The following is a 44,279-nucleotide window of genomic DNA, read 5'->3' as shown; positions in this document are numbered from 1 at the left end:
CGCCGGAAAAAGTCATTTGCAAAAGTCCGGATATTCCTTAGAATATGCGGCCTTTCGGGCACCCATGCCCGCTGTGCATTTAGATTTGCAGCACCGACTACAGGAACGATGTTCACATGCTAACAATCCGTCTTGCCCTTGGCGGCTCCAAAAAGCGCCCGTTTTACCACCTGACCGTAACCGACTCGCGTAACCCGCGTGACGGCTCCCACAAAGAACAGGTTGGTTTCTTCAACCCTGTTGCCCGTGGTCAGGAAATCCGTCTGTCCGTGAACCAAGAGCGCGTTGCCTACTGGCTGAGCGTTGGTGCACAACCTTCTGAGCGCGTTGCTCAGTTGTTGAAGGAATCTGCCAAGGCTGCGGCCTGAGCAATATGAACGCGACGCCAGCCCCTGCCGATGATTTGATCGTTATTGGCAAAATTTATTCTGTTCATGGCGTTCGCGGCGAAGTGAAGGTTTATTCCTTTACTGATCCGACTGAAAACCTGTTGCAGTACAAAACCTGGACGCTCAAGCGCGAAGGCAATGTCAAACAGGTCGAGCTGGTCAGTGGACGCGGGAGCGACAAGTTCCTGGTCGCCAAGCTCAAGGGTCTCGATGATCGTGAAGAAGCTCGTCTTCTGTCCGGTTATGAGATCTGCGTGCCGCGCAACCTGTTCGCTGAATTGACCGAAGGCGAGTACTACTGGTACCAGCTGGAAGGTCTGAAGGTCATCGACACCCTTGGGCAACTGCTCGGGAAAATCGATCATCTTCTGGAAACCGGCGCCAATGATGTAATGGTCGTCAAGCCTTGCGCTGGCAGCCTGGATGATCGCGAACGCCTGTTGCCCTATACGGAGCAATGCGTGTTGGCCGTCGACCTGGAAGCGGGCGAGATGAAGGTGGATTGGGACGCGGACTTCTGAACGTGGCTAACTTGCGCGTAGAAGTGATCAGTTTGTTTCCCGAGATGTTTTCCGCCATTGGCGATTACGGCATCACCAGTCGTGCGGTCAAACAGGGGCTCTTGCAGCTGACCTGTTGGAATCCGCGAGATTACACGACGGATCGGCATCACACTGTGGACGATCGCCCGTTTGGCGGTGGTCCGGGCATGGTGATGAAGATCAAGCCCCTGGAAGATGCGCTGGCTCAGGCCAAGGCAGCAGCCGGGGAGGCGGCGAAGGTGATTTACCTGTCCCCCCAAGGCCGTCAACTGACTCAGTCGGCGGTACGCGAGCTGGCACAATCGGATGCATTGATCCTGATTGCCGGCCGCTACGAAGGCATTGACGAGCGCTTTATTGAGGCTCATGTCGATGAAGAGTGGTCGATTGGCGACTATGTACTGTCTGGCGGCGAGCTGCCGGCCATGGTCCTGATCGATGCGGTTACACGACTGCTGCCTGGAGCTTTAGGGCATGCGGATTCCGCTGAGGAAGATTCCTTTACGGATGGTCTGCTGGATTGCCCGCACTACACCCGACCGGAGGTGTATGCGGATCAGCGTGTTCCCGACGTGTTGCTGAGTGGCAATCACGCGCATATCCGGCGTTGGCGTTTACAGCAGTCCCTTGGTCGGACCTATGAACGACGCGCCGATCTTCTGGAAAGCCGCTCGCTTTCTGGAGAAGAGAAGAAGCTGCTCGAGGAATATATCCGCGAGCGGGACGATAGTTAACAACGTATCGATGGTAGATCGAACGATTTACCTTAGGAGCACAGCATGACCAACAAAATCATCCTTGCACTCGAAGCAGAGCAGATGACCAAAGAAATCCCTACCTTCGCCCCAGGCGACACTATTGTCGTTCAGGTGAAAGTGAAGGAAGGCGATCGTTCCCGTCTGCAAGCGTTCGAAGGCGTTGTAATCGCCAAGCGTAACCGCGGCGTGAACAGTGCGTTCACCGTTCGTAAAATCTCCAACGGTGTTGGCGTAGAACGTACTTTCCAGACCTACTCCCCGCAGATCGACAGCATGGCTGTCAAACGTCGCGGTGACGTACGTAAAGCCAAGCTGTACTACCTGCGCGACCTGTCGGGTAAAGCAGCACGCATCAAGGAAAAACTGGCTTAAGCCCAGCTTCCGATGCAGAAAAAAGCAGCCTACGGGCTGCTTTTTTGTTGCCCGGGATTTGTGCTGCAAAGATCTTCAGTCTGTCCGTGACCCAGTCGCGGCCTTCGCGAGCAGGCTCGCTCCCACAGGAATACAGTGGGAGCGAGCCTGCTCGTGAATCGATCCATCAGGCGCTGGAACCTTGCGGTTGAATCAACGCCAGCAACGTCCACCCAGCCCCCGGCTTCAACGCCGTTTCCGGTGTCACCACATGCACCCAGCCGCTGTCATCACGCATGAACAGCAGCGTCGCGCGATTGCCGTGCAGCGCTTGGTAATCCTCCCAGCCGAAGCCGTCCGTCAATGTCGTGCTGTAAAGCTCCGCTCCCTGGCCCATCTGGCCGGCCAGTTTCGAATAGGTCAGTGCCTCACTGCCTAATTGATTGCCCCGGTGTTCCAGGCTTGCGCGGTGCTTGTCGCTGCGGCGGCTTTCGTGGCCGCTGGCCAGACCGAACAGGCGCTGATGACCGAAGTCATGACGAAAGCGCATCGCCGCCAATGTGTTCAGCTCGCCCGACGGTGACAGTGCCAGCAAATGCCCCAACCCCACCAGGTCCAGATGCGCGTCGGCATGCTGCGACGCCGGGTTGCCGAAATAAGTCGGCAAGCCTTCCATGCGTGCCGCGCGGATATTCTCCCAGCTCGAATCGGTCAGCAGCACGCGGCTGCCCAGCTGTTGCAGCGACTTGCCCAATTCGCGGGCCGGGCCATTGGCACCAACGATCAGAAAACCGCTCGGCGCCGGTTCGGCGACCTTTAACAGCCGTGCCAGCGGTCGCGCCGTTGCGCTTTGCAAAACCACGGTGCCGATGATTACTGCAAAGGTCAGCGGCACCAGGAGCAGGGCGCCTTCATGTCCGGATTCATCCAGGCGAATCGCGAAAATCGCCGAGACAGCCGCAGCGACGATCCCGCGCGGCGCGATCCAGCACAGCAACGCCCGTTCGCGCCAGCTCAGACTGGAGCCGGCGGTGCTAAGCAAAACATTCAACGGACGGGCGATCAGCTGGATCACCAACAGCAGAATCAACACCAGCGGTCCCAGACCAAGCAAAGCGTTCAGATCCAGGCGCGCCGCGAGCAGGATGAACAGTCCGGAAATCAGCAATACGCTGAGGTTTTCCTTGAAGTGCAGGATGTGCCGCACGTCCACGCCTTTCATGTTGGCCAGCCACATGCCCATCAGCGTCACCGCCAGCAGGCCGGACTCATGCATCACCTGGTTGGCACCGATGAAGATCGCCAGCACCGCTGCCAGCGAGGCCAGATTGTGCAGGTATTCCGGCAGCCACTGACGCCGGATCACCGTCCCCAGCAGCCAACCCCCGACGACACCAAACACGGTGCCGCAGAGAATCACCCCGCCGAAGGTGAAGAGGCTTTGCTTGAGGCCATGGCCTTCAGCGCTGGCGATGATGAAGCTGTACACCACGACCGCGAGCAGAGCGCCGATCGGATCGATGACGATGCCTTCCCAGCGCAGGATGTTGGCAATCGAAGCTTTTGGCCGCACCACCCGCAGCATCGGTACGATCACGGTCGGACCGGTGACCAGCGTCAGGCTGCCAAACAGAATCGCCAGCATCCAGTCGAAGCCCAGCAGAAAGTGCGTGGCTACCGCGATGACGATCCAGGTCGAAATCGCACCGAGGGTCACCAGTCGATGAACGACGCTGCCGATCTCTTTCCATTCCGACAGGTGCAGGGTCAGGCTGCCTTCGAACAGGATCAGCGCCACCGCCAGCGACACCAGTGGCATCAGCAGCGGGCCGAACATTTCCTGCGGGTCGAGCCAACCCAGCAGCGGGCCGGCCAAAATGCCGGTCAGCAGCAGAAACAGAATGGCCGGCAGCTTCAGGCGCCATGCCAGCCACTGACAACCCAGCGCCGCCGCGCCGATCCCGCCAAATGCCAAGAGAATTTGCTGCTCGTTCATTGATGCTCCCTGTTCCTTGATCTGGCTGGCTATGAAAGACTAGCGGCCATTCCCGTCGTTCACTGTCTATTTGCGCACAGTGTTAAAAACTGCCTGCCCCGAGCACCCATGCCTGCCATCGACCATCCGCTGATTGATCAATTTCTCGACGCTTTATGGCTGGAGAAAGGCCTGTCCGACAACACCCGCGACGCCTATCGCAGTGACCTCGCGCTGTTCAACGGCTGGTTGCAGGAGAAAAATCTCGAGCTGATCAATGCCGGCCGCGAATTGATCCTCGATCATCTGGCGTGGAGGCTGGAGCAAAACTACAAGCCGCGCTCCACCGCGAGATTTCTCTCCGGGGTGCGTGGCTTTTATCGCTATCTGTTGCGGGAAAAACTGATCAGCGTCGACCCGACGTTGCGCGTCGACATGCCGCAACTGGGGCGGCCGTTGCCCAAATCGCTGTCGGAAGCCGATGTCGAAGCGCTGCTCAAGGCGCCGGATCTGAGTGACGCCATCGGCCAGCGTGACCGCGCCATGCTGGAAGTGCTGTATGCCTGTGGCCTGCGCGTGACCGAACTGATCAGCCTCACGCTGGAGCAGGTCAACCTGCGCCAGGGCGTATTGCGGGTGATGGGCAAGGGCAGCAAGGAGCGTCTGGTGCCGATGGGCGAGGAGGCGATTGTCTGGGTAGAGCGTTATATGCGTGATGGTCGTGGCGAGCTGCTCGGTGGCCGCCCCAGCGATGTGCTGTTCCCCAGTCAGCGCGGCGAGCAGATGACCCGGCAGACGTTCTGGCATCGGATCAAGCATCAGGCCAAGGTCGCCGGGATCAGCAAGTCGCTGTCGCCGCACACCTTGCGCCACGCGTTCGCCACACACCTGCTCAACCATGGCGCGGACTTGCGCGTGGTGCAGATGCTGCTCGGGCACAGCGACCTTTCCACCACCCAAATCTATACCCACGTCGCCCGCGCCCGCTTGCAGGACTTGCATGCCAAGCACCACCCACGCGGCTGACACATCCCATATTGTTGAAATACTGACCTGTGGCGAGGGGATTTATCCCCGTTCGGCTGCGCAGCAGTCGCAAACCCGGCTGGCTCGATTTGACTGAAAGATCGCGGTGGATGGTTTAGGGCTGCTTCGCAAACCATCGGGGATAAATTCCCTCGCCACAATAATGTGTGTCAGCCACATGTGGTTGTGGGTCAGTTGTACAAGCATGAAGATGTGTCAGTTGCACATGAGTGTGTGGCGACAGGCGCATTCGGCCCTCGTGACCTTATGTGTTAGGCTTTGCCGGTTTGCACGATGGACGGTTATGACCCGGTGTTTCGCACGGGCGTTCTGACCGTTTCATTGGCCCGCCCTCAGGAGTACTCATGCGTCTGACCCAGATTTTCGCTGCCGCCGCCATTGCGTTGGTGAGCACCTTTGCCGTCGCCGACGACGCGGCTGACAAAGCCATTCGTCAAAGCCTGGAAAAACTCGAACTCGAGGTTCCGGTCGAGAGCATCAGTGCCAGCCCGTTGCCTGGCATGTACGAAGTCAAACTCAAAGGCAGCCGCGTGCTGTACGCCAGCGCCGATGGCCAGTACATCGTGCAGGGCAACCTGTATCAGCTGGCGAATGGCAAACCGGTCAACCTGACCGAGAAGACCGAACGCCTGGGCATTTCCAAACTGATCAATGCCATCCCGGTGGCCGAAACCGTTGTCTACCCGGCCGTGGGCGAGACTAAATCGCATATCACCGTGTTCACCGACACCACCTGTCCGTACTGCCACAAACTGCACGCCGAAGTGCCCGAGCTGAACAAGCGCGGCATTGAAGTGCGCTACGTGGCGTTTCCGCGCCAGGGCCTGAATTCGCCGGGTGACGAGCAGCTGCAAGCAGTGTGGTGCTCGAAAGACAAGAAAGCCGCCATGGACAAAATGGTCGATGGCAAGGAAATCAAGGCCGCCAAGTGCGATAACCCGGTTTCCAAGCAATTCGCCCTCGGTCAGTCGATCGGCGTGAACGGTACACCGGCCATCGTTTTGGCCGACGGCCAGGTCATTCCGGGCTACCAGCCGGCGCCACAAGTCGCCAAACTGGCGCTGGGCGCGAAGTAATTCGCATCGTCACGGGCAACCGTTGACGATCGTGGTCCGGCGGCAACAGCGCCGGGCCATCAACAGAGAGCCGCGAGCACGCGGTTGTTTTCCGGCCGACCCTGTGTCGGCCGTTTCATGGGGAGTTCACAGTGAATCCGGTCAAAGTAGGCATCTGTGGGTTAGGGACCGTCGGTGGCGGTACCTTCAACGTACTTCAGCGCAACGCCGAGGAAATTGCTCGTCGTGCCGGGCGTGGAATCGAAGTGGCACAAATTGCCACGCGCACGCCAAAGCCTCAGTTCCAGACGACCGGTATTGCGATTACCAACGATGTCTTCGAAGTGGCCACGAACCCTGAGATCGACATCGTCATAGAGCTGATGGGCGGCTACACCGTTGCCCGCGAGCTGGTACTCAAGGCCATCGAGAATGGCAAGCATGTGGTCACCGCGAACAAGGCGCTGATAGCCGTTCACGGTAATGAGATTTTCGCCAAGGCACGCGAGAAGGGCGTGATCGTGGCATTCGAAGCAGCGGTGGCCGGTGGCATTCCGGTGATCAAGGCGATCCGCGAAGGCCTGTCCGCCAACCGCATCAACTGGGTTGCCGGGATCATCAACGGTACCGGCAACTTCATCCTCACCGAAATGCGCGAAAAAGGTCGTACGTTCGAAGACGTGCTCGCCGAAGCGCAAGCGCTGGGTTACGCCGAAGCCGACCCGACCTTCGACGTCGAGGGCATCGATGCCGCGCACAAGCTGACCATTCTGGCGTCGATTGCCTTCGGCATTCCGCTGCAATTCGACAAGGCTTACACCGAAGGCATCACCAAACTGACCACCGCCGACGTCAACTACGCCGAAGCGCTGGGCTATCGCATCAAGCACCTCGGCGTGGCGCGCAGCACTGACGCCGGCATCGAGTTGCGCGTGCACCCGACGCTGATTCCGGCCGATCGCCTGATCGCCAACGTCAACGGCGTGATGAACGCAGTGATGGTCAACGGCGACGCCGCCGGTTCGACGCTGTTCTACGGTGCCGGCGCTGGCATGGAGCCGACCGCTTCGTCGGTGATCGCCGATCTGGTCGACGTCGTTCGCGCGATGACTTCCGACCCGGAAAACCGTGTGCCGCACCTGGCCTTCCAGCCGGACTCGCTGTCGGCGCATCCGATCCTGCCGATCGAAGCCTGCGAAAGCGCTTACTACCTGCGCATTCACGCCAAGGATCATCCGGGCGTACTGGCGCAGGTGGCGAGCATCCTGTCGGAGCGCGGCATCAATATCGAATCGATCATGCAGAAGGAAGTCGAAGAGCATGACGGCCTGGTGCCGATGATCCTGCTGACCCACCGCGTGGTCGAGCAGCGCATCAACGATGCGATCACCGCGCTGGAAGCACTGGCTGGCGTTGACGGCCCGGTTGTACGGATCCGCGTCGAACATTTGAACTAAAAAGCAGCGGCAAGCTTCGAGCGGCAAGTGGCAAGAGAGAAGCAGTCTGGCTTTTACTTGCGACTTGCAGCTTGCAGCTTGCAGCTCAAACCGAAGGTTTGAAAAAAATGCGATATATCAGTACTCGCGGCCAGGCCCCGGCCCTGAATTTCGAAGAGGTCCTGCTGGCCGGTCTGGCGACCGATGGCGGTCTGTACGTCCCGGAAAACCTGCCACGTTTCACTCAGGAAGAAATCGCTTCCTGGGCCGGCCTGCCGTATCACGAACTGGCCTTCCGGGTGATGCGTCCGTTCGTCACCGGCAGCATTCCGGATGCCGATTTCAAGAAGATTCTCGAAGAAACCTACGGCGTGTTCGCCCACAGCGCCGTGGCGCCACTGCGTCAGTTGAACGGTAATGAATGGGTGCTTGAGCTGTTCCACGGCCCGACCCTGGCGTTCAAGGACTTCGCCCTGCAACTGCTCGGTCGTCTGCTCGATTACGTGCTGGAAAAGCGCGGCGAGCGCGTGGTGATTGTCGGTGCCACCTCTGGTGACACCGGTTCTGCGGCCATCGAAGGCTGCAAGCACTGCGAAAACGTCGACATTTTCATCCTGCACCCGCATCAGCGCGTATCGGAAGTGCAGCGTCGGCAGATGACAACGATCTTCGGCGAAAACATCCACAACATCGCCATCGAAGGCAACTTCGATGACTGCCAGGAAATGGTCAAGAACAGCTTCGCCGACCAGAGCTTCCTCAAAGGCACGCGTCTGGTGGCGGTGAACTCGATCAACTGGGCGCGGATCATGGCCCAGATCGTTTACTACTTCCATGCGTCCCTGCAGTTGGGCGGTCCGGCGCGTTCGGTGTCGTTCTCGGTACCGACCGGTAACTTCGGCGACATCTTCGCCGGTTACCTGGCGCGCAACATGGGCCTGCCGATCAACCAGTTGATCGTCGCGACCAACCGCAACGACATCCTGCACCGCTTCATGAGCGGCAACCAGTACGTCAAGGAAACCCTGCACGCAACGCTGTCGCCGTCGATGGACATCATGGTGTCGTCGAACTTCGAGCGCCTGCTGTTCGACCTGCACGGGCGTAACGGTGCGGCGATTGCCGGCCTGATGGACTCGTTCAAAAAGGACGGCAGTTTCAGCGTCGAGCAAGAGCGCTGGACCGAAGCACGCAAGCTGTTCGATTCCCTGGCGGTGGACGATGCGCAGACCTGCGAAACCATCGCCGACGTCTACGAGCAAACCGGTGAGGTGCTCGACCCGCACACTGCCATCGGGGTGAAAGCCGCGCGCGAATGCCGTCGCAGCCTGGATATCCCGATGGTCATTCTGGGTACTGCCCATCCGGTCAAGTTTCCTGAGGCAGTGGAGAAAGCGGGTGTAGGAAAAGCGCTCGAACTACCTGCACATCTTTCTGATTTGTTTGAGCGAAACGAGCGCTGCACGGTTCTGCCAAACGACCTGAAAGCCGTGCAAGCCTTTGTCAGCCAGCATGGCAACCGCGGCAAGCCGCTCTAAGCCAGTAAAAGCTGTCACATTTTGAAGCCCGTCTCCTGACGGGCTTTTTTGTTTCTGCTGCCACACTGCTCGGGTTTTCACCCACGAAGGACGGGTGAGTCGATCACGAAGGAAATGGCAATGCTGTTTTACAGAGGTTTGAAACCGGCACTGGGCTGGTTGTTTTTGTTGGCGGTGCTGGGGTGGACACACAGCGGCATGGCAGCGCAAATGGCACTCGATCAGGCCAATGCGTCAGCCAGTGTCCAGGCTATCGAGCTGGATGCGCACGAGCAGCAATGGATACGTGACAACCCCAGAGTGACGGTGGCATCGGTGCAATATCCGTTGTACCTGTTTCAGGACGAACATGGCCAGTGGAGCGGTCTGAACAACGATGTGCTCAAGCGCGTCAGCGCAATGACCGGCCTGCAATTCGAGCACCAGGAATCGTTCTCTACCGACCATATGCTCGATCGCCTGCAAAGCGGGGTCGCGGACATCAGTACGACCTTGGCCATGAGTGATGATCGCAAGGCGTTTCTCGATTTCAGTCATGCTTTTGGAGGGGCAGGCTGGGTTTTTGTCGGACATGCCAATACCCCGCGGGTGGAGTCTTTCGAGCAACTGGCCAAGCGCGTTCTGGTGCTGCCCGCCCGTCATGCCCTGGAGGATGCGATTCGCCGCGATTATCCGTCGATTGAAATACGCTCGGTGAAAACCTACGCCGAAGCTCGGGCGCTGGTCGAGAGCGGTGAAGCCTACGCAACCATCGAAAACGAAATCGGCGCGCAGCTCTATCCGTTGGGCATGCTCAAGGTCGGTGCCCTGGTAGAGGGCAAGTGGGAAGCCGATCATCTGGCTGTACGAAAAGGCATGCCGCAACTACTGAGTATTCTCAACAAGGCGTTGGAAGCGTTCCCTGCGGCGGAGTTGCGGGCGATGCGTCTCAAGTGGCTGGCAGGCGTTTCGCCGCCGCCCGTGCCCTCCGTCTGGGAACGGCTGGTCGAGTGGGCATGTTGGGCGATGGGGGTAATCGGCGTTTTCGGAATGCTGTCGCTGGTGTGGAACAGGCGTCTGGCAGCCGTAATCAAGCTGCGCTGCGCAGCGGAAAAGGAGCTGGGTGATCAACTGGCCTTTCAGCACGCCCTGATCGATTCGATGCCGGATCCGGTGTTTGTCCGTGATCTGCACGGGCGCTTGATCATCTGCAATCGCAGTTACGAGGAAGCACTGTCGGTGCGCCTGGACCAGATGCAGGGGCGCCTGCTGATCGAAGTCGATGCGTTTCCGGAAACCACCGCGCGGATGCTGCACGATGAATTCATCGCCCAGTTGCAGACCCGCAAGTCGCGCTTCACCAAACGACAGCTGCTGTTCAAGGGCGGGTCTCGCGAGGTGTATCAGTGGACCGTGCCGTTTTACAGCGGTGACGGTAAATTGCGCGGCCTGTTGGGTGGCTGGACCGATATCACTCAGCGCAGGACCGAGAGCGGGTGTCGCTGTCTGCAGTAAAGAAGGGAAATGTCCTGCAAGACGCGGCTACTTTTCTGATGGGAGGCTTAAGACGCCTGCCCTAGAGTGAACGACAACTGCGGTGAGAGTCCGCGATGATCGCTCCAGAGGTCGCCCATGCGCTCGCTTAAAGTCCTGATTCTTGAACCCAACCCGTTCCAGCTGATGGCATTGCATCAAATGCTCAATGCCATCGGCATCTACGATGTATTGACCGCGCCTTCGCTGGCGTCAGCCTTGAGTTCACTGGGGCATCGCGGCGCGGTCGATATCGCCATTTGCGATCCGCAGCTCAAGGGTGGCGATGGGCTGGCTTTGATTCATCACCTGGCGGCGCACCATGAGGCGCGGGCCCTGATTCTGCTGGGCTCGGTCGCGCAGAGTCTGATGAGTGATCTGGAGCCGCTGCTCCGCCAGCAACGCCTGCGCCTGCTGGGACGGCTGCAAACGCCGGTTTCGGCGGTGTTGATGAGAGGTCTGCTGGACAGTTATCTGATCACCCCGCAGGAGCTCATCGAGGCCTGAAACCGGCGAATATTTTTCTGTCATCTTCGCCGTGCATGCTCTGTCAGACGCGGACCCGCAAGGTCGGGACGCGACAGGCAGAACTTTCTTCTCGGGCCGGTGGTCATTTAATGTGAACACGCCCCAGGCACTGTGTTTTCGGACTATTGAGTGGAGATCGAGATGGAAAGTATCAGTCTATTGCTCGGTGAGGCTCTGAGCCCGTATCAGGTGACGCTGACCCCTCGCGGCAGCCATGGTGAATGTCTGGTGACGCTGAAGAACAGCAGCGGCGCCATTGTGGTGGAACGCGAATTCAATCAGGCCCAGTTGAGCGACAAGCGCTTGCTGACCGACGTGGTGGACGGCCTGCACCGTGACGTGATGATCGCCGAAGGGCGGTTGGAACCCTGCGTGATTGCGGCGTTGCGCAATGCAGCTCTGGACAAGCGTCCGGCCCTGTAAAGATGAAATATTTTTGTGGGAACCTTCCTGCATCCCTGTCAGTCAGACCCCATAACAGCGAGATCAAGCATTGTGCTCCGGTGCTTGTCGCTTGCTGCTACGGGTCTCGAAGCAGACTCCGTTTAACCCCGAGTCGTCTCCCCACTTCTCGGGGTTTCTTTTGCCCGGCGTTTGCTCAATGCGCGGCTATTGCTCGAAAAAGCCAAGCGCCCAGCGCTGCTCAGATGGCCCCGTCTTCACGCAACCGAGCGATTTGCGCCGCGTCGTAGCCCAGATCGCCGAGCACCTGCGCATTGTGTTCGCCCAACTGCGGCCCGACCCATTCGGATGAACCTGGGGTTTCGGAAAGTTTCGGCACGATGCCGGGCATCTTGAAGTCCTTGCCGTCCGGCAGCTTGGCATGCAGGAACATCTCTCGCGCCAGATATTGCGGATCGTTGAACATGTCCTCGGCGCTGAAGATCCGGCTGACCGGTACGTCGGCCTGATTGAGCAAGTCGAGAACAGTCTGCAGTGGTAAGGAATTGACCCAGCGATCAATCACGCCATACAACTCGTCCCGGCGACTGTCGCGCCCGTCGTTACTGGCCAGCAGTGGGTCGTTGGCAAGATCTTCGCGGCCAATCACGAGCATGAAGCGTTTGAAGATCGCATCACCATTGGCACCGATCTGCACATGCTTGCCGTCGGCGCTGGTGTGGATCGAAGACGGCGTGATGCCCGGCATGATGTTGCCGCTGCGCTCGCGGATGAAACCGAACACGTCGAACTCCGGCACCATGCTTTCCATCATCGCGAAGATAGCTTCATACAGCGCAACGTCGACCACTTGGCCCAGTCCGCCATTGACCTCGCGATGACGCAGCGCCATCAGCGCACCGATCACGCCCCACAGCGCGGCAATCGAATCACCGATGGAAATGCCGGTACGCACCGGTGGCCGATCTTCGAAACCGGTGATGTACCGCAGGCCGCCCATGGATTCGCCGACCGCACCGAAACCTGGCTGGTCCTTCATCGGCCCGGTCTGACCGAAACCGGACAGGCGCACCATCACCAGTTTCGGGTTCAGTGCGTGCAGGGTTTCCCAGCTCAGACCGAGTTTTTCCAGGACGCCGGGGCGGAAATTCTCGATGAGGATGTCGGCCTCGCCCAGCAGTTGTTTCAGGATCGCCAAACCGTCCGGGTGTTTCAGATTGAGGGTCAGCGACTTCTTGTTGCGCGCCTGGACGAACCACCACAACGAGGTGCCTTCGTACAATTTGCGCCACTTGCGCAGGGGATCGCCGCCGTCCGGCGACTCGATCTTGATCACCTCGGCGCCGAATTCGCCGCAAATGCGCGAGGCAAACGGCCCGGCGATCAGCGTACCCAATTCAATGACTTTCAGACCCGAGAGCGGTTTGCTGGTGAACGGCATGCGAAATCCTGTAGGACAAGGCTGAACGGATACAGGGTTTTAACATAGCCGGCTGTCAGACGCCGCAGCTGGATCGCCATCAATTCGTTGATTGCCTGTGGCATCGGTTAGACTTGCCGACTTTCCTCGTATCAAGAAGCCCGTTCATGGCCCAGCCGTCCACTACCTACAAATTCGAACTGAACCTCACCGACCTCGACCGCAGCGTCTACGAAAGCGTCAAGCAGACCATCGCCCGTCATCCTTCGGAAACCGAAGAACGCATGACCGTGCGGCTGCTGGCCTACGCGCTCTGGTACAACGAGCAGCTGTCGTTCGGCCGTGGTCTGTCAGACGTGGATGAACCGGCCTTGTGGGAAAAGAGCCTGGACGACCGTGTCCTGCACTGGATCGAAGTCGGCCAGCCGGATGCCGATCGCCTGACCTGGTGCTCGCGCCGCACCGAACGCACCAGCCTGCTGGCCTACGGCAGCCTGCGTGTGTGGGAAACCAAGGTGATCCCGGCGATCAAGAACCTGAAAAACGTCAACATCGCCGCCGTCCCGCAGGAAGTGCTGGAGACCTTGGCCAAGGACATGCCGCGTGTCATCAAGTGGGACGTGATGATCAGCGAAGGCACGATCTTCGTCACCGACGACCGCGGTCAGCACGAAGTCCAGTTGCAATGGCTGCAAGGTGAGCGCGGCTGAGGTCGCGACATCGCTGATATTTCCCACGAATCAAAGAGAAGCCTCCGTCGCCCCATGCGTATCGAACCTCGTCAACTGCCTGCCACGCTGCCTTTCCTCGGTGATCTGCCGCCACTGCTGACCCGCCTGTACGCGGCGCGGGGCGTGCAATCGGAAGCGGAGCTGGACAAGAGTCTGGCGCGCTTGATCCCGTTCCAGCAGCTCAAAGGCATTGATGCGGCGGTTGACCTGCTGGTGACGGCATTGGAGCAACGCCAGCGCATTTTGATCGTCGGCGACTTCGATGCGGACGGCGCCACCGCCAGCACTGTCGGTGTGCTCGGCCTGCGCCTGTTGGGCGCGGCGCATGTCGATTATCTGGTGCCGAACCGTTTCGAATACGGCTATGGCCTGACGCCGGAAATCGTCGAAGTCGCGCTGACCCGTGAACCGCAACTATTGATCACCGTCGATAACGGCATCTCCAGCGTCGAAGGCGTCGCGGCGGCCAAGCGCGCCGGACTGAAGGTATTGATCACCGACCACCACTTGCCCGGCGATGAACTGCCGCAGGCCGATGCGCTGGTCAATCCGAACCAGCCGGGCTGCGAGTTTCCGAGCAAAGCGCTGGCCGGCGTCGGGGTGATTTTTTATGTGTTGATGGCCTTGCGCGCACGCCTGCGCAGCCTTGGCTGGTACGAGAGCAAACCGCAACCGAACATCGGCGAACTGCTCGATCTCGTGGCGCTGGGCAGCGTCGCCGACGTGGTGCCGCTGGACGCCAACAACCGCATTCTTGTGCATCAAGGGCTGGAGCGGATTCGTGCCGGCCGGGCGCGGCCGGGGATCAAGGCGATCCTCGAAGTCGCCAAGCGAGAGGCTGCGCGGATCACTTCCACCGACCTGGGTTTTATTGTCGGCCCTCGCCTGAACGCCGCCGGACGTCTGGACGACATGAGCCTGGGCATCGAATGCCTGCTCACCGCCGACGCCAATCTGGCGCGGGAAATGGCTGCGCAACTGGACGGCATGAACCAGGATCGCAAATCCATCGAGCAGGGCATGCAGCGGGAAGCGCTGGCGCAGCTCAAGGATCTGCCAGTCGAATCAATGCCGTTCGGTCTGTGCCTGTTCGACCCGGAGTGGCACCAGGGTGTGATCGGCATTCTCGCCTCGCGGATGAAAGAGCGCTATTTCCGCCCGACCATTGCCTTCGCCGATGCCGGTGATGGTCTGCTCAAGGGCTCCGGTCGCTCGGTGCAGGGCTTCCATATTCGCGATGCGCTGAGCGTGGTCGCGGCGCAGCATCCGAACCTGATCGCCAAGTACGGTGGCCACGCGATGGCCGCTGGTCTGACCTTGCCGCAGGAGAATTTTCCGCTGTTCGCCGAGGCTTTCGACGCTGAAGTGCGTAGGCAACTTCGCGAAGAAGACCTCACCGGGCGCATGTTATCGGACGGCACGCTGGCCGTTGAAGAGTTTCATCTCGAACTGGCTCGCGCCTTGCGCCACGCCGGGCCGTGGGGTCAGCACTTTCCGGAGCCGCTGTTTCATGGCGTGTTCCAGTTGGTCGAGCAGCGCGTGGTTGGCGAACGGCATTTGAAAGTGGTGCTGAAAAGCGAATGCGGTTCGGTGAAGCTCGATGGCATCGCGTTTGGCATTGATCGCGATGTGTGGCCGAACCCGACGATTCAATGGGTTGAACTGGCTTACAAACTCGACGTCAACGAGTTTCGTGGCAACGAGACTGTGCAGTTGATGATCGCCCACATCGAACCGCGCTGAAGATCAAAAGATCGCAGCCTTCGGCAGCTCCCACAGGGGATCGCATTCCTCTGTTGGAGCTGCCGAAGGCTGCGATCTTTTCTGGAACCCCCCAAGATCCCCCGTTGTCGACTAGGCTCTAAGCACTGCTTGATTGGCCTTGTGACGTCTTGTCGAATTTTTGCCCGCGGGGGCGGGTGCTGCACCCTTTTTCTGTCACTCGTCGACTTTTCAAACAGAACCCTGGAGCCTGCCCACTGATTCGAGAGGTGCCCCATGAGTCTGCTGCTTGAACCCTTTACTCTTCGCCAACTGACCCTGCCCAACCGCATCGCCGTGTCGCCGATGTGCCAGTACTCCAGCGTCGACGGCCTGGCCAACGACTGGCACCTGGTGCACCTGGGCAGCCGCGCGGTGGGCGGTGCCGGTCTGGTTTTCACCGAAGCCACGGCGGTTACCGCCGACGGGCGCATCACCGCCGAAGACCTTGGCCTGTGGAACGACGAACAGATCGAACCGCTGCAACGCATCACTCGCTTCATCACCGCCCAGGGCGCGGTCGCCGGCATTCAGCTGGCCCACGCCGGGCGCAAGGCCAGCACCCACCGGCCGTGGATCGGCAAGCATGGCAGTGTCAAACCCGAGGATGGCGGCTGGACCCCGGTCGGGCCATCGCCGATTGCTTTCGATCCGCAGCACACGCAACCGAAACAGCTCGATGAAGGGCAGATCGCCGAAGTGATTCAAGCCTTTGTCGACGCGGCCAAGCGCGCGCTGACGGCGGGGTTCAGCGTGGTCGAGGTGCATGCCGCGCACGGCTATCTGCTGCATCAGTTTCTTTCGCCGCTTAGCAACCAGCGTCGCGATCAGTACGGTGGTTCGTTCGAGAATCGCATCCGCCTGGTGCTGCAAGTCACCGAAGCGGTGAGGGCGGTTTGGCCGGAGGAATTGCCGGTGTTTGTCCGCGTGTCGGCGACCGACTGGGTCGAAGACGGCTGGAATCCGGACGAAACCGTGGAACTGGCGCGTCGCCTTCACACGCTGGGCGCCGATCTCATTGACGTGTCTTCAGGAGGGACAGCTGCAAACGCGGAAATTCCGGTCGGACCCGGTTATCAGACGCGCTTTGCCGAGCGGGTACGCAAAGAGTCAGGCATTGCCACCGGTACTGTCGGCATGATTACCGAGCCGGCCCAGGCCGAGCACATTCTGCGTACCTGTCAGGCTGATATCATTTTCCTCGCCCGAGAGCTGCTGCGCGATCCGTACTGGCCGCTGCACGCCGACGATGATCTGGGCGGGCGCAAAGCAGTGTGGCCGGCGCAATATCAACGTGCTACCCATCGCGACCAGCCCATTCATGAGTCGGATTTGCGTGATTGATTGAAGGCTGGAAAGCAAAAGCCCCGAGCCAGTGATGGCCGGGGCTTTGGTTTGTCTGGTCCGGCCTCGCTGTCTGCGCTGCCGTCATCGCGGGCAAGCCCGCTCCCACAGGTTCGAGTCGACTACAGGTCTTGTGATCAACTCACCACTGTGGGAGCTGGCTTGCCAGCGATGAGGCACTGGCAGGCGCTACAAAACCTCAAGGGTATTTACGCTTGTCCGGCGCCGGCGGGAAATACTGGTACAACCAGGTCTCGCTCAACGTGCGGTCATTGGTGCGAATGAACAGGCGCAGTTCCACCGGCTCGACACTGTCATTGGTCGGGTACCAGTCGAACAGGATCCGATAACCCTTGATGTCATCCAGCACCAGCACGCTGAAGTCCTGCACCTTGCCGTTGGAACAGGTAATCACCGGCTCGATCCCGGTGCCCTGTGGCAGGCGCTCAAGGCCGCCACCGGTGAAGTCGACGGCAAAACGGCGCGCCCAGACTGGCGGGTAGTGCTCACCCGGCGCCCAACCCTCGGTGAAGCCGCCCATGCCCGAACGCGTCGCGTGCACTCGCGCCAGTGGCGTGCCGACCGGTGGCAGGGCGCTCCAGTACAGCTTGTACCCGTAGTTCAGCGAATCACCGGCAGCCACGGGTTTCTTCGGCGTCCAGAAGGCGACGATGTTATCCAGCGTCTCGCCGGTCGTAGGAATTTCCAGCAGGTCAATAGAGCCTTCGCCCCATGCGGTTGTCGGTTCTACCCACAGGCTCGGGCGCTTGCTGTACCAGTCGACAGTGTCCTGATAGTTGGCGAATTCGTGGTCGGTCTGCACCAGGCCAAAACCTTTCGGGTCCTTGTCGGCAAATGCGTTGAATTGCAGCGTCGCCGGGTTGTTCAACGGACGGCAGATCCACTCGCCATTGCCGCGCCACATGGCCAGACGGTCGGAGTCGTGAATCTGCGGGTGAATGGTGTCGCACATGCGCCGTTCGTGGGTGCCGCAGCTGAACATGCTCGTCATTGGCGCCACGCCCAACTGTTCGATAGTGGTGCGTGCGTTGATGTGCGCGTCGATTTCCATGACCACGCGCTCGGCCTGGCAATCGATGTCGAAGCGATAGGCGCCGGTCGCGCTCGGCGAGTCGAGCAGGGCGTAGACCACAAAACGCGTGGCGTTCTTGTCAGGCGTCTCGAACCAGAACTTGGTGAAGTCGGGAAACTCTTCGCGCTTCTTCGCGTAGGTATCAATGGCCAGGCCGCGCGCGGAGAGGCCATATTGGCCAGTAGCATCGACCGCACGGAAATAGCTGGCGCCGAGAAACGACACCACGTCATGCCGATCCAGCTCCGGTGCCTTGAACAGTTTGAAGCCGGCAAAACCCAGATCGCCCTTGAGCTGCTGGGTGTCGACCGAAGTGTTCTCGTAATTGAACAGCGCCGGGCGGAAATGCACCTCGCGCGCCATGCGCGTCTTCGGATCAACGCTGTACATGCGCACCGGCTGACGGAAACCCATGCCGACGTGGAAAAACTGCACGTCCAGCTGACCTTTGTTTTCCTTCCACAGGGAATGCTCGCCGTCGTAGCGGATCGCGTTGAAATTCTGCGGAGTCATGGTCGCCAGGGTTGGCGGCAACACCTGTTTCGTATCCTGATAGGCATTGCCGGCGAGCTGCTTGGCCTGGCGCTTCAACGCCTCGAAATCGAAGGCCTGGGCCTCGCCATCGGCGGCGCCGCCATTGGCCGCCCAGGCGCGAGCAGCCAACAGGCCCGACGCGGAAAGACCGGTATAGGCCGCAATGGCCATGGACGCTTTGAGCAAATTCCTGCGGTGCATAAATACAACCTGTCGTGTGCAATCCCGCGCCGTTCCTGGCACGTATCGGATCGGAAATTACGGTTCGGTCATGCCTTCGGCCAAACGCAACGGACTATAAACAGATGCCCGCTAGCTTAATCGGTTCGATTGTCGGGCAAAAAGGCTTGTTTGCGTTGCGTCATCTGGCAATGAAACAAGACATGTCTGTAATTTTTCTGACAGGGCTCTCTGATTTAGAGGGCATATCTGCTTTTTTCGATTAATTACTCTAAAAACCACTTTTCAACGCCGATTTAATTCCTATTCTATGGGCAAGACCGGATACAAGCCTTCGTGCCGGCGGGGCACACGACGCTGCTCGAAGAGGCAGGGCGATGTGAGGTTCAGCAGTTTCTTGACTCAATAGAGAAGGACATCGTCCATGGCAAAAATACAGGGCATCACCGAAATGTTGGGCATCTTTCCTTGCTTGGGCGGCGGGCGCAGAAGACGCCGTCTCAATTCCGAGGAATTGAAACTGGTGGAACGTTATCGAGAGCTATCGGAAAGCGACCGGATCGCCATGCGCTATCTGGTGGATGCGATGCGGAGTGTTTCGCGGTTTTAAGGAGGAGGGGAGAAGGGGGCAGGTCGAAAGGCCTGCCCCTTTTCATTGGGTAGCGCTCGGAACGAGCCCTTTTGAGTGGCGAGCAACATCTCGAAGCACACTCGCGGGGCGGGTCCGGGCACTTTCGAACTAGGCTGAGGGCCTTAGATCCGGATAACCCTTGTTTGGAGACGGAACATGAACACCCGTGGATTGCTCGATCAACTGCTCAAGTCCGGGCAGGAAATGCTGCAGAACAAGGCCGGCGGCGCTTCCAGCAAATCGGCTGCGAGCGGACTTGGCGGCTTGCTCGGTGGCTCGTCTGGCTCCAGTGGCCTCGGCGGCCTGCTCTCCGGCGCGGGTGGCGGCGCATTGGCCGCAGGCGCGATGGGCCTGCTGCTCGGCAATAAAAAGGTCCGCAAGGTCGGCGGCAAAGTCGCGATCTACGGCGGCCTCGCTGCGCTGGGCGTACTGGCTTACAAGGCGTACGGCAACTACAACGCCCAAAAAGGCAGCGCACCCCAACGCGAACCGCAAACCCTCGACCGCCTGCCACCCGCTCAAGTCGAGCAGCACAGCCAGGCAATCCTCAAAGCCCTGGTCGCCGCCGCCAAAGCCGACGGCCACATCGACGAGCGCGAGCGCGAACTGATCGAGGGCGAATTCACAAAGCTCGACAACGATCAGGAACTGCAACACTGGCTCCACGCCGAACTCAACAAACCCCTCGACCCCACCGACGTCGCCCGCGCGGCGAGCACGCCGGAAATGGCGGCGGAGATGTACATCGCCAGTGTGATGCTGGTGGATGAGGAGAATTTTATGGAGAAGAGCTATCTGGATGAACTGGCACGGCAGTTGAAATTGGAGCCGGGGTTGAAGGTGGAGTTGGAGAGGCAGGTGCGGTTGGTGGGGGCGGATAGCGTGTAATCGTAGTGGCGATCGCCCGGCATCAGCGGGCGGTTACCCTTTTACGTTAGCTAGACTTCCTGCGTTTCAGTCGTTTCCGTAACGGCGTTGAATCGACCTTTGTCCCGATGGCGGACATTGCTCTTGCGGCTGGCTCTGCATATTTTTGGTACTAGCCGCGTAATAGAGCTGGCAAATAGATCACTAGCAATCGGTGATTAGCGCACTGACTTCGTCGCCAGATCGGTGTTATTCAACAGTCGACCGTTGAGGTATGAGTCGGCGGGCCTGCCGTCGAGCAAGTTTCCTTCTGCTAGAAGTATTTGAATGGATATGTGTCTCCCGTGATTATTATTGAATCTTTTTCTGTATATACGTTGTTGATGTTGTTGATAACCAGCTGTAGGTTGGTTGGGTTTTGAAAAAGATGATAGAAGAGTTCGAAGTAAAGATAATCTTCGATCAAACTTGCTGCTAGGTTTGGATGGATGTTCAGAAGTTCATTGAAAGTCGGGTAATCAACTGTTGCAAGCTCGGGGATGTCCGCATAGCCTTGCACGGTATCGTCAATCCTGCATTCCGAAATAAACGTATCTGCAATAATTTCAAACTTTCTTGGAAAGTCTCCGGGTTTGATTTGCAGTATGTAGGGCTGAGTCTTGATCGTGACCGCCTCTCCGAATCCCAAGCTTCTATAAGATACGGTACTTGGATTGACTGCGTTGCCCGAGCACTTAAATATCATGGTTTTGCTTTCGCTGTTATAGGTTTGGTTGTCGAGATTTTTTAACCGAAAGAAAACTCCCTTGTACTACAGGTCTGAGGCTTTTCCCAAATTAATTGCATCGGCATCGGCATCGGCATCGGCATCGGCATCGAACGCGGACTGCTTTAGCTTAGGGTGTTGCTTAAACAATTTTTTTGCTGAGAGAGTAGCGCCGCCACACCCTATGTATTAGCCAATGTCAGGTCCACTGCTTTCCCCGTATACTCCAGATTTGTAAAGGCTGCATCAGATTTGTTTAACTTTATGTAGTGTGTGATCTAAAATTTTTTCTAGGTCGCTCCAGGTTTTGGCGGTGTCGGTGAATATTGGAAATTCTCCAAGCTTGATTTGCAATTAATGAAGTTCTAAAAGTGCCTTTTTTGCTAAATAATTGATGCCGTCCGATGTCTATTATTTATTCGAGGCCAGTAGCTGTGCTCGTCGTGATTTTTGCTGTTCACGTCCAGGTTGTCGGTGTATTCGTAGCGGGTAGTACTGCCGAGTTCGTTCTATTCGGCAGTGACGCGATCGTCAGTATTGTTGGTATACGCGCGCGTGGTACGCTGAGCAGGTTAGATGTGCCAGGTGACTCGCGGCGTTCCATTTGTAAAAAAGCCGCATTGAGAAGGGGCAAGCATCGTAGATCTTGTGTCGACACTTTCCTATTTTTTAAAAACTCGATAGCCGGCATCAAAGTCGCTTATGGTATGCATGTTTCTGTAATTTACTTCGAATATTCCTTCAATTGGCGGTTGCGTGCGTTTCGCCTGTAAATTTAGAGTTTCTGCCACGTTTCGAAGTTCATGGTATGTTGCTATGTAGGCATGATCGGAAGCGGAGAAGTCAAGAGTCACCTTTTGAGGTGAGATAATCGCAAGATTGATTAGTAGCTGAGGTGATGTGAATGATCTACCGCCAATGTCATAGATCTTGTCTTTATTTTCCAGTTTGGGTCTGTAAATTTCATTTAATAAGTAGTCTTCCTCTTGATCTAAGAATCTTACCAGTTTTTCGTGGCCTTTTATTTTTTCAAATGTAACGGTTGCTTTTTTGATTATTAGGAAGCCATCCTCGTCCATGTTTTCGAGAAAGTTTAAGTCTTGGCTTTCTATTGAAGACGTTATTGGCTCATCTAATAGGTTGAGAACAAAATTGAAAATTTCTACTTGGAGTTTATCCTGTATGTTTTCAGTAGGAGGAATATTTATGTAGGATATAATTCCGCCTGCATTGTCGTAATCGATTGCGCCAAAAGATTCTGTAATGTCAATGTAGATATTCATTTTGCTCTTTTGATTGCCGATTGATTAGAGGCTGTCTTAATTGATTGTTGGTTCTTTATTGGCGCCTTTTTGGTAAGTGGCGTTGGGCGTTTGTCGGCAATATTGTAAAAGTTCGCTTGTACAAGATTTGGTGGGCTTTGCTATTATATTTCTGATGATTCTGCTTTCGCAAGTAAACTATATATTTCTGGTTCTATTTCACTTTTTGGTGTGGTATCTATTATCTGTTTTACATGGTGAGCGTATTTTTTTTCAATCGCTACTTCGGCCCAGTCGAGCTCGTAAATAGAAATAACTTTAACGTCTTTATATTCCGATTTTGAAAGTAAAATCTTTAAAATTTCTATGGCTTGGGTGGTACGATTTTCTCCAAGTGAAACGGCGCATCTTTGTTGCCAAAATTCCGGCATTTTGAGTATTGCTTTTTTTAGGACTTCCCAGTCCTTATCACTGAAGTCTATGAGTACCGTTTTAGCAACTAGCTCGGTGCTGTATTCAGTCCATGGTGAATCTTCAGATTCACCTATCCATGAGCAGAGCTTTTTATATAGATTTTCTTCATTGCCAGTCGTCATGGTGTTGCTCCCGTAGGGTATGAAGAAGTGATGACATCGTTTTCTTTAATAACCTGCCATTGAACTCCGTCCACGATTTTGGTGTGTTCGGTTACTACCGCGCCTGGATCGTTCCGTAACACTCTGCCTGGCTCTGCTGCTACCTCATCAGTAACTCTCAAGATCTTCGCGTCACTCCAAGATTTCGGCGCAAATGTATGTCTATTTGGAGACTTTGCTGCAGACCAGCCGATGGTTCCATCCTTACGCTCTAAAATCATTTTAAAATTTTTAACGCTGGTAGTTCCGTCCTTGTTAGTGCTGACAATATCGTACTGATATTTTGGAGAGTTCATAACCTGCGCCGAATGACCGCCTACTGGTTTGTTATGGCCGGGGCTCCGTGTGCCATACAGTATTTTGTTCTGCATTGCCTTGGGAATCGGTCCGGTATAGGGCGCTTCGGGGCTGCCGTCATCAACTTTCGATTTTTTTTCTTCTTGGTCAGTTCGGTTACCTGATGAATCTTTATCTCCGGCTCCGGGACATGTATTCAATCCTAGAGGATCCACCCACCCCGTAGGATTGGTCACGTACTGATAGCTATTCAACCCACCCGCAAGCTTGATCGGGTCCGGCGTCAAGAACCGTCCAGTCCCCGGATTGTAGTAGCGGTGGCGGTTGTAATGTAACCCTGTCTCGGTGTCGAAATACTGCCCTTGAAAACGCAGCGGATTATCGATTTCGCTGACATCCAGCGCTGCGAGGTTGCCGTACGCGCGATACTTCGCCGACCACATGATTTCGCCGCTGTAGTCGGTGAGCTCTTGCGGAGTGCCGAGGTGGTCGAGTTGATAGTAGAACGGGGCAGCCTTTAGTGGGCCTTCGCCGTCGAGCATTGCCAATGGGCGGAAGCTGCCCGGTTCGTAGATGTAGCTGCGATAACGACTTTCTGCGCTTTCGGCGATCAATCGTTCGCCTTGCCAGAGGAATTCAGTGGTATGGCCGTCGACGGTTTTCTCGATGCGGCGGCCAAAGGCGTCGTATTTGTAGGTGGCGGTGCTGCCGCCTGGGAGGCTGACGCCAATCAAGCGGTGTTGGCAATCGTACCGGTATTCGGTGACGAGCTTTTGGCCGTTGCCGCGACGCTCGCGGATCAAATTTCCGTACGCGTCGTAGTCGTAGTGGCGGTCGCCTTGCATCAGCAGGCGATTACCTTTGACGTTGGCGAGGTTGGCTGCGGGCAGGTCATTCTGGCCGAGGAGGTTGCCTGCCGGGTCATGGGCGAAGCTCTCCGGCATAGCGCCGCGTACGCTGATCAGGCGATCCAGTGGATCGTAGTGATAGCTGCGGTTGCCTTTGCGGCTGTCGTTAATACCGGCGAGGTTGCCGTTGGCATCGTAGTTGTAGCGACGCTGGAACAGGTGTTTGTCCCGTTGGCTGACGCTGTGGGCCTGTAGTCGGCCCTGTTCATCGTATTGGTATTGGCTAAGCAGCAAGCCTTGTTGGCGTTGTTGCTCGCGACCGGCGTTGAACTGGTGGCTGGTCAGGCGAGAGCCGTTGAGGTCGATGCTGCTCAGCCGTCCACCGGACAAATGACGGTAATCGAGCGTGCAGCCATCGGGCAGACGGCAGTGGCTGAGCTGACCGACTTTGTCGTAAGCGTAACGCGTGGTGCCCCAGCCCTGATGTTCGGTGATCAAGCGATCTTGCACGTCGTATTCATAAGCGAGCGGCCAATGGCCGTCGTCGACGTTTACCAGGCGACCGAGTGCGTCGTAGCTGTAATGAATCTCTTCGCCATCGGGCAGCGTCTTGACCAGCAAACGGCCTGCGGCATCGCGCTGGTATTCGGTAACCAGTTCACTACCGTCGTCACCGAACTCGGTTTTCTTCAGCAGTTGGCCGTTCAGGTCGTACTCGTACGCGGTGCGGCGGCCGTCGAAGCCGGTTTCCTGCTGAATCAGGCCGTTCGGGTAATAATCGAGTTGATAGCGTTCGCCGCGCTCGTTTTCGATCTCGGTGAGGTTGAGTTGCGAGTTGTCGTAGCGATAGCGCAGTTGGCTGCCGTCGGGATTAATCCGGCGGCTGACGAGGTGCAGGTTGTCGGCGTATTCGTAGCGGGTGATCCGCCCGAGCTCGTCGCGTTCGGCGGTGACGCGGCCATACGGGTTGTAGGTAAACGCACGTGTGGCGCCGCCGGGCAGGGTGACCTGAGTGAGGCGGGCGACGGCATCCCATTGGTATTGGGTGATCGCTCCGAATTCATCCTGGCGAGTGATTTGCCGGCCGAGCGCATCGTAGCGATACTTGCGTTGACCTCCATCCGGCAGGCGTTCTTCCAGCAATTGGCCGAGGTTGTTCCAGCCCAGTTGATGACGACTGCCGTCGGGGTGGCGGATCTCAAGCAAGCGTCCCTGACGGTCATAGCTGTAGAAGGTCTCGTTGCCGTCAGGATCGGTTTGTTGGGTGATATCGCCCTGGCGGTTGCGTTCGTATTTCCAGCGGGCCTTGCCGCGCTGGACATCAATAAGTTGACCGTTGAAGTAGTTGTAACGCGTCGGAACACCTTCCGGGGGGATCACCGCAATCAAGCGTCCGGCATCGCTGTACTGATACTCGGTGATCGCTCCCATCGGGTCTTTAACGGCGATCAATCGGCCGTTATCGTCATAAGCGTTCTGCGTCTCACCACCGTCGGGTGCGGTCTCACTGACCAGGCGTGCATTTTCGTCATGCACATAGACCAGCTCACTGCCGTCAGCGTTATGAACAATGACCGAGCCTTTATCATCCCACTCGTAACGTGCTTCCATCTGCGCGTAATTGGCCCAATGACGTACGCATCGGGACAGCTTGCCTTCACGCTCCCACTCCCAGAAGAAGCTAGCCCCTCCGGCCATTTGTCGCTCAAGGATGACGTGCTGATCGTTGTAGCGGTAATGCTCGGTTTCGCCCATCGCATTGGTGGAAGAAACCAGTTGATTGAGTGCGTTGTATCGGTAGGTGACGAGGGTATGAATCGTCAGCCATGGGTCTTGGCGTTCGCCGCGTTCATTGTATTCGGGGCGTTGTTGCTGTTGGTCGACAGCAACGATGTGTCTGTCTTCGTAGCGCAGCAAAAGGGCGCGCCCTGCGCCGTTATCTATGCGCTGGATACGATCAACGAAGTCATAACTGATGTGCAGACGATTTTCGTACGCATCGCTGATCGCGGTCAGTCGACCGGCACGGAAATGGTAAAAGCGTGTTTTTGCCCCGGCCTGGGTCAAAATGAGTTCGCCGGGTTCATTGCCTAGATAAATTGCTGCCTGAGCCAGACTGTTAGTGATGGCCGGCCGCTGTTCCGTGGGCATCGGGAAACGGGTTTGCCGGTTCTCGTTGTCCGTCCACAGCACACCCTCATCGTCGATCTGCAAGCGATGAGACAGTGAATGACTCCAGCCATAGCCGAGGCGGCTATCAATTTCGACTGCACTGCTTCGGTATAGGCGTGTCCACTCAAAAGGCAGCAGGCCACCCAGTTCCCCATCGGTGAGCGTCAGTAACTCTTCACCGGTCACCATCGATACTGGTTCGCCGTCTGAGCATGTGTCGTCGACGCATTGTGCAGGTTTTTTTGCTGGGTTCTTCGGCTGTTCGGGGGCGTTGTCGACGGTCTCTACTTGCTCGATCCGTGAGGCTGGCTCATCTTTTTTACGGGTTTGAATCTGCGCATCGGATTCCACTTTTCCGACGGTGCCTGGTAGCTTGCTCTTCGGAGCTGTCGCGGTTTCAGCAGGTTTGGGAGCGGCAATCTGAACATCCGCTTTGGGTGTCGGATTGAAATTCGAATCACTTCCGCCAGTGATCGGTGGCCTGTTTTTAGGAGCTGTGGCCGTTTCGGCGGGTTTGGGGGGCGCGATCTGAACATCCGCTTTGCGTGCCGGATTGAATTTCGAATCACCATTGAGTAGCAACGGCTTCGATGCTTCGGTATGGGGCGTCGCTTTGGACTTGCTGACTTTCATCAACATGCCGGTGAAGTCTTCAATCAGCTTTATGACTTTGCCGCTGCTTTGTACCCCTTTGACGGCTTTTGTACCCACGCGTACGGCCAAGCCAAGACCACCAGTCAAGACAACGCCGATCAAAATGTTGAGCAGGAACTCTGTCGACATTTGCGCCAGCACTTCGGTACAAGTCTGCGGCGGCAGCATTTTCACCCAGGCCACGATGGCCGCGACGTATATCCACATCAACGGCTCATCGCTCGCGATCAATAAAGCAGTGTGAATAGCGTCGGCAGAGGCGTCGTAAATTTTCTTGATCTGTTCTTCAGTGAAAAAGTTTTTCAGCTTCTCGTAGTTTTCGCGAGGATGGGCGATGAGGTCGTAGAGACTTTTGATATCGCCCCACAATCCCACAATCGCTTTCATGAACCCTTCCCAGGCCGCTTCCAGCTCCTGCAAGGCGCGACCTCCAAGGGAGGCATCGGTGTGAGCTTGCCAGAGCGGGAGGAAGCTGGTGCTCCATTCGGTTTGTAGCCAGCCGCCCAACTCGCCGATCACGCCTTGGTAGGAGTTGAATAAACTGTCGATCTGGGCACGCGTAGGATTCGGGAAGAAGGTGATTTTGTATTGCTGATTGGGAGTAAGGCCTGAAACTTCAAGAATCCCTGATGCATCAATGATTTTATTGATGGTCGGGCCAACTTCGTTTTTGCCGATGAAGCGGCCATTGACGACCGGTGTCAGTTGAACTGGCGTATTGCCGATCGGCACAAAGCGCGCGGACTCAAAACTATGGATCAACACCAGCTTGCCGTTCGCAGGACAGTTGGCATAAAGGGTATTTTCTTTCTTGCTGTCCTTGTCAGCCGTGCCAACTTCGTCACCGACTTTGAATTGCTGCTCTGCATCCAGAATGCCGCCGTACCAGGCTTCGGCATGCTCGCGATAATCCTTCAGGCACTTCTTGAAATCGTTGATGATGGCCTGAGCATCGGGTTGTTTTGCTGTGAGACCGCCAACGATCCCGCCCATTAAAACGCTCATACCACCCCCTCTTTTTCCAGATAGGCCTTCAACAGCCCGGTAAAGTTTTCTTCCGTGAGTGGCGTGCGTTTAACAAAGCGCGCCACTTTTTGTTTCAGGTTCGATTCGGGAAAGGAAAAATACAGATCGGCGTGTTCCTCTTGCAACCACTGCATCATGTTGCCGATAACGGTCGATGGATTTTCTGCCATTAACCCTTCCAACAACCCCTTCGGCACCTCCCACCACGGCCAGTCCCGCACCTTCGGCACCACCCTCGACCCCACCTCCAGCGCCTGACCATTGATCAGATACCGCTCAAACACCGGCAGCACTTCTCCAGCCTTCTCCCCAAGCCCCCGCAAAATCGGATAAATATGCCGCCCATCCCAAAACCGGAAAAACACCTCGGTGCCATCCGGCATTTTCACCTGCGTCAGGCTGCGCAGATGCTCGAACACTTCGTTCGGTTCTGAACGCGATACCGCCAGCCAGCCCCAGTCGAGGGCGTCGGTGTCGGCGATCCATGGCAGGAAGGCGGAGTTGGCTTTGAGTTCGGTGAGGTAGGGCATCACCGGTTGCCAAGTGGAGTAGGGCGTGCCGCCCCAGATCGGAATGAGCTGGGCGGTGGGTTCGGTGAGGTACAGGGTTTTCAGGGCGTCGGCATCGCTGGCCGCGCTGACGATCAGGTACAGGCGCTCGCCGCTTTGCAGCGGCTGTTGCGCCAGCCAGTCCTTGGGGGTGATTGGTTCAGATGGCACAGGCACCTGCCTTGCATTTTTCGCATTCTTCACAGAACGGCGCGTTACGTTTGAGGGTGTTGATCTGCGCCGGGGTCAGGACCTGGCCAGCCTTGTCGGCATCCGCCTGTTTCAGCACGCCGGGCATCAATGGCGCGGCGCCCGTACCAACGCCGGGGCTGCCGCCGGAGTTCATGTTGATCACCGGCCCACTCATGGTCACGCCACCAGCGTCGATCTTGATGAAGCTGCCGCCGCCGATCAGCGTGAGTTCCGCACCAGCCTCCATCACCACTTTCATGCCGCTGCTCAGGTGAATTTCTTGCCCGGCGTCGATGAACTGGCCGGTGCCGATCTTGATGTGCTGGTTCACGCCGACGGTGAGGTGGTCGTTGGCGCGGGTTTCGACTTTGCGGTCGGCGTAGACGGTGTGGTGTTCTTCGGCCTTGAATTCGCTGTAGCTGTTTTGCTCGACGGTGTCGTGGCGTTCGTTGCCGACGCGGATTTTCTGGTCGTGCTCGATGTTTTCGTCCCAGTCGCGCTGGGCGTGCAGGTAAATCTGTTCCTGACCTTTTTTGTCTTCGATGCGCAGTTCGTTGTAGCCGCCACCGCCCATCGAGCTCAGGGTCTTGAAGGTGCTGCGGGTCTTGTTCGCCGGCAGTGGATAGGGGACGGTGTTTTCCTTGTGGTACAGGCAGCCGCTGATCAGCGGTTGATCGGGGTCGCCTTCAAGGAAGGTGACCAGCACTTCCATACCGATGCGCGGGATGGCGATGCCGCCGTACTGGGCGCCGGCCCAGGCGCTGGAGACGCGCAGCCAGCAACTGGTCTTGTCGTCGGCCTGACCTTCGCGGTCCCAATGGAACTGGACTTTGACCCGGCCGTACTCGTCGCAGTGGATCTCTTCGCCTTTCGGGCCGGTGACCACGGCGCTCTGGCTGCCGAGGATGCGCGGTTTCGGGTGGCGCAGGGGCGGGCGGTTCGGCACGTCCCACGGCGTGGCCTGGAAACGGTTGCGATAACCCTGATGGAAATCGTCTTTCAGCGCGGTGGTGTCACTGGTCACCGACTCCTCGAGCACTTGCGGCTGCTTGCCTTCATGCAGGACTTCGGTGAGCAGCCACAGGTCGTTCCACTTGGCTTTCGGGTGTTCGGTCAGGGCGAGGAAATGGCCGCTGACCAGCAGTGGCTGATCACTCTTGCCTTCGGCCAATTGGAAGTCGCTGCGATGACGTTCGAGGGCGCGTTTGGCCAAATGCTTGCCGCGCTCGCGGTCGATGAAGCGGCCCGGGTAATCGTAGTCTTCGAGGTCGGGCAGGGCGTCGCCACGGTTTTCGCTTTCCAGGGTCAGGCGCGGTTTTTCGAAGTCGTAGTCGCGGCGGGTGGTGCGGCTGGTGCGGGTTTCCAGGCGCAGGTCGAAGCGCTTGATCACCGGGTTGCTGGCGACCATGCCGGAGTCTTGCTGATAGGGCACCGGGGCGAGTTTCGGGAACACCGTCTGATCATCGCCGAAAACGAGCTTGTGCGCGTTGGCGCTGTGCTGGAAGTGGAAGTGAATGCCTTCTTCTTCGCACAGGCGCTGGATGAAGTGCAGATCCGACTCGTCGTATTGCACGCAGTAGATGCGCTCGGGATAGATCGAGCCGGTCTTGAATTCGTAGGCGTTGCCTTGAATACCGTGCTCTTCCAGCACTTGGCCGATGATCTTCGGCACGCTGAGGTTCTGGAAGATGCGCTGGTTGATGCGGTGCGCCAGGTACGCCAGTTGCGGGCGCAGGGTCACCGAATAACGGGTCAGGCGCTTGCCGGAATCGCCTTGTGCGGCGCGGTAGATCTGGCCGTGAATGCCGCTGCCGTCAGGCGACAGCTGCAGAAAGGCCGGTTTGTGCAGCAGGGTTTCGAGGTCCAGCGACGGCTGCTCACTGACCAGCTCCACCTCAAAGACAAAAGGCTGGCTGATGGCTTCCCGGCCGGTGAGGGTAAACACCTGAAAGTCGGCGGAAAGCCCTTCGATGGTCAGGGCAAAGTGGGTTTCATTGGCCGGCGCGAACATCCCTTGTTCCTCGTGCTGTACAGCGGCGCTCGTCGACGACCGCAAAAAAAGCGGCTCAACGTACGCGAAATTCTGGAGGGGCGTAAACAACATCGACCAGCAGAGCTGGCCGATGCGTGTAACGGTCAGCCGTAATTAAACGACTGGAGCACGCCAGTCATCGGAACCCGAAGTACCGGATACTTCGTGGGTCCAGGTGATTTTGCGGTAGGTGAACTGCACTTCTTCCAGGTGGGTGAAGTGCGCGTTGCCTGGATCCTGGCAGTTGTGCATTTTGTTGTTGATGGCGACGATGATCGCGTCTTCCAGTTTGGTGGTGTAGTAGTGCTCTTGGGTGCCTTGAGCCGAAGTGCGGTACCACTGGATAACGATTTCGCTCATGCGCTCGCCGGAAGTCAGAGCTGCTTGCAGCAGTGGCGAAGCCTTGTCGTAGACCTTGGTGATCACAACTGGCTTGTGAACGCGCTGACCGGTTGGCTGACCGGATTGTGGGTCACGCGGGATGATCACGTCGTGGGTGAAAGCCTGAACCATGACCTGGTCTTCGTGGCCTTCCTGGTAGGTGTTGCCAACGGAGTCGGCGGTGAAAGCGCCGGCAGTGATCAGGCCTTGTTTTTCGCCGGTAACCGACATGTACGCTGGTGTTGCCATGGGGTGCTCTCCTTGCGGATAAAGTTAGGGTGCCCGGAGGCGAAATCGCCCGGTGGGTGGCTGAGACTTATCAAGGAGCGTGCCAGGTTTGGCGCGGAGCCCGGATGGCGGGGACGCTACGCTGGTTGGTCATCATTCGGGGCGATTTTCAGCGGGAAAGTCGGGAGAAAGTGCGCAAGAAGTTGCGCAGTACTGCGCAACTTCTTGCGCACTTGGCTGCAGGCCTTGAAATGCTTGGGCTGCAGGGGATTCAGGCCCTGAAATATTACGGGCTACTGCGCAACTTCTTGCGCAGTTGGCGATTTGCCGGGACCGAGGTGACTGCTTCGCGAGCAGGCTCGCTCCCACAGGGACAGTGCTGCCAGCGAAAGCGTCTTATAAATGAAACACCGCGCTCGGCTATACTCCCCGCATTTCGATCAGGCACGAGGATTCACTGTGAAGAACTGGACGTTGCGCCAACGCATTTTGGCGAGCTTTGCGGTGATTATCGCCATCATGCTGTTGATGGTGGTGCTGTCCTACTCGCGGTTGCTGAAGATCGAGGCCAGTGAAAACAGCGTGCGCGACGATGCCATCCCCGGCGTCTATTACAGCTCGATGATTCGCGGCGCTTGGGTCGACAGTTATTTGCAGACCCAAAAACTGCTCGGCCTCAAGGAAGGCCAGGGCGTTTCCAGTGAAGACGCTGCCGACTACAAGGCGTTCGAGGCGCGTCTGCAAGAACATATGGCCAGCTATCGCAAGACCATGGCCACCGATGAAGACCGTTCCGAATTCGCCCTGTTCGAGAAGTACCACGATACCTACATGCAGATTCAGGATGCCGTGCTGGACCTGCACAAGCGCAATCTGGAAGCCGATGCCATTAAGCTGTTCAACGAGAAGCTGACCCCGGCGTGGTACACCGGACGCATGAAGCTCAACGACATCATTGGCGAGAACAAAGTCGTCGCTGATAACGCCATGGCCAATATCGACGACGCGGTGGCAACGGCCAAAGTCAGCATGGTCATTTCCCTGCTGGTTGCGGTGCTGGCCGCCGGCCTCTGTGGTCTGCTGTTGATGCGCGCGATCATGGCGCCGATGAACCGCATCGTGACCATCCTCGACATCATGCGCACCGGCGATCTGAGTTCGCGCCTGAACCTTGATCGCAAGGACGAGTTCGGCGCGGTCGAAACCGGCTTCAACGACATGATGACCGAGCTGACGTCGCTGGTGTCCCAGGCCCAGCGCTCCTCGGTGCAGGTGACCACCTCGGTCACCGAGATCGCCGCCACTTCCAAGCAGCAACAGGCCACCGCCACCGAAACCGCAGCGACCACCACCGAAATCGGCGCAACCTCCCGTGAGATCGCCGCGACTTCGCGGGATCTGGTGCGCACCATGACTGAAGTGTCCACCGCTGCCGATCAGGCCTCGGTACTCGCCGGCTCCGGCCAGCAAGGCCTGGCGCGCATGGAAGACACCATGCACTCGGTCATGGGCGCGGCGGATCTGGTCAACGCCAAACTGGCGATCCTCAACGAGAAGGCCGGCAACATCAATCAGGTGGTGGTGACCATCGTCAAGGTGGCCGACCAGACCAACCTGCTGTCGCTCAACGCGGCGATCGAAGCCGAGAAGGCCGGCGAGTACGGTCGCGGTTTTGCCGTAGTCGCCACCGAAGTCCGGCGTCTGGCCGATCAGACCGCCGTGGCCACGTACGACATTGAACAGATGGTCCGCGAGATCCAGTCGGCGGTGTCGGCCGGGGTGATGGGCATGGACAAGTTTTCCGAAGAAGTACGCCGCGGCATGTCGGAAGTGCAGCAGGTCGGCGAGCAGCTGTCGCAGATCATCCATCAGGTGCAGGCACTGGCGCCGCGCGTGCTGATGGTCAACGAAGGCATGCAGGCCCAGGCCACCGGCGCCGAGCAGATCAACCATGCGCTGGTGCAGTTGGGCGATGCCAGCAGCCAGACCGTCGAATCGCTGCGTCAGGCCAGTTTCGCCATCGACGAACTGAGCCAGGTGGCCGTCGGCCTGCGCAGCGGCGTTTCGCGATTCAAAGTCTGATGAGCGAAATCATCGCCAAGCGTGGCGCCGCGCCAGTGGCGAAGCAGGCGCTGTTTCTGCTGTTTCGCATCGGCAGCGAACGCTACGCCCTGCGTGCCACCGAAGTGGCCGAAGTGCTGCCGCGCCTGCCGTTGAAGCCGATTGCCCGGGCGCCGCAGTGGGTGGCCGGGGTGTTCGCCTATCGCGGGGCGGTGGTGCCGGTGATCGACCTCAGCGCGCTCACTTTCGGTCAGCCCGCCGAGGCGCGCACCAGCACGCGGCTGGTGCTGGTCAATTATCAGCCGGATCAATCGCAATCAGCGCAATGGCTCGGGCTGATTCTTGAGCAGGCCACGGACACGCTGCGCTGTCATCCGCAAGATTTCCAGCCCTACGGCCTCGATAACCGCGAGGCGCCGTACCTCGGCCCGGTGCGCGAAGATGCGCAGGGATTGCTGCAATGGGTGCGGGTCAATGACTTGCTCGATGACGCCGTGCGCAGTTTGCTGTTCCCCGATCCGCCGCGTGATCCGGCGCAGTTAGAGGCGCAGCCATGAGCAATGAGCAGCGCTTTTTCGATTTCCTCAAGGAACGCATCGGCCTCGATGTCGCGTCGGTGGGCGCGGCGATCATCGAGCGTGCCGTGCGCCAGCGCACCACGCTGTCCCAGGCCGCCCACGCCGACGAATACTGGCAGCTGTTGCAAAGCTCGCGGGATGAACAGCAGGCGCTGATCGAAGCGGTGATCGTTCCGGAAACGTGGTTTTTCCGTTATCCGGAATCCTTCGCCACCTTGGGCAAACTGGCCCGTCAGCGTCTCGCCGAGCTGAACAACATGCGCGCGTTGCGCATCCTCAGCCTGCCGTGCTCGACCGGTGAAGAACCCTACTCGATCGCCATGGCCCTGCTTGATGCCGGGCTCAAGCCGCATCAGTTCAAGGTCGATGGCATGGACATCAGCCCGTTGTCGGTGGACAAGGCGCGCCGTGCTGTTTACGGCAAGAACTCGTTTCGCGGGCAGGATCTGCAATTTCGCGATCGGCATTTCATGCCTGAGCAGGACGGCCACCGGGTCAACGAATACGTTCGCGAGCAGGTGCGCTGGCAAGTCGGCAATGTCCTCGATCCGACACTGTTGGCGAGCGAGCCAGCCTTCGATTTCGTGTTCTGCCGCAACCTGCTGATCTACTTCGACCAGCCGACGCAAAAGCAGGTGTTCGAAGTGCTCAAGCGCCTGACCCATGCTGACGGCGTGCTGTTTATCGGCCCGGCGGAGGGCAGTCTGCTCGGGCGTTTGGGCATGCGCTCGATCGGCATCCCGCAGTCGTTCGCCTTCAGCCGTCACAGCGAGCCGCACCCCGAACCACTGCCGACGCCCAAACCGGTCGCCGTGCCGGTCAGCCAACCATTGCGCAGCGCGCCGCCAGCGCCAGTGCGCAATCGGCCGTTCGCTGCCGTGACGGCTTTGCCGGTAACGAAAAAAACTGCCAACCCCGACGCCGCGACGCTGCTGGCGCAAATCGCCGCATTGGCCAATGAAGGCAAAAGCGCCGAGGCCCGTGCCGCGTGCGAACACTATCTGCGCAGCCATGAGCCGGTGGCGCAGGTGTTCTACTGGCTCGGCCTGCTCAGCGATGTCGCCGGCCTGAGCCTCGAGGCCCAGGGTTTCTATCGCAAGGCCTTGTACCTCGAGCCGCAACACCCCGAAGCGCTGATGCACCTGGCCGCGTTGCTGCAGGCTCAGGGCGACACGGCGGGTGCCCGACGATTGCAGGAGCGCGCCGCCCGCAGCGAGCGCACCGCCGACAGTGAGCGTAAACGATGAGCGCGCCCGACACCTTGAACGTTACCCACGAAGACGCCCGCGCCATCGACGATTGCTGGAACCGCATCGGCATTCATGGCGACAAGTCCTGCCCGTTGCTGGAAGAGCACATTCATTGCCGCAACTGCTCGGTGTATTCCGCCGCCGCCACACGCCTGCTCGACCGCTATTCGTTGCAGCAGGACCAGCGCGAAGCAGTGGTCAGCAAAGTCGAAATCGACGTCAAGACCCGCTCGCTGCTGATGTTTCGCCTCGGCGAGGAATGGCTCGGACTGGCCACGCGCACGCTTGTCGAAGTTGCGCCGTTGCAGGCGATACATTCGCTGCCGCACCAGCGCTCGCGGGCCTTGCTCGGTGTGGCCAATGTCCGTGGCGCCTTGGTCGCGTGCCTGTCGCTGGTGGAATTGCTTGACCTCGACGGCGGCGTTGCGCCGGTCAGCGGCGGGCGAGTCATGCCGCGCATGCTGATCATCGCTGCCCATGGCGGGCCGGTGGTGGTGCCGGTAGACGAGGTCGACGGCATTCATGCGATCGACGAACGCATCCTCGATGCTGCGTCTCAGTCCGGTGCGCAGGCCAGTGCCAAGTACACCCGTGGCGTTCTGCAATATCGCGGTCGCAGCCTGCGCTGGCTGGATGAAGAACAGCTGTTGTCCGCCGTGACCCGGAGCCTGACATGACCCCCGAGCAAATGCGCGACGCCTCCCTGCTCGAGCTGTTTAGCCTCGAAGCCGAAGCCCAGACCCAAGTGCTCAGCGCCGGGCTATTGGCGCTGGAGCGCAATCCGACCCAGGCCGATCAGCTGGAGTCGTGCATGCGCGCGGCGCACTCGCTCAAAGGTGCGGCGCGCATTGTTGGCATCGACAGCGGCGTCAGCGTCGCCCACGTCATGGAGGATTGCCTGGTCAGTGCGCAGGAAGGCCGTTTGTTGCTGCGTCCCGAACACATCGACGCGTTGTTGCAGGGCACCGACCTGCTGATGCGCATCGCCACGCCGGCCAATGCGCCGCAACCTGCTGACATTGAAGCCTACGTGACGCTGATGGGGCGTTTGCTCGATCCGTCGGCGCCAGCCGCTGTGGTTGCCACGCCGCCGATGGCCGAGTTGCAGATCGAGCCCGCGCCAACAGCGACAGCGCCGATCATGGACGAGCCCGCCGAGCCGACCCCGCGTAAAAACAAACGCACCACCGAGGGCGGCGAGCGCGTCTTGCGCGTCACCGCCGAGCGCCTGAACAGCCTGCTCGATCTGTCGAGCAAATCGCTGGTGGAAACCCAGCGTCTCAAGCCGCATCTGGCGACCATGCAGCGCCTCAAGCGCATGCAGAACAACGGCCTGCGCGCACTGGAAAATCTCAATGTGCACCTGAAGGAGCATGCGCTGAGCCTGGAAGCGCTCGAGTCGCTGGAAGATGCGCGACGTTTGCTCGCCGAGTCGCAGCAATTGCTCAGCGAGAAAAACGCCGAACTCGACGAATTCGCCTGGCAGGCCAGCCAGCGTGCACAAGTGCTCTATGACACCGCGCTGGCCTGTCGCATGCGTCCGTTCGCCGACGTGTTGAGCGGGCAGGCGCGCATGGTTCGCGACCTCGGTCGCAGCCTCGGCAAGCAGGTGCGCCTGGAGATCGAAGGCGAGAAAACCCAGGTCGATCGCGATGTGCTGGAAAAGCTCGAAGCGCCGCTGACTCATTTGCTGCGCAACGCCGTCGATCACGGCATCGAATCCCCGGAGCAGCGCCTGCTCAAGGGCAAGCCCGAAGAAGGCCTGATTCGCCTGCGCGCCTCCCACCAAGCCGGTTTGCTGGTGCTGGAACTCAGCGATGACGGCGGTGGCGTCGATCTGGAGAAAGTCCGCCGCAGCATCGTCGAACGGCAGTTATCCCCAGCCGAAACCGCAGCGCAATTGAGCGAAGAGGAACTGCTGACCTTCCTGTTTCTGCCGGGCTTCAGCCTGCGCGACAAGGTTACCGAAGTGTCCGGGCGCGGCGTCGGTCTCGACGCTGTTCAGCACATGGTTCGCCAGTTGCGTGGGGCCGTGGTGCTGGAGCAGACGGCGGGCGAGGGCAGTCGTTTCCATCTGGAAGTGCCGCTGACGCTTTCGGTGGTGCGCAGTCTGGTGGTAGAAGTCGGTGAAGAGGCCTATGCGTTCCCGTTGGCGCACATCGAACGCATGTGCGATCTGGCGCCGGAAGACATCGTGCAGGTCGAAGGACGTCAGCATTTCTGGCACGAAGGCCAGCATGTCGGGCTGGTTGCGGCCAGCCAGTTGCTCAATCGCCCGGCCAGTCAGAACGATGGCGCTACCCTGAAAGTCGTGGTGATCCGCGAGCGCGAGGCGATTTATGGGGTGGCGGTCGAGCGCTTCGTGGGTGAGCGCACGCTGGTGGTGTTGCCGCTGGACGAGCGTCTGGGCAAGGTTCAGGACATCTCCGCCGGGGCCTTGCTCGATGATGGTTCGGTGGTGCTGATCGTCGATGTCGAAGACATGCTGCGTTCGGTGGACAAACTGCTCAATACCGGGCGCCTGGAGCGCATTGCCCGCCACGGCAGTCAAGCTGTCGAAGCGGCGCGCAAACGAGTCTTGGTGGTCGACGATTCGCTGACTGTGCGCGAGCTGCAACGCAAACTGCTGCTCAATCGTGGCTACGACGTCGCGGTGGCGGTGGACGGCATGGACGGCTGGAATGCGCTGCGTTCGGAGAACTTCGATCTGCTGATCACCGACATCGACATGCCGCGCATGGACGGCATCGAGCTGGTCACGCTGCTGCGCCGCGACAACCGTCTGCAATCGCTGCCGGTGATGGTCGTGTCATACAAGGATCGCGAAGAAGACCGCCGCCGTGGACTGGATGCCGGCGCCGACTATTATCTGGCCAAAGCCAGTTTTCATGACGACGCCCTGCTCGATGCAGTGGTCGAGCTCATCGGAGGAGCGCGGGCATGAGGATCGCAATCGTCAACGACATGCCCCTGGCGGTGGAGGCTCTGCGCCGGGCGCTGGCCTTCGAGCCGGCGCATCAGGTGATCTGGGTCGCCAGCAACGGCGCCGAGGCGGTGCAACGCTGCGCCGAGTGCACGCCAGACCTGATTTTGATGGATCTGATCATGCCGATCATGGACGGCGTCGAAGCCACGCGGCGGATCATGGCCGAAACGCCGTGCGCGATTGTCATCGTCACCGTGGATCGTCAACAGAACGTGCACCGCGTGTTCGAGGCCATGGGCCACGGCGCGCTGGACGTGGTCGACACGCCGGCCATTGGCGCCGGCAATGCCCAGGAAGCGGCGGCGCCGTTGTTGCGCAAGATCCTCAACATCGGCTGGCTGATCGGCGACAAGGCGCCACGTGCGCGCCCGGCGCCGAGTTCGCCGCGCAGTTCGCCGTCACGTCAGCGGCTAGTGGCGATCGGTTCGTCTGCCGGTGGGCCGGCGGCGCTGGAAGTGTTGCTCAAAGGCCTGCCGAAGGATTTTCCCGCCGCGATCGTGCTGGTGCAGCATGTCGATCAGGTGTTCGCCGCCGGCATGGCCGAATGGCTGGCCAGCGCCAGCGGCCTCGATGTGCGTCTGGCCCGTGAAGGCGAGCCGCCGCAAAGTGGCGCGGTGCTGCTGGCCGGGACCAATCACCATATTCGCCTGTTGAAAAACGGCACGCTGGCCTACACCGCCGAACCGGTCAACGAGATCTATCGGCCCTCGATCGACGTGTTTTTCGAGAGCGTCGCCAGTTACTGGAACGGTGACGCCGTCGGGGTTTTATTGACCGGGATGGGGCGCGATGGCGCGCAAGGGCTTAAGCTCATGCGCCAGCAGGGTTATTTGACCATCGCCCAGGATCAGCACAGCAGTGCGGTGTACGGCATGCCCAAGGCTGCCGCGGCGATCGATGCCGCGGTGGAAATCCGCCCGCTGGAAAAGATAGCGCCACGATTGCTGGAGATTTTCCCCAAATGAACAGGTTGATCGGCAATCCAGGCCCCCGCAGTACTCAGGTGACCGCTCATGAATGATTTACAGATCGACGACATTAAAACCGACGAAAACGCCGCCATGGTGTTGTTGGTGGATGATCAGGCGATGATCGGCGAAGCGGTGCGCCGTGGGCTGTCGAATCAGGAAAACATCGACTTCCACTTCTGCTCCGACCCGCAGCAGGCCATCGCCCAGGCGGTGCGGATCAAACCGACGGTGATCCTCCAGGACCTGGTGATGCCCGGCCTTGATGGCCTGAGCCTGGTGCGCGAATACCGCAATCACCCGGCGACCAAGGACATCCCGATCATCGTCCTCTCGACCAAGGAAGACCCGCTGATCAAGAGCGCGGCGTTCTCCGCTGGCGCCAACGATTATCTGGTGAAGCTGCCGGATACCATCGAACTGGTCGCGCGGATCCGCTATCACTCGCGTTCCTACATGACATTGCTCCAGCGCGACGCCGCGTACCGTGCGTTGCGGGTCAGCCAGCAGCAATTGCTCGACACCAATCTGGTCCTGCAACGGCTGATGAATTCCGATGGCCTGACCGGGCTGTCCAACCGCCGCCACTTCGACGAGTACCTGGAACTGGAGTGGCGCCGTTCGCTGCGTGATCAGACGCAGCTGTCGTTACTGATGATCGACGTCGATTACTTCAAATCTTATAACGACAGTTTTGGCCACGTGGAAGGCGATGAAGCGTTGCGCAAGGTCGCCGCAGCCATCCGTGACGCCAGCTCGCGGCCATCGGACCTGCCGGCGCGTTATGGCGGCGAGGAGTTTGTGCTGGTCCTGCCAAACACTTCGCCGGGCGGCGCGCGGCTGTTGGCCGAAAAACTGCGCCAGACTGTGGCGGCGCTGAAAATTCCGCACAACACGCCGGCCGAGGGTTCCAGTCTGACCATCAGCATTGGTCTGGCGACCATGGTGCCCCAGGCGGGGAGTGACTGCCGGCTGCTGATTTCGGCGGCGGATCGCGGGTTGTATCTGGCCAAGAACAATGGGCGCAATCAGGTCGGGATCGAGTAACGGCCGATGCCCTCACCCCAGCCCTCTCCCGGAGGGAGAGGGGGCCGACCGAGGTGTCTCGGGCCAGACATCGACCTGAGAGATCGCAGCGATTGTGGATCTTCAGGCTTGGCGATCACGGATTCGGCGAAGCCATTCTATTTCGGCGTATGTTTCAAATATCCCCCGATCGGTCCCCTCTCCCTCCGGGAGAGGGCTAGGGTGAGGGCAGCAATCTCGGCCCATTCACCGCCAGACGGGCTGCCGCGACAGCCTGTTTACGTTATACTCGCCGGCTTTCAAAAGTTCGCCAACGAGTGCTGCCCGTCATGGAAATCAACCCGATCCTGAACACCATCAAGGACCTGTCCGAGCGCTCCGAAACTATTCGGGGGTATCTTTGACTACGATCAAAAGCATGAGCGTCTGACCGAGGTCAATCGCGAGCTTGAAGATCCGAGTGTCTGGAACAAACCTGAATACGCCCAGGAGCTGGGCCGCGAGCGTGCCGCGCTGGCGCAGATCGTCGACACTCTCGACGAACTGAACGGCGGTCTGGCCGATTGCCGCGACCTGCTGGACATGGCCGTCGAAGAGAACGACGAAGGCGCAGTGGGCGATGTCGTCGCCGAGCTGGCCCGTCTCGAGGAAAATCTGGCCAAGCTGGAATTCCGCCGCATGTTCAGCCATGAAATGGACCCGAACAACGCCTACCTGGACATCCAGGCCGGTTCCGGCGGTACCGAAGCGCAGGACTGGGCCAACATCCTGCTGCGCATGTACCTGCGCTGGGCCGACAAACGCGGTTTCGACGCGACCATCATGGAACTGTCCGCCGGTGAAGTCGCCGGGATCAAGGGCGCGACCGTGCACATCAAGGGCGAATACGCCTTTGGCTGGCTGCGTACCGAGATCGGCGTGCACCGTCTGGTGCGCAAGAGCCCGTTCGACTCCGGCAACCGTCGTCACACCTCGTTCTCGGCTGTTTTCGTCTCGCCAGAGATCGATGACAAGGTGGAAATCGAAATCAACCCGGCAGACCTGCGGATCGACACCTATCGTTCCTCTGGTGCCGGTGGTCAGCACGTAAACACCACCGACTCGGCCGTACGTATCACCCACGTACCGACCAACACCGTGGTCAGCTGCCAGAACGAGCGTTCCCAGCACGCCAACAAGGACACCGCGATGAAAATGCTGCGGGCCAAGTTGTACGAGCAGGAAATGCAGAAGCGCAATGCGGCCTCGCAGGCGCTGGAAGACACCAAGTCCGATATCGGCTGGGGTCACCAGATCCGCTCTTACGTGCTCGATGCCTCGCGGATCAAGGATCTGCGTACCAACATCGAACGCAGCGATTGCGACAAGGTGCTCGACGGCGACATCGACGAGTACCTGGAAGCCAGCCTGAAATCCGGCCTGTAACACCCCTGTGGGAGCGGGCTCGCCCGCGATCCCCAGTCGAAGGCTGGGGGCAACGAACCTGATGGAATACTTAAAGACATGAGCGACCTACAACTCGACCCGCAAGCCCTGCAACAGGAAGAAAACTCCCTGATCGCCCTGCGCAAGGAAAAGCTTGCTGCCGAGCGCGCCAAGGGCAATGCCTTCCCGAACGACTTCCGCCGCGACAACTACTGCGATGCCTTGCAGAAACAGTACGCGGACAAGACCAAGGAAGAGCTGGCAGAGGCTGCAATCCCGGTCAAGGTTGCCGGTCGCATCATGCTCAACCGTGGCTCGTTCATGGTGATCCAGGACATGACCGGGCGCATTCAGGTCTACGTCAACCGCAAGACACTGTCCGAAGAAACCCTGGCCGCGGTGAAAACCTGGGACATGGGCGACATCATTGCCGCCGAAGGCACCCTGGCGCGTTCCGGCAAAGGCGACCTGTACGTTGAAATGACCAACGTGCGCCTGCTGACCAAGTCGCTGCGCCCGCTGCCGGACAAGCACCACGGCCTGACCGACACCGAACAGCGCTACCGCCAGCGTTACGTCGACCTGATCGTCAACGAAGACGTGCGCCAGACCTTCCGCGTGCGTTCGCAAGTGATCGCGCACATCCGCAGCTTCCTGATGAAGCGCGACTTCCTCGAAGTCGAAACGCCGATGCTGCAGACCATTCCCGGCGGCGCTGCGGCCAAGCCGTTCGAAACTCACCACAACGCGCTGGACATGGAAATGTTCCTGCGTATCGCACCAGAGCTGTATCTGAAGCGTCTGGTGGTTGGCGGTTTTGAAAAGGTCTTCGAGATCAACCGCAACTTCCGTAACGAAGGCGTTTCGACTCGTCACAACCCTGAGTTCACCATGTTGGAGTTCTATCAGGCGTACGCCGATTACGAAGACAACATGGACCTGACCGAAGAACTGTTCCGCGAGCTGGCGCAGCTGGTACTGGGCAGCACCGACGTGCCGTACGGCGACAAGGTGTTCCACTTCGGCGAGCCGTTCGTGCGTCTGTCAGTGTTCGACTCGATCCTCAAGTACAACCCTGAGCTGACTGCCGATGATCTGAACGACATCGACAAGGCTCGCGCCATCGCCAAGAAGGCCGGCGCCAAGGTGTTGGGCTTCGAAGGTCTGGGCAAACTGCAGGTGATGATTTTCGAAGAGCTGGTCGAGCACAAGCTGGAGCAGCCGCACTTCATCACTCAGTACCCGTTCGAAGTGTCGCCGCTGGCCCGTCGCAACGACGAAAACCCGAACGTCACCGACCGCTTCGAGCTGTTCATCGGTGGTCGTGAAATCGCCAACGCCTACTCCGAGTTGAACGACGCGGAAGACCAGGCCGAGCGCTTCATGGCGCAGGTGGCCGACAAGGACGCCGGCGACGACGAAGCCATGCACTACGACGCCGACTTCGTCCGTGCGCTGGAGTACGGCATGCCGCCAACCGCCGGTGAAGGTATCGGCATCGATCGTCTGGTGATGTTGCTGACCAACTCGCCGTCGATCCGCGATGTGATCCTGTTCCCGCACATGCGACCGCAAGCGTAAACGTTTCAGTTAAAAAGCCGCCTAAAACAGGCGGCTTTTTATTGCCTGTCTGGTACAAATGTATCAATTGGTTAATTTGGCATTAGTAGAGGAAGTGCTGTCGTGATGGGTGCATTAGCTCAAGAAGGTGCAGCGGGTATCGCCACTGCGGTCGCTGAAAGTGTTCAGTACCAGGGCCGCAAGGCCAGCCGACAGGGCAGTGAGCAGCGTCGCCAGGACATTCTCGACGCCGCGATGCGCATTGTCGTGCGCGACGGCGTGCGTGCCGTGCGCCATCGTGCGGTCGCGGCGGAGGCCGGCGTGCCGCTGTCGGCGACCACGTATTACTTCAAGGACATCGATGACCTGCTCACCGATACCTTCGCCCAATACGTTGAACGCAGCGCGGCGTACATGGCCAAGTTGTGGATCAATAACGAGGGTCTGTTGCGCGAAATGGTGGTCAGCGCCGACGGCAGCCCGGAGTCGCGCTCCCAACTGGCCGATGACATCGCGCGGCTGATGGCCGATTACGTGCACCGGCAATTGATCAATCGGCGCGAGCATCTGATGGCCGAGCAGGCGTTCCGCCAGGAAGCGCTGCTCAACCCGCGTCTGGCCATTCTGGTGCGCTCGCATCAGCAGATTCTGTTGCAGGGCACCTGCCAGTTGTTCCAGGTACTGGGCTCGCGCGAACCACAGCAGGATGCCAAGGTGTTGACGGCGATTATCGGCCGGATGGAATATCAGGGCCTGCTCAACGACGCCGAGCCTCTGGCCGAAGAGGACATGCTCGGGATTCTGACGCGGTATATGCACCTGGTGCTGGCGTCGGTCTAGCGTTTCACGCTACACCCTGCGGGAGCGAGCCGTTGATAATCGTTCCCTCGCTCCGCGTGGGAATGCATCCTGTGACGCTCTGCGTCACGCAGCAAAAAGGGACGCGGAGCGTCCCGGGCGACATTCCCACGCTGAGCGTGGGAACGATCAAAAGTCTGAGTTTTAGCACGTCACGTTTTCTACAGGAGTTTCGGGTGGACGATTACCAGCAGACGATACGCATGTTGTCCGATCGCATTGTGCTGGCGCAGACGCCGATCCGCGTGCTCGATGCGGTCAAGTGGGACGACAACGTGCGCAAGGGCTTCCTCAAGGCCAAGGGCAAGGAAATGCCAGCGGTGGATCGCGACTACTACCTCAACCGCCCGCTGTCGTTCGATTCGAGCCAGGTCAAACTGGAATTCCAGAACATCGAGCGCGACATCACCCGCCAGCTCGGCCAGTTCAACC

At 58.9% G+C, this 44,279-nt stretch carries 36 protein-coding genes and 1 pseudogene; 27 read left to right on the top strand and 10 right to left on the bottom strand.

Annotated elements, in window-relative coordinates:
* Positions 1-116 precede the first annotated feature (116 nt).
* From rpsP to rplS, 4 genes are read left to right on the top strand one after another with little or no spacing between them, the layout of a single operon-like run.
* Positions 117-368, top strand: coding sequence for a 30S ribosomal protein S16 (gene rpsP / locus D8U60_RS03050; RefSeq protein WP_003185073.1), 252 nt, complete (start codon positions 117-119; stop codon positions 366-368).
* Positions 369-373: 5 nt separating this feature from the next.
* Positions 374-910, top strand: a complete 537-nt coding sequence (gene rimM / locus D8U60_RS03045; RefSeq protein WP_110600203.1) for a ribosome maturation factor RimM — start codon at positions 374-376, stop codon at positions 908-910.
* A gap of 2 nt (positions 911-912) precedes the next feature.
* Complete coding sequence (gene trmD, locus D8U60_RS03040; protein WP_038860625.1) at positions 913-1,665, top strand: tRNA (guanosine(37)-N1)-methyltransferase TrmD; 753 nt, start codon at positions 913-915, stop codon at positions 1,663-1,665.
* Between the two features lie 45 nt (positions 1,666-1,710).
* On the top strand, positions 1,711-2,061 hold the full coding sequence (gene rplS / locus D8U60_RS03035) for a 50S ribosomal protein L19 (protein WP_003175895.1): 351 nt from the start codon (positions 1,711-1,713) through the stop codon (positions 2,059-2,061).
* A 166-nt stretch (positions 2,062-2,227) separates the two neighbouring features.
* Here rplS and D8U60_RS03030 read toward each other — a convergent pair whose 3' ends face one another.
* The gene (locus tag D8U60_RS03030) at positions 2,228-4,036 is read right to left on the bottom strand and encodes a sodium:proton antiporter (protein WP_130899440.1); all 1,809 of its coding nucleotides are present in this window, start codon (positions 4,034-4,036) and stop codon (positions 2,228-2,230) included.
* Between the two features lie 108 nt (positions 4,037-4,144).
* Here D8U60_RS03030 and xerD point away from each other — a divergent pair, with 108 nt between their 5' ends.
* The 7 genes from xerD (at position 4,145) to D8U60_RS02990 (ending at position 11,554) form a co-directional block, all read left to right on the top strand.
* Positions 4,145-5,041, top strand: coding sequence for a site-specific tyrosine recombinase XerD (gene xerD, locus D8U60_RS03025; RefSeq protein WP_016771535.1), 897 nt, complete (start codon positions 4,145-4,147; stop codon positions 5,039-5,041).
* A 365-nt stretch (positions 5,042-5,406) separates the two neighbouring features.
* A complete protein-coding gene (dsbC, locus tag D8U60_RS03015; RefSeq protein ID WP_016771534.1) occupies positions 5,407-6,138 on the top strand; it encodes a bifunctional protein-disulfide isomerase/oxidoreductase DsbC in 732 nt (243 codons plus the stop codon).
* Between the two features lie 131 nt (positions 6,139-6,269).
* Complete coding sequence (locus D8U60_RS03010; RefSeq protein ID WP_024011722.1) at positions 6,270-7,574, top strand: homoserine dehydrogenase; 1,305 nt, start codon at positions 6,270-6,272, stop codon at positions 7,572-7,574.
* A 107-nt stretch (positions 7,575-7,681) separates the two neighbouring features.
* Positions 7,682-9,091, top strand: a complete 1,410-nt coding sequence (thrC, locus tag D8U60_RS03005) for a threonine synthase (protein ID WP_024011723.1) — start codon at positions 7,682-7,684, stop codon at positions 9,089-9,091.
* Between the two features lie 120 nt (positions 9,092-9,211).
* Positions 9,212-10,585 carry a transporter substrate-binding domain-containing protein gene (locus D8U60_RS03000; protein ID WP_122880362.1) on the top strand — a complete coding sequence of 458 codons (1,374 nt, stop codon included), beginning with the start codon at positions 9,212-9,214 and terminating at the stop codon, positions 10,583-10,585.
* A 117-nt stretch (positions 10,586-10,702) separates the two neighbouring features.
* Positions 10,703-11,110 carry a response regulator gene (locus tag D8U60_RS02995; RefSeq protein ID WP_016771531.1) on the top strand — a complete coding sequence of 136 codons (408 nt, stop codon included), beginning with the start codon at positions 10,703-10,705 and terminating at the stop codon, positions 11,108-11,110.
* A gap of 162 nt (positions 11,111-11,272) precedes the next feature.
* On the top strand, positions 11,273-11,554 hold the full coding sequence (locus D8U60_RS02990; protein ID WP_016771530.1) for a DUF3509 domain-containing protein: 282 nt from the start codon (positions 11,273-11,275) through the stop codon (positions 11,552-11,554).
* Positions 11,555-11,774: 220 nt separating this feature from the next.
* Here the strand turns inward: D8U60_RS02990 and D8U60_RS02985 are convergent, their stop codons facing one another.
* A complete protein-coding gene (locus D8U60_RS02985; protein WP_024011725.1) occupies positions 11,775-12,974 on the bottom strand; it encodes a CaiB/BaiF CoA-transferase family protein in 1,200 nt (399 codons plus the stop codon).
* Positions 12,975-13,120: 146 nt separating this feature from the next.
* Between D8U60_RS02985 and D8U60_RS02980 the strand changes: the two genes are divergently transcribed.
* From D8U60_RS02980 to D8U60_RS02970, 3 genes are all read left to right on the top strand, one after another.
* Positions 13,121-13,663, top strand: coding sequence for a YaeQ family protein (locus D8U60_RS02980; RefSeq protein ID WP_007908961.1), 543 nt, complete (start codon positions 13,121-13,123; stop codon positions 13,661-13,663).
* A 54-nt stretch (positions 13,664-13,717) separates the two neighbouring features.
* Positions 13,718-15,427 carry a single-stranded-DNA-specific exonuclease RecJ gene (recJ, locus tag D8U60_RS02975; protein ID WP_016771527.1) on the top strand — a complete coding sequence of 570 codons (1,710 nt, stop codon included), beginning with the start codon at positions 13,718-13,720 and terminating at the stop codon, positions 15,425-15,427.
* 255 nt (positions 15,428-15,682) lie between these two features.
* Positions 15,683-16,789, top strand: a complete 1,107-nt coding sequence (locus D8U60_RS02970; protein ID WP_039759093.1) for an NADH:flavin oxidoreductase/NADH oxidase — start codon at positions 15,683-15,685, stop codon at positions 16,787-16,789.
* Between the two features lie 199 nt (positions 16,790-16,988).
* Here D8U60_RS02970 and D8U60_RS02965 read toward each other — a convergent pair whose 3' ends face one another.
* A complete protein-coding gene (locus tag D8U60_RS02965; RefSeq protein WP_071174494.1) occupies positions 16,989-18,617 on the bottom strand; it encodes a glucan biosynthesis protein D in 1,629 nt (542 codons plus the stop codon).
* Between the two features lie 403 nt (positions 18,618-19,020).
* Here D8U60_RS02965 and D8U60_RS02960 point away from each other — a divergent pair, with 403 nt between their 5' ends.
* On the top strand, positions 19,021-19,206 hold the full coding sequence (locus tag D8U60_RS02960) for a hypothetical protein (RefSeq protein ID WP_016771524.1): 186 nt from the start codon (positions 19,021-19,023) through the stop codon (positions 19,204-19,206).
* Between the two features lie 177 nt (positions 19,207-19,383).
* Entirely contained in the window at positions 19,384-20,115 is a 732-nt protein-coding gene (locus tag D8U60_RS02955) for a tellurite resistance TerB family protein (RefSeq protein WP_130899438.1), read from the top strand.
* A gap of 292 nt (positions 20,116-20,407) precedes the next feature.
* On the opposite strand, the gene D8U60_RS02950 is transcribed toward D8U60_RS02955, so the two are convergent.
* From D8U60_RS02950 to D8U60_RS02920, 7 genes are all read right to left on the bottom strand, one after another.
* Positions 20,408-20,839, bottom strand: coding sequence for a hypothetical protein (locus D8U60_RS02950; RefSeq protein WP_130899437.1), 432 nt, complete (start codon positions 20,837-20,839; stop codon positions 20,408-20,410).
* A gap of 683 nt (positions 20,840-21,522) precedes the next feature.
* On the bottom strand, positions 21,523-22,143 hold the full coding sequence (locus D8U60_RS02945) for a hypothetical protein (protein ID WP_130899436.1): 621 nt from the start codon (positions 22,141-22,143) through the stop codon (positions 21,523-21,525).
* 143 nt (positions 22,144-22,286) lie between these two features.
* Positions 22,287-22,718, bottom strand: coding sequence for a HEAT repeat domain-containing protein (locus D8U60_RS02940; protein WP_130899435.1), 432 nt, complete (start codon positions 22,716-22,718; stop codon positions 22,287-22,289).
* Entirely contained in the window at positions 22,715-27,733 is a 5,019-nt protein-coding gene (locus D8U60_RS02935) for an RHS repeat-associated core domain-containing protein (RefSeq protein ID WP_130899434.1), read from the bottom strand. The genes D8U60_RS02940 and D8U60_RS02935 overlap by 4 nt, the downstream gene beginning before the upstream one ends.
* Positions 27,730-28,473 carry a DUF4123 domain-containing protein gene (locus D8U60_RS02930; protein ID WP_130899433.1) on the bottom strand — a complete coding sequence of 248 codons (744 nt, stop codon included), beginning with the start codon at positions 28,471-28,473 and terminating at the stop codon, positions 27,730-27,732. The genes D8U60_RS02935 and D8U60_RS02930 overlap by 4 nt, the downstream gene beginning before the upstream one ends.
* Positions 28,463-30,505 (bottom strand): type VI secretion system tip protein TssI/VgrG, encoded by a 2,043-nt coding sequence (gene tssI / locus D8U60_RS02925; protein ID WP_130899432.1) that lies wholly within the window; start codon positions 30,503-30,505, stop codon positions 28,463-28,465. Before tssI ends, D8U60_RS02930 begins: the two co-directional genes overlap by 11 nt.
* A 135-nt stretch (positions 30,506-30,640) precedes the next feature.
* Entirely contained in the window at positions 30,641-31,156 is a 516-nt protein-coding gene (locus tag D8U60_RS02920) for an Hcp family type VI secretion system effector (protein WP_007949952.1), read from the bottom strand.
* A 438-nt stretch (positions 31,157-31,594) separates the two neighbouring features.
* Between D8U60_RS02920 and D8U60_RS02915 the strand changes: the two genes are divergently transcribed.
* From D8U60_RS02915 to D8U60_RS02865, 11 genes and pseudogenes are all read left to right on the top strand, one after another.
* Positions 31,595-33,217, top strand: a complete 1,623-nt coding sequence (locus D8U60_RS02915; protein ID WP_076566055.1) for a methyl-accepting chemotaxis protein — start codon at positions 31,595-31,597, stop codon at positions 33,215-33,217.
* The gene (locus D8U60_RS02910; protein WP_130899431.1) at positions 33,217-33,753 is read left to right on the top strand and encodes a chemotaxis protein CheW; all 537 of its coding nucleotides are present in this window, start codon (positions 33,217-33,219) and stop codon (positions 33,751-33,753) included. Before D8U60_RS02915 ends, D8U60_RS02910 begins: the two co-directional genes overlap by 1 nt.
* Complete coding sequence (locus tag D8U60_RS02905; protein WP_130899430.1) at positions 33,750-35,021, top strand: CheR family methyltransferase; 1,272 nt, start codon at positions 33,750-33,752, stop codon at positions 35,019-35,021. Before D8U60_RS02910 ends, D8U60_RS02905 begins: the two co-directional genes overlap by 4 nt.
* Positions 35,018-35,701, top strand: a complete 684-nt coding sequence (locus tag D8U60_RS02900) for a chemotaxis protein CheW (RefSeq protein ID WP_073476115.1) — start codon at positions 35,018-35,020, stop codon at positions 35,699-35,701. Before D8U60_RS02905 ends, D8U60_RS02900 begins: the two co-directional genes overlap by 4 nt.
* Positions 35,698-37,968 (top strand): hybrid sensor histidine kinase/response regulator, encoded by a 2,271-nt coding sequence (locus D8U60_RS02895; protein ID WP_130899429.1) that lies wholly within the window; start codon positions 35,698-35,700, stop codon positions 37,966-37,968. The genes D8U60_RS02900 and D8U60_RS02895 overlap by 4 nt, the downstream gene beginning before the upstream one ends.
* A complete protein-coding gene (locus D8U60_RS02890; protein ID WP_016771508.1) occupies positions 37,965-38,975 on the top strand; it encodes a chemotaxis response regulator protein-glutamate methylesterase in 1,011 nt (336 codons plus the stop codon). Before D8U60_RS02895 ends, D8U60_RS02890 begins: the two co-directional genes overlap by 4 nt.
* 48 nt (positions 38,976-39,023) lie before the next feature.
* Positions 39,024-40,025, top strand: a complete 1,002-nt coding sequence (locus D8U60_RS02885; RefSeq protein ID WP_024011741.1) for a PleD family two-component system response regulator — start codon at positions 39,024-39,026, stop codon at positions 40,023-40,025.
* 308 nt (positions 40,026-40,333) lie between these two features.
* Positions 40,334-41,429, top strand: a protein-coding gene (gene prfB / locus D8U60_RS02880; RefSeq protein WP_099758102.1) for a peptide chain release factor 2 whose coding sequence is annotated in 2 segments (ribosomal slippage) — positions 40,334-40,405 and positions 40,407-41,429 — 1,095 coding nt in all. Because the reading frame shifts where the segments join, the coding sequence is not laid out codon by codon here.
* Positions 41,430-41,507: 78 nt separating this feature from the next.
* Positions 41,508-43,010 (top strand): lysine--tRNA ligase, encoded by a 1,503-nt coding sequence (gene lysS / locus D8U60_RS02875; protein WP_024011743.1) that lies wholly within the window; start codon positions 41,508-41,510, stop codon positions 43,008-43,010.
* Between the two features lie 105 nt (positions 43,011-43,115).
* Positions 43,116-43,829 carry a TetR family transcriptional regulator gene (locus tag D8U60_RS02870; protein WP_016771505.1) on the top strand — a complete coding sequence of 238 codons (714 nt, stop codon included), beginning with the start codon at positions 43,116-43,118 and terminating at the stop codon, positions 43,827-43,829.
* Between the two features lie 194 nt (positions 43,830-44,023).
* Positions 44,024-44,279, top strand: a pseudogene (locus D8U60_RS02865) (flavohemoglobin expression-modulating QEGLA motif protein); the annotation flags it as partial.

This window comes from Pseudomonas sp. Sample_11 (assembly GCF_004307505.1).
GTDB classification, from domain to species: domain Bacteria; phylum Pseudomonadota; class Gammaproteobacteria; order Pseudomonadales; family Pseudomonadaceae; genus Aquipseudomonas; species Aquipseudomonas atacamensis.
The sequence above is the reverse complement of the archived record's forward strand: the minus strand, read 5'-3'. Positions and strand labels throughout refer to the sequence as shown.

Excerpts from the sequence above, each read along its gene's own strand:
- rpsP (WP_003185073.1), top strand. The coding sequence starts at position 117 with ATGCTAACAATCCGTCTTGCCCTTGGCGGCTCCAAAAAGCGCCCGTTT.
- rimM (WP_110600203.1), top strand. The coding sequence starts at position 374 with ATGAACGCGACGCCAGCCCCTGCCGATGATTTGATCGTTATTGGCAAA.
- rplS (WP_003175895.1), top strand. The coding sequence starts at position 1,711 with ATGACCAACAAAATCATCCTTGCACTCGAAGCAGAGCAGATGACCAAA.
- D8U60_RS03030 (WP_130899440.1), bottom strand. The coding sequence starts at position 4,036 with ATGAACGAGCAGCAAATTCTCTTGGCATTTGGCGGGATCGGCGCGGCG.
- xerD (WP_016771535.1), top strand. The coding sequence starts at position 4,145 with ATGCCTGCCATCGACCATCCGCTGATTGATCAATTTCTCGACGCTTTA.
- dsbC (WP_016771534.1), top strand. The coding sequence starts at position 5,407 with ATGCGTCTGACCCAGATTTTCGCTGCCGCCGCCATTGCGTTGGTGAGC.
- thrC (WP_024011723.1), top strand. The coding sequence starts at position 7,682 with ATGCGATATATCAGTACTCGCGGCCAGGCCCCGGCCCTGAATTTCGAA.
- D8U60_RS03000 (WP_122880362.1), top strand. The coding sequence starts at position 9,212 with ATGCTGTTTTACAGAGGTTTGAAACCGGCACTGGGCTGGTTGTTTTTG.
- D8U60_RS02995 (WP_016771531.1), top strand. The coding sequence starts at position 10,703 with ATGCGCTCGCTTAAAGTCCTGATTCTTGAACCCAACCCGTTCCAGCTG.
- D8U60_RS02990 (WP_016771530.1), top strand. The coding sequence starts at position 11,273 with ATGGAAAGTATCAGTCTATTGCTCGGTGAGGCTCTGAGCCCGTATCAG.
- D8U60_RS02985 (WP_024011725.1), bottom strand. The coding sequence starts at position 12,974 with ATGCCGTTCACCAGCAAACCGCTCTCGGGTCTGAAAGTCATTGAATTG.
- D8U60_RS02980 (WP_007908961.1), top strand. The coding sequence starts at position 13,121 with ATGGCCCAGCCGTCCACTACCTACAAATTCGAACTGAACCTCACCGAC.
- recJ (WP_016771527.1), top strand. The coding sequence starts at position 13,718 with ATGCGTATCGAACCTCGTCAACTGCCTGCCACGCTGCCTTTCCTCGGT.
- D8U60_RS02970 (WP_039759093.1), top strand. The coding sequence starts at position 15,683 with ATGAGTCTGCTGCTTGAACCCTTTACTCTTCGCCAACTGACCCTGCCC.
- D8U60_RS02965 (WP_071174494.1), bottom strand. The coding sequence starts at position 18,617 with ATGCACCGCAGGAATTTGCTCAAAGCGTCCATGGCCATTGCGGCCTAT.
- D8U60_RS02960 (WP_016771524.1), top strand. The coding sequence starts at position 19,021 with ATGGCAAAAATACAGGGCATCACCGAAATGTTGGGCATCTTTCCTTGC.
- D8U60_RS02955 (WP_130899438.1), top strand. The coding sequence starts at position 19,384 with ATGAACACCCGTGGATTGCTCGATCAACTGCTCAAGTCCGGGCAGGAA.
- D8U60_RS02950 (WP_130899437.1), bottom strand. The coding sequence starts at position 20,839 with ATGATATTTAAGTGCTCGGGCAACGCAGTCAATCCAAGTACCGTATCT.
- D8U60_RS02945 (WP_130899436.1), bottom strand. The coding sequence starts at position 22,143 with ATGAATATCTACATTGACATTACAGAATCTTTTGGCGCAATCGATTAC.
- D8U60_RS02940 (WP_130899435.1), bottom strand. The coding sequence starts at position 22,718 with ATGACGACTGGCAATGAAGAAAATCTATATAAAAAGCTCTGCTCATGG.
- D8U60_RS02935 (WP_130899434.1), bottom strand. The coding sequence starts at position 27,733 with ATGAGCGTTTTAATGGGCGGGATCGTTGGCGGTCTCACAGCAAAACAA.
- tssI (WP_130899432.1), bottom strand. The coding sequence starts at position 30,505 with ATGTTCGCGCCGGCCAATGAAACCCACTTTGCCCTGACCATCGAAGGG.
- D8U60_RS02920 (WP_007949952.1), bottom strand. The coding sequence starts at position 31,156 with ATGGCAACACCAGCGTACATGTCGGTTACCGGCGAAAAACAAGGCCTG.
- D8U60_RS02910 (WP_130899431.1), top strand. The coding sequence starts at position 33,217 with ATGAGCGAAATCATCGCCAAGCGTGGCGCCGCGCCAGTGGCGAAGCAG.
- D8U60_RS02905 (WP_130899430.1), top strand. The coding sequence starts at position 33,750 with ATGAGCAATGAGCAGCGCTTTTTCGATTTCCTCAAGGAACGCATCGGC.
- D8U60_RS02900 (WP_073476115.1), top strand. The coding sequence starts at position 35,018 with ATGAGCGCGCCCGACACCTTGAACGTTACCCACGAAGACGCCCGCGCC.
- D8U60_RS02895 (WP_130899429.1), top strand. The coding sequence starts at position 35,698 with ATGACCCCCGAGCAAATGCGCGACGCCTCCCTGCTCGAGCTGTTTAGC.
- D8U60_RS02890 (WP_016771508.1), top strand. The coding sequence starts at position 37,965 with ATGAGGATCGCAATCGTCAACGACATGCCCCTGGCGGTGGAGGCTCTG.
- D8U60_RS02885 (WP_024011741.1), top strand. The coding sequence starts at position 39,024 with ATGAATGATTTACAGATCGACGACATTAAAACCGACGAAAACGCCGCC.
- lysS (WP_024011743.1), top strand. The coding sequence starts at position 41,508 with ATGAGCGACCTACAACTCGACCCGCAAGCCCTGCAACAGGAAGAAAAC.
- D8U60_RS02870 (WP_016771505.1), top strand. The coding sequence starts at position 43,116 with ATGGGTGCATTAGCTCAAGAAGGTGCAGCGGGTATCGCCACTGCGGTC.